Raw genomic sequence first — 57671 nt, 5'->3', positions numbered from 1 at the left:
GCCACGCTTGACCTTGAGGATGCAGGCGGCCATCTCCACCAGCACCTGGTCGCCGACCTGATGCCCGTAGGTATCGTTGACCGACTTGAAGCGATCCACGTCGATGAGAACGATCGAGAACACGCTGCCGTCGCGCTGGTTGCGCTCCAGCGCCCGGGCAAGGACGTCGTTGAGATGGCGCCGGTTGAACACGCCGGTCAGCTGGTCGGTCTTGGAGAGCGCCTCCAGCTGCCGGTTGGTTTCGACCAGCTCCGTCTGCGTGGCCTGGATCTGGGCAAAGGCCTCGTGGCTGCTGCGGATGGCGGCGCGCGCCGCGACTTCCGCCTCGGTACGCTGGGCGATGATGCGCTTGAGCTTGCGCAGGACCTCGTTGAAGCCGTCGATCACGCTGTCGAACTCCGTGCGGCCAAGCCGGGTCAGTTCGTCGAGGTCGTCACCGTGATTGGAGGCCAGCTCGAACAGCTTGCCGCGCAAATGGTCGAGCGGGCGGAACACCATGCGCAGCCCGAAGGTGAGCAGCAGCACCAGCACCACGTCGATGGCGGCAACCTCGGTCACGCCGCGCACCATCGCCGAGCGCAGCGTCCGGTCCAGATGGTCGCGCGTGAAATGGATCACGGCCTGGCCGATCGCCTGATTGCGGCGCTCGGCATCGATATCGTCAGGCGGAAACAGCACGACTTCGGATAACACGTCGTGCGGTCCGGCCACGCCACACATGGGCGCGGCAGCCGCCGCACGGGCCGCCTGCGGCGCCACGTTGGGCAGATGGTGCGCGGGCGCACGGGCCGGCGGCGGGCGGCGATGGACTTCGGCATAGACCTCGTCGCGTTCGGGCGCGAACACGCACGCCTCGACGACTTCCGGATGGATCAGCGTGGCCTCGAGCCGCGTGCGCAGCATGGCGACGTTGAGCTCCCACGTGGGTTCGGCCAGGCTCTGGCGCAGCCCCTCCATGACCTCCGTGCGCGTGCGCTCGAAGCGCTCCTCCAGATCCTGCCGCAGCAGCCATTGCCGATGCACGGCAAATGCGCCCAGCGTTGTCGTGGTGACAACAATGAACAGCACGATCATCCTGTTCCGGATCGAGTGCACCGGTGAAGGCAATGGCATGAGATGCGCAATCCTGGGCGACAGAGGCAGGAAGATATCAGGTCAGCATGCTATTCATCCACCGCCTTGTCGAACAACTGGCGGAAACGGGCTAGTTCGGGGTGCGATTCTTCATATTTCTTGCTGAAGCCGATATGGACGGTCTCGGTCTTGACCGTCATCACGCGCCTGGACTTGTAGCGCATGCGCTCCGGCAGGCCGCGGGCTTCCAGCGAGACCAGCGCCTCGTTGAGCACCACGCTGGGATTGATCACGCAGTCGATTTCCTGCACCAGCATCTTCTTCACGAGGTCCTGGAACTCGTGGCCTTCCACGACCTCGATCTTGCCTTCGTTCGCCAGCTGGAAGAAGCGCGGGCCCGGCGCGAGGTAGCGGCGCTGGTTGCCGAAGCGCAGCCCGACGAAGTCGTCGGGATAGTGGCGGAAGGTGCGGCCCTCGATCGCGTCGCGGTTACAGTGCACCGCGACATCTTCCGTATAGAAGGCCTTGGAATGGTTGAGGAACGGGCGCTCCGCCGGACGATAGTAGACGCCCAGCACGCCGGCGCTGTTGCCGTTCCTGGCTTCCTCGACCGCGCGCGCCCATGAGGCGAAGCGAACCTCGACCTTGAACTCGGGAATGCGGCGGAGAATGCGATTCAGGTTCTCGATGTATGCGCCGCGCGGCACGCCGCCCTCTTCATACGAGAGCGGGCGCTGGCCAGCCTCCGAGTACAGCACGAGCGTGGTCTCGGCGGCGGCCACCGGCATGCCTGGCGGCAGGGCCAGCAACACGCAGGCGGCAAGGAAGTTCCGGCAAGTAGCGTGAAGAGGCATGGCGTCGGGGATCGCTGAGCAGGACACAAGGCCGGCTTGCGTGCGGCATGCGCTGCCCGCCGGTGGCCCCTGTGTGATTCCACGCGATCATAACGGCAATCCCCGCTCTCGCTTAGCCCCTTCGGAGGGGGGGCTTGCGCGCACGCTACAGCTGCCCGCAAGCGGCTTCCAGACGGCTCGCGGGCATTCCGACGCACTTTGCGCCGGGCTACGCGGCCATGGCACGCCGCTCGTCGTCGTCGAGCACCGGCCCATCCAGCGTGACGCGGGAATGGTCCGTACGAAATTTCCGGATGATCGGCTTCAGTTCTTCCTTCACGTGCGCCTCGCTGTAGCCGTTGAAGAGATGGCCGATCAGCCCGCGGCGCAGGTCCGACGTGCCCATGATGTAGTCGGCGATCGGGAAGGTCAGGTTCATGTTGTACTTCATCATGATGCCCATGTTGTGATGGGCGGTATGGTGGCGCCGGATCGTATTGATGAACGGCACGTTGCGCACGAACCAGTTGTCGTGGACGTGGCAGCAATAGTGGAAGGTCTCGTAGACCAGATACTGGGCCACCATCGTGATGAAGACGAAGTAACCGGCATTGGCATTGAAGACCCAGGCCGCCAGATAGCCGAGCACACCGCCCCCCACACCAAGCGTGGCCAGCACGCGCCACGGAAAGAACACGATGCGGAATTCACGCGTGCTGTCGATGGTCGGTTCCTGGTCGGTGAAGTACTGGTGGTGCTGGCGCGTGTGCCGCTCGTAGATGGCGCGCAGCGCAAACACGTCGATGCGGCGATGCATGACATAGCGATGCATGAACCATTCGACGAAGTTGCCGGCGAGGAATACCGGCAGGATCAGCGCCCATTCCCACGTGACCCCGTGCAGGCGGCCAATGGCCCAATACAGCGCGGCTGCTCCCACCCCGTAGATCACGACGATATGCAGCAGCCCGTTGTAGAGCGGACTGATATTGGACTTGTACTGCTCCCTGAACTGGCGTTGACGTTCAGTCATCATGATGCGTCTCCGTAAAACATGCGCCGTACTAATATATTAGTTGGATATAAAAATACGGCAAGCCAAAAAATGCCCCTGGGCGGCCAGGGGCGCCATGCGGTGGGCGGCAGTGCCGCTACTGCGAAACTTCCTCCAGGGCGCGGCCCCGCGTTTCCACGCCGAGCATCAGCACCATGGCCGCCGCCACGGCGAACGACAGCGCGCCGAGGGTAAACACGCCGCCCTGCCCCGTGACCGGAAGCAGCACGCCCACGAGATAGGGACCGATCAGCGAACCGATGCGGCCGATCGACGATGCAAAGCCCGAACCGGTGGCGCGCGAGCGCGTGGGATAGAGCTCCGGCGTATAGGCATAGAGCACCGACCACATGCCGAACAGGAAGAACTGCATGCACAGGCCGGCGGCGATCAGCTGTTCGGCCGGCACCTTGTGCACCGCGGCCTGACCATAGGCGTACGCCGCCACGGCGCTGCCCAGCAGCATCAGCGCGCAAGTCGGCTTGCGCCCCCACTTTTCCAGTAGCCAGGCCGCGAACATGAAACCCGGAATGCCGGCGATCGAGATATAGACCGTATAGAGCACCGACTGGGTGACCGCATAGCCGGCCTGCTGCAGCAGCGCGCCGAGCCAGGTGGTCAGCCCGTAGTAGCCGAGCAGCGCGAAGAACCAGACCGACCACAGCATGATGGTGCGGCGCGCGTACGGACCCGACCACAGTTCCATGAAGCGGGTCTTGCGACTGGTCGATGCGGACGCGGCATAGCCGGTGCTCACCGCTGGCAAGGGCCGGCCCCAGGCGCGCTCGACGCGCTGCTCGATATGGGCCATGACCGCGTCGGCCTCGCGCCTGCGACCCACGTCCTCAAGCCAGCGTGGCGACTCGGGCACCATGCGGCGCACCACGAAGACGAATACCGCGGGGATCGACAGCGCGATAAAGATGCCGCGCCAGCCCACCACGGGCAACAGCAGATACGTGAACGCGCCGGCGGCGATAAAGCCGATCGGCCAGAAGCCTTCCAGGATGGCCACATACTTGCCGCGGCTCCTGGCTGGCACGATCTCCGAGACCATCGACAGGCCGATCGGAAATTCCATGCCCATGCCAAAACCGAGCAGCACGCGATACAGCATCAGCGCGGTGACGTTGTCCGCCAGCCCGCACATCAGGCTGCCCACGCCCCAGAAGATCATGCTGACCTGAAACACGGGCTTGCGGCCGAAGCGGTCGGCCAGCAGGCCGGCGATGGCGGCACCGAGGAACATGCCGAAAAAACTGGAGCTCGCCAGCAGACCGGCCTGGGCGGCACTGAGGCCAAACTCGGCCTTGATGGACCCGAGCACGAAGGTCATCAGCCCGAGGTCCATCGAATCGAAAAACCACGCGGTGGCGATGATGCCGAACAGCGAGCGCTGGTAGCCCGTCATCGGCAGTCGTTCCAGTCGCGCCGCGATACCGGCCTCCAGCCTGAGGGCGCCTGCTGACATATCCATGGTTGTCTCCTGTGTCGGATGGCGCGCTCGTTGGCGGCACGCCTTCTAATATATTAGTTGTACATCTATGGTGTTCAAGTAATGGTTTACCGCCGTGCGGACCAGCTCGGATCAACCGATCCTGCCTGCGCGCCGCAACGACTGCCGGGATCGCCCGCTACGCCACGCGCAGCGGCGCCGTCGCCGGCGCGGAGTTGGCATCGGCGGCCAGCGTGCCCGCCCAGGCGTTGTGCACGATCGACGCGTAGCGCGCCGCCACGTCCGGCACCGGAAAGGCCCGGGCCAGGCGGGTCACACCGAGCGCGTCGCGGACCAGGCGGTCGAGGTCTTCGCGGCGGATTGCGCATGCCCGCAGCGTGGCGGGAATACCGACCGCCTCGATCAGCGCACGGATCACCACTGGCAGACGCGCGACGGCGCAGGCGGCATCGGCGTCGTCGATGCCGAACAGGCGCGCCACGGCCAGCAGTTCGTGCTGCCGCACGTCGCGCAGGGCGTCCAGTACATAGGGCAGCATCACCGCGTTGGTCGTACCGTGCGACAGATGCGTGAGGCCCGCCACGGCGTACGCGATGCCGTGCACCGCGTTGAGCCCGGCACTGCCGTACGACAGCGCCGCATAGACGCTGGCGTGGCTCATGCCGATACGTGCTTCCGTATCGTCGTGGCCCTGCCGGTAGCTACGCAGCAGGTACTGGCTGCACAGCCGGATCGATTCGTGCGCAAACAGCATCGTCAGCGCGTTGCGGCCGCTGTAGCCGGGATCGGGATCGCCGCCGCGGTCGAAGGCGGCCGAGTCCAGCGTCAGGTAGGACTCGATCGCATGCGTGAGCGCATCGATCCCCGCATCGGCCGTGACGCGCGGCGGGCAGGTGTAGGTGAATTCGGGATCGACCAGGGCCACGGCCGGACGCAGGCGGTTGTCCATGACGGCGACCTTGGTCGCGTTGTCCGGATCGACGAGGATCGCGCCGGGCGTGGCTTCGGAACCGGTGCCCGCGGTGGTAGGCATGGCGACCAGCGGCAAGATCGGCGTGCCGCCGGGAATGCGTCCGACGAAGGACCGCACCGGCTTGCCGTGCGGCAATGTCAGGCAAAGCGCCTTGGCGAGGTCGATATTGCTGCCGCCGCCGAGCGCGATGACGTGGTCGACGGGCTGGTCGCGCAGGTCTGCGCCGATCTGCGCGCGTACCGCCACGGTGGCGGCATCGCACAGCGTGGTGGTCGGATCGGGCATGCCGCCGGCATGGACCAGCAGTTCGACGCCATGCGTCTGCGCGGCCGCTACCAGTTCGTCGACCCAAGGCGTTGCCGTGGCGAAGAACGCGTCCGTGACGAGCAGCCCGCGCCGGTATCCAAGACGCTGCAGCAGCGCCGGCAATTGCGCGCGGCAACCGGCGCCCATCACGAGCCGCGCCGGCGCGCAGAAATAGACCATGTCCTCCACTCTCATGCTGTCTCCTGGGGATGCCGCGCGCGTGATGCGTGCGGTGGGTATGTTCAGGTGATCGTGCCGATGCGGGCCCGCATCAGGAGGCCGGCCAGCGCGTGCGCAGATACGCCGCGATGTCGGCGGTACGCTCGGTCAGCACACTGTGTCCCGCGCCCTGCAGCACCAGCAGCTCGGCACCGGCAATGCCTTCGGCGAGCATGGTGCCGTGGGCCAGCGGACAGTCGTGGTCCGCGCTGCCATGGACGACCAGCGTCGGGCAGTTCACGGCGGCAAGTTCGGCGCGTTGATCGGTGCGGCGGATCGCCATCCAGGTCCACGCCACGGTGCGATGCCCGGCTGCCTCGGCCAGGCCGAGGCGGCGCTCGCGCGCCGCGATGTCGTCGAGCAGGGTGGGCGCCGGCTCGGCCGGCGGCAGGCCGGTCAGGGGCGGGTCGGCCAGCACGGCATCTCCCGGCGATGCAAACCACGCCACCTGGCGCAGGCACGGCGTGCCGGACACCAGCAGCAAAGCGGCAGGCATGGGCGGCGCCACGTTCGCGCGTGCCGCGCCCGTGCCCATGCCTGGGCCCGCGTGCCGCTGCGCGGCATGGCGCGCTTGCCGCAGATAGGCCAGCGCGACCGACACGCCCATGCTCCAGCCGGCCAGCACGAAGGGGGCCGCGGTGTGGGTGCCGGTGTGGGCGCCGGTGTGGGCGCCGGTGTGGGCGCCGGTTTGCGTCCCGGTATGGCTGTCCGCGCAAACCGCGGCGCGCGCCACGACATGGGTCTCGATCACGCGCGCCACCACCGCCGCGTACGCTTCCAGCGAGCAGTCGCGCGCATCGGGCGGTGCCGCCGCCGTCCCGCGCCCCGGCAGGTTCGGCAGGATAAAGGTGCAGCGATCCGCGAGTTGCCGCGCCAGCGGCAGCCATGCCGCCCGCGTGCCCTGGATGCCATGCAGCGCGACCACGGTGACGGGACCCTCGCCGACGCAGAGGACGTCGTCCTCCGCCAGACAAGGCTTCCGCTCCGGATGGCCGTACCGCAACCGGTTATCGCCGGCATATGCGTGCCCTGCCCCCTGCGCCAGACCGCCTCCAGCCGCCACGTCCGCCTCCGTACACATCTAATATATTACTCGCATAGTAGCAGAAAACATTCTCGCCACAAGGCCTGGAAGCCGGAGGTAAACCCGGGTGCACAGAAGCTGCCTACAGCTCATATACAATGGGCCATCCGTGCATGCAGACATTGCCCATGACCGCAAGAATCGCCACCCGCGCACGTGCCGCGGCTGTCCAGGACACCGAAGAATCCGCGGGTCAGCGCGGCAAGCTGACCGACCTTGCCTACGAACAGATCGAGGAAGCGATCGTCACCCTGCGGCTGGCGCCGGGCAGTTCCGTATCGGAGTTGCAACTGAGCGAAATGACGGGTATTGGCCGGACGCCGATTCGCGAGGCCATCCAGCGGCTGGCACGCGAGCACCTGATCATGGTGCTGCCGCAGCGCGGACTCCTGATTGCCCCCATCGACGTCGCCAAGCAACTGCGCCTGCTGGAGACGCGCCGCGAAGTGGAACGGCTGATCTGCCGCTGCGCGGCGCGCCGCGCCACCCCTGAGCAACGCGATCATTTCAAGCGGCTGGCCAAGGACTTCGAGCAATCGTCGCGCCATGGCGACGACGTTGCCTTTGTCCGCGCCGACCGCGAGTTCAACGAGCTATGCCTGGTGGCGGCGCGCAACGAGTTTGCGGAAGGATCGATGCGGCTGATGCATGGCCTGTCGCGGCGCTTCTGGTATCTGCATTACAAGGAGGCCGCCGACCTGCCCACCATGTCGAAGCTGCATGCCGCCGTGGCCTCGGCGATTGCGCGCGGCGAGGTCGATGGCGCCGGAGCGGCGCTCGACGCGCTGCTCGACAATATCGAGGAATTCACGCGCGCGACCGTGCTCGGCGATTACCGCTGATTGCCGCTGATTGCCGCGGTGGACTGGCACCCCGCCCGCGCGCCCATCAGCACCCTGCCGCCGGCACGGTAAATTGCACCACCGCGCCGCGCGGCACATTCTCGCTCGCCCACAGCCGGCCGCCGTGGCCATCGATGATCGAGCGGCAGATCGACAGCCCCATGCCCAGTCCGGTGTCCTTGGTCGTATAGAACGGCAGGAACACGCGCTCGATGTTCTCCGGCGCGAACCCCGGCCCGGAATCGCTTACCGACACCAGCACCGTGGCCGGGTCGGGGCTGGCGGTACGGATCTCGACGCGCCGCCCCCCTTTGCCGCTGTCGCGCATGGCCTCCAGCGCATTGAAGATCAGATTGATCAGCACCTGCTGCAATTCGACGCGATCGCCATGGATGCGCGGCAGTCCTTCCGCCAGCGCCAGGCGCACCGACGTCTCGCTCTTGGTTGCCTCGCCGCGCGTCAGTGCCACCACCTCGCGGATGGCCGCATTGATATCCACCGGCGCCCGGCGCGGCGGCGCCTTGCGCACCAGCTCGCGAATGCGCGCAATCACGTCCGCGGCCCGATCGGCGTCCCTGACGATCCGACCCAGCGCCAGGCCCACCTCGTCGAGGTTCGCGGGCGCCGTGCGCAGCCAGCGCAGCGCCGCCTGCGCATTGGTCACGGTCGCGGCGATCGGCTGGTTCACCTCATGCGCAATGGAAGCGGCCAGTTGCCCCATGGTGGCCACCCGGTTGGCATGCGCGAGTTCAGTCTGCACCTCGCGATAGCGCCGCTCGGTCTCGCGCACTTCCGCCTCGCGCTCCTCCAGATCGCGATACAGGCGCGCGTTCTCCAGCGAGATCGCCGCCTGCGACGCCACCAGCTTGAGCACCGCCACGCGGCTCGGGCTGAACGCGCGCGCCATCAGGTTGTTCTCGAGGTAGAGCGCGCCGATCAGCTTGGCGCGGTTGAGTAGCGGCAGGCACAGCAGGGAACGGGTCCGATGCTGGTGCAGATAGGCGTCGGTGGCAAAGGCCGGCTCGCTGGTGGCATCGTCCGCGAACACGCTCTCGTGCGTGCGCCACACCTGGTATAGCACCGACTCCGGCAACCGCTGCTGGCCGGGCGCCCCATCCTGCAGCACCACCTGCATGGCATCGCCGCCCGTGGTCGCCTCCGCCGCGATGCGCGGCTCGCCACCGACCGACAGGATCAGCAAGCCCCGCTCGGCACCGGCCTGTTCGATGGCCGTGCGCATGACCATATCGATCAGCTTCTCCAGCACGAGATCGGCCGACGCCGCCTGCGACACCTTCAGCACCGTGGCAAGGTCGAGGTGTTCCACCGGCGTCGTGATGGTGGTGGTCGGTCCCGGCGCATGCGACTCCGCGCGCAGGTACGGATAACGTTCCTCCAGTTGCCGCACCATGCCGTCGGCGCCCCAGCGCAGGTATGCATAGCGCGCGTCCTGCATATAGGCGCGGGCAATCCGCTCCAGCCCGCGCGCGGCATAGAAGCGCGACGCCAGCTCGTTGGCGATGGCCTCGTTATGGACAAAGCCGCTCTCCTGCGCCGCGTGGATGGCCCGCTCGTACCCATGCTCGGCGTCGACCAGACGCTCGTCGATGCGCGCGATTTCCGCGCCGACCAGGTAGGCCCGGTCGGCAAAGTTGGCCGGACACAGTTCCGCCCAGTGCTGCAGCCGCGCATGATGCGCGAGCAGCGCGTCGCGATGCCGTCCCTGATCGCAGCGCGCGGCACGCACCAGCGCGCTGAAGAACTGGAACTCGGCTTCCTCGAAGAACGAGGTGGCCGCCCACTGCAGTGCCTCCGCCCTGGCCGCGGCGGCGAGCGCGGCAGCCAGATTGCCCGCGAAATAACAGGCCTGCAGCTTGCGCGTCCAATACCAGTAGGCGCCCAGCGCGAGGCCGGGATTGCTGTCGAACTGCGCTTCGGTCCGGCGCTCGTCGAACTGCGCATCGTCGAAGCTGCCGAACGTCGGCGTATGACCGCGCAGCATGCGCACCATCGCGCGTTGCGTGGCGATGAACTCGACCACCAGGCCAAAGCCCACCTTCTGCGCATAAGCCAGCCCGCGTTCGGCCTCGCGCTGCACCTCGGGCAACGGCGTGCCGCCGAACAGCAGGTCGGACACCAGGTTGTTGCGCGTATAGGCGCCGTACGACAGGTCGCCGCTGCGGTTGGCCGCATCGAAGGCGCGCTCCAGCAGCGCGCGGCACTCGCGCACCGGCCGCATCCAGCGCATGACGAAGATCGAGAAACAAAGGTAGGTCTTGGCCTCGAAGCGCGTAAGCCCGCGCTGATCCACCAGTTGGCAGCCCACCATGCCAAAGCGATAGCCCGCATCGTAGGCGCCGAAGCGCGGGCCGGAGATACGGCCCAGGTTCGCGTACGCCACGCACGAGGCGTCGCAGTTGCCGCGTTCCAGGCTGATGCTGACGCCCTTGCAGATCGTCAGGTCGGCCAGGTTGGCATCCGACTGCAAGGCCGGCGCAAACAACTTGCTCAGGGCCTCGACCGTCGCCAGCGAGGTAGCATCGTCCATGGGCGGCAGATCGAGCACCGACTCGATGCCGCGCTCGCCGAGGCGCGTCCAGATCTGCTCGTATTCGAGCCGCACCGCTTCGTCGTCGGGATGGGGCGACCAGTCGATGCCGACATGGCGCAGAAACGCCAGGCACACGGCGACCGCGCGGTCGCTGTGGTCGAGCACGAGATACACATCCAGATGCAGGAAGGCCACCAGCGCCCGCTCGGCGGTGGTGGTCGCCTGGGCGGAGAGCGCCATCAGCCGTTCATCGGCCGCGGCCAGCTGGCCGGTCAGGAATTCGCATTCGGCGCGGTTGAGCGCCAGCGCAAAGGTCAGGTCATGCGGATGCGTCGCGCCATCGTCGAGCAAGCCGGCGCCGGTGACCAGGTAAGCCAGGGCCGACGCATACGCGGTCGAGGCCTTGGCACGCCGCCCCGCGCTCAGGTTCAGCGCGGCCAGCTGCTCGCGCTCGTTGCCATCCGCGATCAGCGCGGCGCCGCGGTTGAGCTGGCCGACGATTTCGAAGATGCTCTCCTCGCGCGTCTCCGGCGGCGTGTGCGCGGCCAGCAGGCGGCCGAGGCGCAAGTGGGCCGCCGCGCGCGCCGCCTCGGGAATCAGCGAATACGCGGCTTCGTGTACGCGGTCATGCGCAAACGCGTAAACCGCCTCGCGCCGCTCCACCAGTTCCAGGCGAATCGCCTCCCACAGCACCGCATGGACCTGCGCCGGCGGCAGGCCGAGGACCAGCGACAGCCGCGCGGTCTCGACCACGTTGCCGAGGCATGCCATCTGTTGCAAGGCATGCCGGGTCGCCATCGGCAGCCGTGCCAGCTTGCCGATCATCAGGTGCACGATATTGTCGGTGTAGCCCTTGGCATGGATACGATCGGCATCCCAGCGCCATGCGCGCGCATCGTGCCGGAAGCTGAGCAGATCCTCCTCGACGAGCGCATGCAGGAACTGGATCACGAAGAATGGGTTGCCCCCGGTCTTGTCGCATACCAGCGCCGCCAGCGGCTCGATGCACGCGGGCTCGCTGTGCAGCGCCTCCGCGATCAGCTGGCGCACATGTACGGCGCCTAGCGGCGCAAGCGTGATCGCCTCGATCCTGCCGCCCGCGGCGCGAATCGCCTCCAGCTTGGCCGTCAGCGGATGCGTGGCATCGACTTCGTTGTCGCGGTAGGCGCCAATCAGCATGAGGTGGCGCAGGTCGGCGCTGGTCAGCAGGTCTTCGAGCAGGTCCAGCGTGGCCGCATCGAGCCATTGCAGGTCGTCGAGAAACAGCGCGAGCGGATGCTCGGGCCGCGCGAATACGCCGATAAAGCGGCGGAACACCAGCAGAAAGCGGCGCTGCGCCTGCTGCGGTTCCAGCGCCGGTACCGGCGGCGGATCGCCGATGATCAGCCTGAGTTCGGGTATCAGGTCGGTCATCAGCCGCGCGTTCGGTTCGAGCGCCTGCTGCAGTGCCGCACGCCAGCTTGCCAGTTCGGCGTCGCACTTGCACAGCAGCGTGCGCACCAGGCTCTGGAAAGCCTGCACCAGCGTGGCATAGGGGATATTGCGCTGGTACTGGTCGAACTTGCCGCTGGCAAAGAGCCCGCGCGGCGGCACCAGCGCCTTGTGCAGTTCATTGACGACCGAAGACTTGCCAATGCCCGAGTAGCCGGATACCAGCACCAGTTCCGGCGTGCTGCTGGCGACGATGCGCGAGAACGCGTCCACCAGCTGGCCGACCTCGTGCTCGCGCCCGTACAGCTTTTCGGGGATCCGCAGACGGTCGGGCGTGCCATGTTCGTCGAGCGGAAATTCGTCGATGCGGCCGCGGCGCCTCCACTCGTCGTGGCAGCGGCGCAGGTCGTGCGCCACGCCCGCGGCGGTCTGGTAGCGGTCCTCGGGTGTCTTGGCGAGCAGCTTCATGACGATGCCGGACAGCATCGCCGGTACCGCTGCCACGCGCACGGCGGGCGGCACCGGTGCGCGTGCGATATGGCAGTGCACCCATTCCATCGGCTCGACGGCGGCAAACGGCAGCGTGCCGGTGAGCATCTGGTAGAGCGTGATGCCGAAGGCATAAAGGTCGCTGCGCGAGTCGATCGACCGGTTCATGCGCCCGGTCTGCTCCGGCGCCATGTAGGCGAGCGTGCCGGCGATGGTTTCGGGCGGCTCCGGAGCCTGGCGCTCGCGCGGCAGGCGCGAGGTCAGGCCGAAGCCGGTCAGGCGGGCGTGGCCGTCGGCACAGTCGACCACGATATGGGTGGGCTTGAGGTCCTTGTGCACCAGCCCGCGCCGATGGAGCTGGCACAGCGCGTCGGCGATCGAGACGGCAAGCCGCAGGCACGCGTCGATCGGCAGCGGCAGTCCGAGCAGGTGCGCGAGCGGTTGTCCGCCCGCGTCCTCGAGCACCAGCACGGTACGGCCGCCCTCGCGCGTCAGCGCCAGCGGGCGTGCCGCCCAGGCGCCGTCGAGTTCGTCCTTGAGGCCGAACTCGTGGGTCAGCCGTTCGAGACTGGCCGGCGGTGGCTGCTCGGCGGCCAGCCGTGCCAGCAGCACGCTGGCGTCCGGTCCTGCGCCAGGCGCACGCGCAAATACGCGCTCGCCATCGTCCCACGATATCTGGAAGTCGTTACCCATTGACACCGGTACCCCATGCAGGTCTGGTCTGGTACGCCGTCGGTACGCGATGCGGGCCCGCTGTGCGCGCGCGGCAATGCATACGGCAACCCCTCGACCCCGCACGCACCACGGCAACACGGCAACATCGCCAAGCCCAACCTGCAAACCCGGACGCTTTCCCAGCATATACCACCGGCATCCGCCCGGAACGCGCCGCATGGGTGGCAGGACGCGTTGCCGCATGGCACCCACCCCACGGGCTATCGTGCTGCAAGTTTCGGGGGTGGGCGAGGTCCGGTGCCGGCTCAGGCCGCCATGCGCGCCTCCTCATGGCCGTCGGCCACGGCGGCATGGGCCGCGGTCAGGTCGTCGAGCTTCAGCGCGCGGATCTGTTCGGTCATGAAGTCGATAAAGACGCGGATGCGCGTCGGCATATGCTGGCGGCACAGGTAGCAGATGTAGTGACCGCGGTCGCCCGGCACGTGCTGGGGCAAGGCCATTACCAGGTCATGGCGGGCCAGGCCATCCATGACCTGGTGCGCCGGCATCTGCGCCAGACCGCGGCCATCGCGCACGGCCTTCATGACCAGTTCCGCGTCGTTGAAGGTCAGGCGGGCGTGCGGCAGGTACTTGCGCACCCGGCCGTCCACCTGGAATTCCCACTCGCAGACGCGTCCACCGGAGCGGCGCTGGTTGATGCAGTCGTGCTGCGCGAGCGCCTCCAGCGTGGTGGGCAGGCCGCGCCGTTGGGCGTAGTCGCGCGAGGCGCATAACACCAGTTGCATCGGGATCAGACGCTTGGCGATGACGCTGGAGTCTTCCATCAAGCCATCGCGAAACGCCACGTCGATCTGGTCGGCGGCAAAGTCGGCCGGCTCATCGTCGAGGATCAGGTCGACCGCGATGTCGGGATACGCCGCGGAGAACGCCAACAGCAGCGGCGCCACCACGTTGCGGCCAAAGCCGGCGCCGGCGCATACGCGCAGCAGACCGCGCGGCGGACCCTCGCGCAGATCGAGCATATCGTTCATGGCGCCCATGATGTGGGTCACGCCAAGGTTGCAGTGCTCGAAGAACCGTTCGCCTTCGCGCGTCAGGCTGGTGGAGCGCGTGGTCCTGAGGAACAGGCGCGTGCTGAGCTGCTCCTCCAGCCGCTGCACGCTGCGCGACACCGCCGAGCGGCCGATACCGAGGCGCTCGCTGGCCTTGATGAAGCTGCCTTCGGTAGCCACCGCCATGAACGCGATAATGCCGGCGTAGCTGGTGGCGAAGCAGCTCGACAACGCATCGACGCGAAAATCGGCGTGGGCATCGACGTGAAAATCGGCGTGGATCATGATGGTCTCCTTCGTCGAATCGGCTAGAGCAGACAGATGCGATGCAGATCGACCGTGCGGCGATACACGACCCGGTTCAGCCATGGTACGAACGTATATTCGTCGTACGCGTTGCCGCCGATCAGAATCCAGTTATGCAGCCCGTTGAACATGGTGTTTTCCCCCAATGCCGGCCCACCGTGATGGTGTTTCGCGAATGCACTGTGCAATCGCACCGTCCATGCATCGAGAGTAGGCGCAGGCGGCCGCGGCGCCATGCTGCGCACGGGTAGCGCCGGCTGCTACATTGGCATCGGGTGCTAATACCTCGGTATGTCCGCGGTGGGGCCGACCCGTACGGGGACGTTGGCGGTATGACGCGTGTAATACGTAGGTATTATTCTCGGCGACCGGCCGGCCCACTACGCTGGGTCGTATATGTGGGCCATATGCGCACGGGGCGCGATGGCGGGTACGTGATAGCGGATACGCGATGCGCTGGTACGGGCATTCCTGAAGCGAGGTCGCTCTTTTGCATTCCACCCGGTTCGTGTCGATTGTCGATGATGACGAAGCCGTGCGCCTGGCCACGGCCAGCCTCGTCCGTTCGCTTGGCAAGCCGACCCGACTGTTTGCCTCGGCGGAGGAATTCCTGCAATCGGGACAGATTGCCGACACCGCGTGCCTGATCTCCGATGTCATGATGCCCGGCATGTCGGGCGTGGACATGCGCGACGAAATGCTGGCGCGCGGCCATGCCCCGCCCACCATCTTCATCACGGCATTTCCGTCGGCCGATATCCGCGCCAAGGCGCTGGGCAATGGTGCGCTGACCGTGCTGGCCAAGCCGGTGGACCCCGATGCCATTGCGCACTGGCTGCGCGTGGCACTGGGTGAGGACTGAAGCGCGGCGCCGCCGCCTTGCGCGCCGACTAGGGCGAGCCGAGCGATTCCGCCTGCTTGACGAGTTCCGCCACCGAGCGCGCGGCCATTTTCTTCATGACCTGCCCGCGGTGGATCTTCACCGTGACCTCGCTCAGGTTGAGCCGGGCGGCAATCTGCTTGTTCATCAGCCCTTCGACCACCAGCGCCATCACTTCGCGCTCGCGCGGCGTCAGCGATTCGTAGGCCGCGCGCAGCCGCGCGGTGGAATGCTCGGCGGCCAGCCGCTCGCCGTCGCGCGCCAGCGCGTTGGCCACCGCATCGAGCATGTCCTGGTCGCGGAACGGCTTGGCGAAGAAATCGACCGCCCCGGCCTTCATGGCCTTGACCGTCATGGCGATATCGCCGTGTCCGGTCATGAAGACGATCGGCATGCGCATGCCGCTGCGGGCAATCTGTTCCTGGAAGGCGAGCCCGCTCTCGCCGCGCAGCCGCACATCGAGGATCAGGCAGCTGGGGGCGTTGGCCTTGGGAAAGGCGAGAAAGTCCTCGGCCGATTCGAAGGTCTCCACGCGCAGGCCGCTCGAGCGCAGCAGGCCGCTCAGCGACAGCCGGATCGACTCGTCGTCGTCGACCACATAGACCACGCGCTCCCTGCGTTCGGCGGCCCCCGGGCCAGGCGTCGGCTGCGACCACGAACTCATCTTGGCTCCTTCCCCCATGGTCCCACTAGTGTAGGAAAAGGATACGCGCCGCAATACCCGGCAAGACCCTGCGGGCATTGCGCGCGCGTCACGCACTACCGCGCCAAGTCCGCTACACTGCGGCCATGACAGGCATCGAGCAAGGAAAATGATGGAGGCGATACAGGAGCTCCGCGCCACCAACCTGCGCGAACAGGTGGTGGAGCGCGTGCGGTCGGAAATCGTGTCGGGTCGTACCCCCGCAGGCACCGTCTATTCGGTCCCCGGCCTGGCAGCGGATCTCGGGATTTCCACCACCCCCGTCCGGGAGGCCCTGCTGGAACTGAGCCGCAATGGCCTGCTGGTGCCGATGCGCAATCGCGGCTTTCGGGTGGAAGCACAGTCACTCGAGGCGCTCGACAATCTGTTCACGATGCGCGAACTGCTGGAGCGCCATGCGCTGGAGGCGCTCGCGCGCCAGGGCCTGAAGGATCCGCGGCCGGTGCGGGAGCTTGCCGATGCGGTGGCGCGCGCAGTCGAGCGCGGCGACGTTTCCGGCTATATCGCCAGCGATCGCTCGTTCCATGAGGCATTGGTGGCGCAGGTCGGCAATCCGCTGCTGACGCGTCTCGTGATGCAGCTGCGTGACGACATGCGCCTGTACGGCATCGATTCGGACGAGGGCAGGCAACGCCAGCGCGCATCGGTGCAGGAGCACTACCAGATGATTGATCTGGCGATTCGCCAGGACGTGGAGACCATCGGCGAGCTGATCAGCCGGCATATCCTGTCGTGGAAGCCGCTGTTCCGCTCCGCGCTGGCGCAACAGCCCTGAGCACCAGGGCAACGCCGCCAGACGGGCGTTTGCCCGCGTGGCCCGCACCGCCCGCACCGCTCGCAGTGACGCGTTACGTCATATAGGGGTAGCGATAATCCGTCGCCGGCACCCAGGTTTCCTTGAGGGTGCGCGGCGAGGTCCAGCGTTGCAGGTTCAGGATCGAACCCGCCTTGTCGTTGGTGCCGCTGCGCCGGCCGCCGCCAAACGGTTGCTGGCCGACCACCGCGCCGGTCGGCTTGTCGTTCAGGTAGAAGTTGCCGGCGCTGAAGCGCAGGCACCGGGCCGCTTCCTCCAGCGCGGCGCGCTCGGTGGCAAACACCGCGCCGGTGAGCGCATACGGACTGGTGGCATCGACGGTCGACAGCACCTCGGTCCACGCATGGTCCGGATAGACCATCACCGACAGCACCGGGCCGAAGATCTCCTCGCGCATGGTCACCGCCTGCGGCTCCGACACCTGGATGACCGTGGGCGGCACGAAGTATCCGTGGCGGTCATCGTACTGGCCGCCCGCCAGGATCGCATGGCCGGCCGCGCGCGCGCCGTCGATATGGCCCGCGATCCGCTGGAATGCCTTGCGGTCGATTACCGCCCCCATGAAGTTGCCGAGGTCCTCCACGTCGCCCATGCGGAGCGTGCCGAGATCGTCGAGCAAGCGCGCCTTGATGCGGGGCCACAACGAGGCCGGCAGGTATGCGCGCGACGCGGCGCTGCATTTCTGGCCCTGGTACTCGAATGCGCCGCGCAAAAGCGCCACCGCCACCGCCTCCGCATCGGCGGACCGATGCGCGACGACAAAGTCCTTGCCACCGGTCTCGCCGACCAGGCGCGGATAGCCGCGATAGCGCGACAAGCGGTGCGCCACCTGCTGCCAGAGGTCGTCGAACACTTCGGTCGAGCCGGTGAAATGGAGGCCGGCGAAATCGGGCGAATCGAGCACCGCCGCCGAAATCGCCGCGGCCGGACCGGGCACGAAATTGATCACGCCCGGCGGGAGCCCCGCCGCCTCGAGCAGTTCCATGACCAGATAGTTGCTCAGCGACGCGGTGAACGCGGGCTTCCACACCACCGTATTGCCAAGCAGTGCGGGCGCGCACGGCAGGTTGCCGGCGATCGCGGTGAAGTTGAACGGCGTGACGGCATAAACGAAGCCTTCCAGCGGCCGGTAATCCATCATGTTGCGCATGCCGCGCGGCGAGAGCGGCTGCTGTTGCTGCAGGTCACGCGCAAAGGCCACGTTGAAGCGCAGGAAGTCGATCAGCTCGCATGCGGCATCGATCTCGGCCTGGTAGACGGTCTTGCTCTGACCGAGCATGGTGGCGGCGTTGAGCCGTTGCCGCCACGGCCCCGCCAGCAAGTCCGCCGCGCGCAGGAAGATCGCCGCGCGCGCATCGAACGGCAGGGCGGCCCACGCGTGCTGCGCCGCCACGGCGGCGGCCACTGCGCGTTGCACTTCGGCAGTGCCGGCCTGGCTCACGCTGGCCAGGACGCGGGCGTGATGGTGCGGCACATGCAGCGACTGGGTGCCGATGCCGTACAGGCGCTCGCCGCCGATGAGCAGCGGGATCTCGGTCACGACACCGTCGTGTCGCCGCAGCGCAGCGGCAATGGCGGCACGCTCGGGCGCTCCGGGGGCGTAGTCGAGGACCGGCTCGTTGAGAGGAAGATTGGCTTGCATGAAGTGTCCGGCAGGCAGTGGTAGGGGCAATGGAAATCGCAAAGTAGTGTCGGATTGGCGCGCTCAATGGCCCGGTATCACGGGCGGGTGGTAGCTGAACGTGGACATCAGCAGCGCGGCCACCGCAATCACGATGGGGGTATGGATCAGGAACTGCACAGCCGTATAGCCGACCAGGTCCTTCGACTTGAGCTTGAGAATGCCGAGCAACGGCAGCATCCAGAAGGGATTGATGAAGTTGGGCAGCGTCTCCGCGATGTTGTAGACCATCACCGTCCACCCCAGGTGCGCGTGCAGGTCGTTGGCGGCGGTCATGATGTACGGGGCCTCGATCACCCATTTGCCGCCGGCCGACGGAATAAAGAATCCGAGCACCGCCGAATAGGCACCCACCAGTATCGAGAAGATGCCGGAGTCATGGGCCAGGCTGACAAACCAGTGCGCGATCTCGTCCGACAGCGTGACCCCCTGGGTGTTGGCCACCTTGGTCAGCATGTAGCCGATACCGCCGTAGAACGGGAACTGCAGCAGCACACCGCCGACGCTCGGCATCGCGCGCACAAAGCTTTCCAGGAAGCTGCGCGGCCGCCAGTGCAGCAACAGGCCGAGCAGCAGGAACACGAAGTTGTACGTATTCAGCTGCGACATCGTGATGAACGGGTTGCCGCTGCGAAAGGCCTGCCACAGCCAGCCGCCGGCCAGCACCACCACCACGATGGTGAGGATCGGGCTGAATTCGAGATAGTCGCCGGGACGTTTGCGCCGTGCCGTCGCCACGTGGTCCGGCTCGAGCTCCACGCCGAGATCTTCCGCGGTACGCGTGGCGCCGCGGCCGGGTGCGGTCATATGGCAAATGACGGCGGAGACCACAGTGACCAGCACGATCACCAGCAGGTTCTGCCACGTGAGGATGGTCTCGTTGAAGCCGATCACACCGGTGATCGGCAGCAGCGACGCCGGAATGCTGGCCGGCGTGGCCTGCAGCTGCGCCGCCGAGGAGCTCATGCCTAGCGTAAAGCCGCAGCCCATGCCCAGATACGCCGCCGCGCCGGCGGCCCGATAATCGAGCATCAGCGCACGGCGGCGCGCCATCTCGCGCACCAGCAGGCCCGAGAAGATCAGGCTCAGGCCCCAGTTCACGAGCGACAGCGCGATGCTGAGCACACCGACGAACACGATGGCGCCCCGCGACGTGCGCGGAATCTGCGCGAGCCGCCGCAGCAGCGCGGCCACCGGCGGCGACATCGCCAGCACGTAGCCGGTAATGGCGACCATCGTCATCTGCATCGTGAACGGGATGATGCTCCAGAAGCCTTCCCCGAAGGCCTTGCTGGTCGCCATCGGATTGCCGCTGTGCAGCGCCGCGCCAAGGCCGACCACGGCGCAGGCGACGACCACGAAGACATAGGCGTCTGGGAACCACTTCTCGGCCCAGGCGACAATGGCCTGGGAAAAGCGCTCGGTGGCGGAGGAGGCTGGCACCAGCTCGTCGGCGGGCCTGGTCTGTGGATTCGACATGGGTTTCCTCGTTGGGATGGCAGGATCAGTGCGTGGGTGGGAGATGGGGTCGCGGCTATCGAAACGTGCGTCAGGGCTCCGGCATGCGTACACACCGCGCTAGCGGCGCAATACCACCGGCGTGAGCGGTACGGCCATGCAGGTCAGGCAGCGGTCGGGCGGTCCGTCCCAGGTCGACAGATGCGCGACCTGGCCCTCGACCAGCGTCATGACGCAGCTTTCGCACTGCCCGACCCGGCACCCGCTCGGCAGCCCGACGCCAGCGCGGTCCGCGGCGTCGAGCACGGTGCCAAGCCCAGGCGACCATGCGAAGCTGGCGTCGGCATCGAGCACGCGGACGGTCTGCGGGGCAAGCGTGCGGGGAATCCGCACTTCGGCGGAGAAGGTCTCCTCGAAGATGTCGAAGTCCGGCAGGCCGTGCGCATGCAGGGCCTTGCGTACCTGCCGCAGAAAGCCGGGTGCGCCACACAGGTAGGCCAGCGGCCGGCGCGCGACCGTGGGCGCGTCCAGCAGCGGAAAATTCTCCGGCGCACGGCCGTGCACGAACGACAGGTGCACGTTGCCGAGGCGCGCGGCCAACGCCTGCAACGCCTCGGCAAACGGATGCGGCGCGCCCGGGCGGGCGGTGTGGACCAGCATCACCGGGGGTGTGGCCGCGCCGGCGTCGCGCTGCTGCGCCAGCGCTTCCAGCAGTCCGAGGAACGGGGTAATGCCGATGCCTCCGGCCACCAATACCAACGGCCGCGGCGTGGCGGTCGGCATGGTGAACACGCCGGCCGGTACGGACAGCTGCACGGTGGCGCCTGGCGCCAGCGCATGCAGGCGTGACGACATGCGCCCTGGCGGCTGGCTCGGGGTGCGCGCCAGCCGCACGGCGATGGACAGGCAGCGCGGCGTACGATTGGGACCGATCAGCGAGTAGGCGCGCCGGCTATCCATATCGGGCACCGACACCACCACATGCTGGCCCGGCAGGAAGTCCGGCAGCGGGCCACCGTCCTCGGGCACGAAATCGAAGCGCTCGACATCGGCCGCGATACCATGCCTGGCGAGCAGACGGAAAGTGCGCGTGCCGGACCAGCGGCCGCGATTGGCCGCGAGGTCTGCCTCGATGCGGCACATCACGGCGCGCAGCGGCACCGAGCCGCTCACGGGGTCGCGTTCGTCGTCGCTCAGAATGGCGTTGATGTTTGCGGTGCCGGTGCCATGGGGATCGGTATCGTCATGGCCGAGTGGCTCGCAACCCTGCCACCAGCCGAAATCGGCCACCGCCACCTCGGCATGCAAGGCGGCATCGACCTGCGCCTTGAGACGGACCGCGCCGCGCGGCGTCACCACGCGCACCCAATCGCCGTCATGCACGCCGATCGACGTCGCCAGCGCGGTGCCGATCTGCACCTGTGGCACAGGCGCCTTGCGCCGCAGCGATGCCACATGGCGGTGCGAGGAATGCACAAACCAGCCGCTCTTGGCCGTGGTCAGCACCATGGGGAAAGCAGGGCCGGGCCGCGCGGGCTCGACAAACGACGGCAACGGCGGCTGCCCGATCTGGTGCAAGGCTTCGGCGTGGAGCTCGACGCGCCGCGAGGCGGTGGCAAAACCGACCACGGTGCCATCGTCGCGGCGCTGCGCGTACTTGCGATATGCGCCTGGCTGCGGAAAACGCATGCCTTCCGGATGCTTGCGCAGATCGTCGAGCGTGATGCCGAGCGGCGCAATCTGATGATTCCAGCCCGCCTCGATGTCGCCACCGAAGAAGGCATCCGCCATGCCCATGCGGGTCGCCAGCGCCATCACGATGTCGTAGTCGGCGCGCGCCTCGCCCGGCGGCGCCACCATCCGCGGGCGCCACTGCACGTGCTCGACCGCCGCCTGCGATATCTCGAAGCCGCACTTCAGGGCGGCGCGTTCCCACGGCAGGCTGGCCGGCAATACGATATCGGCATGCTCGGCGGTGGGATTCATGAACACGTCGACATGCACGTGAAAATCGAGCGCGGCCAGCATCCGCTGGTTGCGCGCCGCGTCGGCCTGCGTCACCACCAGGTTGGTGCCAAAGCTGACCAGGCTGCGCACCCGATAGGGCTCGCCCTCGAGCACGGCGCGGGCAAGGTCGCGCGCGGTGATCCAGCCAAGGCGCGGCGGCCCCAGCGGCAGCTCGTCGAGGCCAAGAGCCTTGGCACGCTGCCCGGGTGGCAGCAATTCCTGGTAATCGTTGACGCTCCGATACGGCGGCGGACTGGTCCAGAGGTTCCCGCCTTGCGCATCGCACGCGCCGGTCAGCGCGTAGAGCGTGGCGATCGCCCGTTCGGTCTGCGTGGCGTTGACATGCTGCCCCACCCCCGTCCACGCGTGATAGGCCAGGCGCGGCGCATGCATGAACAGCGCGTTGAACTGCTCGACCTGCTCCTGCGCGATCCAGGTCAGGCTCGCCACGTGCGCGGGGCGATACGCTTCGACTTGCTGCCGGAGCTGTTGCATGACGCTGGCATGGCGCCGAACGCGACCAGACCGGTCGCGGCATTCGCCTTCGACATGGAGCGCGACGTCCGCGCCCGTGGGCAGCGCCGGATCGAACGGTTGCAATTCCCCGGCCCGTGTGCGGACCACGAAGTGGTTCGCCGGCGCATCGGCCCATAACTCGGCCGCGCGCATCAGCCGGCCGGACGCGACGTCCACCAGCAGCGGCGCATTGGTCCATTGCCGCACGAACGCCGCGTCGTAGCTCTGTGTCACGAGCAGATGCCGAATCGCGCCCAGGGCCAGCGCGGCATCGGCACCAGGCCGCACGCGCAGCCACAGATCCGCCTGCTGGCCGGAGCCGTCCTGCTTGGGATCGATCACCACCACCCTGGCGCCGCGCTGGCGCGCCGCCGCCACGCGCGAAGCCTGGGCCAGCCAGGTGCGCGCGGGGTTATGGCCCCACAGCACCACCACCTCGGCATGATCGAGATCGGGCACGCCGATGCCGCGTCCAAAGGTCAGCGCATGCGCATAGTCCTTGTGCCAACCACAGATTTCCACGGCGTACAGCAGGTTGGGACTGCCGAAGCAGCGGATAAAACGCTCGACCCATTCGAAGCTGTCGACCATCGGCGTGCCGCTGGGCGTAGTCACCGCGAACGCCACCGACTCGGCACCCCCCGCCGCGCGCTGCGCCAGCAGCCGCGAGGCGATCTCGTCGAGTGCCTCGTCCCAACCGATGGCTTCCCACTCTGGCCTGGCCGCGCCGCGCGGCGACTTGCGCCGCAGCGGCCGGGTCAGCCGCAGCGGGCTTGCCACCAGTTCCGGGGCGGCCCTGCCCTTGGCACAAAGCGCCCCGCCGGTGGGATGGCCCGGCAAAGGCGAAACCTTGACGAGGCGCCCCCCTTCGATGTCGTTGAGGGAGCCGCAACGGGATCGGCAAAGCGTGCAGTAGCCCGCAACCTGCATGATATCTTCCTAGTAGCGCGTGACACATCATTGGTGTCGTCAAACGAATAATACGCAGTAAAGCGCTACATTCCATACGGGTATACGCGCAATGTCCGGCAGCAAAGTCGTCTTTACGTCGCTATTTCCCAGAATATATGCGCAGGATGGTGTTGGCACTCTAGCGTGTCACGCACTACCAGATAGCCAAGGAACGCAGATGCCTGCCTCGGCCGCCGCATCCGACATGGCAGCGCGCGCCGTGCCGGCAACGGGATGTCAAGAATGGGGGGGCTGCCCCGAGCGGGGCGAAGGATGGCGCGCCGCCCTGGGGCGGCGCGCATACCGGGGCGAAGCAGCGGCAGGACGCCGTCAGCGCGCCTCCGCGGAACGCGTCAGATCACGCCCTGCCCGCGCAGCGCGGCCAGGTCGCCTGCCGTCAGGCCGAGGCGACTGTAGATTTCCTCGTTGTGCTGCCCCACGGCCGGCCCGGTGCAGGGCGCCGGCGGCGCATGCCCCGAGAAGCGCGGCACCGCGCACGGCGCGGGCACGGTGCCGAGCTCGGGGTCGGGCAAGCGGACGATGGCCTCGCGCGCCCGGAAATGCGGGTCATGCACGATGTCCTCGATAGTGAAGATCTTGCTGAACGGGATGTCGTGCGCGTCGAGCGCCGCCGCCACCGTCGCATAATCGTGCGCGCCGAACCAGCCGGCGATCACGGCATCGAGCGCCGCCAGGTTGGCGACGCGCGCGGGATTGGTGGCAAAGCGCGCGTCGTCGGCCAGTGCCGCCGCGCCGATGGCCACGCACAGGCGCCGGAAAATCGGATTCGACGACGCCACCATCGAGACCCACTGTCCATCGCGCGTGGCGTACATGTTGGACGGCGCGGTATAGGTGGCCTGATTGCCGGCGCGCTGGCGCACCTGGCCCAACTGCTCGTATTCCACCGCGAGCGGCTCCAGCAGGCGAAACAGCGCCTCGGTCGCGGACAGGTCGATATCGCGGCCGGGCAGGTCCGGATGCAGGCGGCGCTCCGCTGCGGCGGTGGCAATGGCGAAGGCGCCGAACAGGCCCGCCACCGCATCGCCGGCCGGATAGTTCATATGCATCGGCTGGCCGCCGGCTTCGCCGACCAGATTGGTAAAGCCGCTCATTGCCTCGAAGATGCGCGCAAAGCCGGCGCGCCCGGCGTAGGGGCCGGTCTGGCCGAAGCCGGTCAGGCGCAGCACCGTGAGCCGTGGATTGGCCGCGCGCAGCGTGTCCGCGTCGAGGCCCCAGCGCGCAAGGGTGCCAGCGCGGAAATTCTCCACCAGGACATCAAACCCGGGCAGCAGTTTCAGGAACAACGCCCGCCCCTCGGGCTTGCGCACGTCGAGCGAAATCCCGCGCTTGCCACGGTTGGCCACCTTCCAGTACAGCGGCATGCCGTCCTTGACCGGCGCCAGGCCGCGCAACGGATCGCTGCCATCGGGCAGTTCGAGCTTGACCACCTCCGCGCCCATGTCCGCGCAGAGCGTGGAGGCGAGCGGCGCCGCCACCACGGTCGCCATGTCGAGAATGCGCAGGCCCGCGAGCGGTCCCTGGGCGGCTGGGGATGCCGCCATGCCGGGCGCCGTCATGCTTCCGCCTTGATATTGCGCGCCTTGATCAGCGCGGCCCAGCGCGTGGATTCCGCGCGCATCATCGCGTCGAAGCGCGCGGCGTCCAGGCCCAGGATCTCGGCATCGAGCGCGGCCAGCTTGTGGCGCACGTCCGGCGTCGCCATCGCGGTCTGCAGCGAGCCCGCCAGGTAGTCGACCAGCGGCTGCGGCGTGCCCGCATGCACGGCCAGCCCGTACCACGACTGCACCAGCAGATCCGGATAGCCGGCCTCGGCCATGGTCGGGATATCGGGCAGCGAGCGCGTGCGCTTCTCCGCGTTGACCGCGAGCGGCCGCAGACGCCTGGCCTGGATCATCGGCAGCGCCAGGTTCTGCGAAATCAGCGCGAACTGCAATTGTCCCGCCGCGAGGTCCGGCACCGACGGCGGCTGTCCCTTGTAACCGACATTGGTGGCGCGAATGCCGGTGCGGTCGAAGAACAATTCCTGCGCCAGATGCAGCGAGCTGCCATTGCCTGGCACCGGCACGTTGATACCATCCGGGCGGCCCTTGGCCCAGGCGACGAATTCCTTGAGCGTCCGCGCCGGTACGCCGTCCGGCACCACCGCCACCGATGGCACCGCGGCCACCGCGCCGAGCGCCTGGAAGTTCTGCACGCGAATGCCGGAGTCCGGATAGAGCGACTGCGCCACCACCAGCACCGGCGATACACCGAGCAGCGTATAGCCGTCGGCCGGGGCGCGACTGGCGAAGTCGATGGCGATGCGGCCATCCGCGCCCGGGCGGTTCTCGATGATCACGCGCTGCGGAAGGTCGAGCGACATGCGGTCCAGCGCCGGGCGCAAGGTCACGTCGACCACCCCGCCGGCCGGATACGGCACCACCGCGCGCAACGGCTTGTGGGGAAAGCCGCCCGGCCCGGCAGGGGTGGCGGCGCGCGCCAGCGCCGGCAGCCAGCCGGGCGCGGACAGCATCAGTGCGGTATGCAAGGCGGTCTTGCCAAAGGCGCGACGGTTCATGGTGTCTCCTGTATCGCTGTATTGTTTTACGCCGGCAGGTAGGGGCGCACATGTTCCAGTGCCTGCCGCGTCTCGCGCACCAGGCGCGCCATGATGCGGGCCACCGGCTCCACCTCGCGGATCCACGCCACGCTTTGTCCGGCCGCCTCGTACATCAGCGGCGCAATCTGGTGTTCCTCCACGGCTGCCAGCAGACGGCCGGTCAGGGCCTGCTGATAGGGCATGTCGAGCGGGGCCGGCGCGTCGGGCGCGGCCCACGCATCGGAGAACGCGCTGCGCACCACGCGGCAGGGCTTGCCACTATGGGCGCGCGTAATCACCGTGTCCTCGCTGGCGGCGGCGAGCAGGCGCGCGGTCAGCGCTTGCGGCAGGCGATGCTCGCTGCTGCCGAGCCATACCGTGCCCAGCCACGCACCCTGCGCGCCCATGGCCAGCGCCGCCGCGATCTGGCTGCCCTCGCCGATGCCACCGGCGGCCAGCACCGGCCGGCCCCGCGCCGCCGCGATGATCTGCGGCACCAGCGTAAAGGTGCCGACGTTGCCGGTATGGCCGCCGGCATCGTAGCCCTGCGCGACCAGCACGTCGGCGCCGGCGGCGATGGCCTTTTCCGCATGACGCACCGCTCCGACCAGCGCGATGACCGGCTTGCCCGCGCGCCGGATGCGCGCGAGTGCATCGGGCGGCGTGCCGACACCCGCGGCAAAGACATCGATATCGCTTTCCGCCACCGCGCTCACCTGCTCTTCGAACAGCGCCTGCGAGCGCACGTACTGCGAAAAGAAATTGCCGTGCGTGGCGGGCGGTACGCCAAAGCGCTCGAACAACGTGTCGACGAAACGCCGGTGCGGCGCGGGAATCGCCGCCGCCACGTCCGCAGGCGTGGACACCCCGGGCAGCGCGGTCGGCAACAGCAGGTCGACGGCAACCGGGACGTCGGGACACAGCGCCCGCAGCGCGCGCAATTGCTGCGCCAGCTCGTCGGGGCCGTCGCGCGCCGCCGCATAGACGCCGAGCCCGCCCGCATTGGAGATGGCGGCCGCCACCTCGATGCGATGGGCAAGCCCGAACACCGGGTAACGGATACCCAGGCGCCGGCACAACGCGTTGGTCAGGCAGTCCGTCATCACGCGCCCCCGAACAGGTCCGGCTCGAAGTCCAGGCACGGGTGACGCGGCATCGCCGCGGCGGTTTTCGTCACGTAGCGACCGATCAGGTTCTTGTGAACCTCGCTGGTCCCTTCCCCGATCTGGTTCATCTTGGCATCGCGCAGGAAGCGCTCGATCGGATAGGCGTTCAGATAGCCGTTGCCGCCCAGCACCTGCGCGCAGTCGACCACCACACGCATGCAGAGATCGGTGCTATGCATCTTGGCGATGGAGGCATGGATCGAGGTATCGGGGTCCTTGCGGTCATAGCGCTGCGCGGCGCTGTAGACCAGGCAGCGCGCCGCCTCGATGCGCGCCGCCATGTCCGCCAGCATCCACTGGATGCCCTGGTGCTCGCCCACCGCCATGCCGGATACCTGGCGGTGGCCCGCGTACTGCGCGGCAATCTGCAACGCGCCCGCCATGCGGCCCAGCGCAATCGCGGCGTGGCCCACCCGCGCGCGCACCAGCGTGTCCTGCGCGATCGCCATGCCATGGCCTTCTTCGCCAAGGCGGTGCGAAGCCGGCACGAACACATCTTCCAGGTACACCTCGGCAATGGGCACGCCATGCCAGCCGAGCTTGGGAATGATCGGCGAGACGCTCAGGCCGGGCGCATCGCGCGGCACCAGGAACGCGGTCAGCCCCTTGCTGCCGCTCGGCAACCCGGCCAGCGCGGCCACCACGACAAACATGTCCGCTACCGTGGCGCGCGTGATGAACTTCTTGACGCCCTGCAGGCGATAGCCATCGCCATCGCGCGCAGCAACGGTACGCAGCCGCGCGAGGTCGGAGCCGGCGCCGGGCTCGGTCAGGGCAAACGCCGACTGCTGCTCGCCGCGCACCAGCAGCGGCACCACCTGCCGCGCGAGCGCCGGCTGCGCCCCCGCGACGATCGGCCGCGACGACAGGTCGGTGCCGGTGATCAGGGACGCCGCCGTGCTGCATACCCGGGCGACCTCCTCGATCATCCTGACGCGCAGCAACATGGATGCGTCGCTGCCGCCCAGCGCGCGCGGAAACGCGGTAGCGATCACCCCATGCGCGGCCAGCAGGCGGAAGGTGTCCCAGGCAAAGGCATCGTCGCGACTCGCCGCGTTGGCGATGGGGCCGATATGTTCCTGCGCGAGGGACTGCACGCGCGCAAGCATCTGCGCCTCGTCGGCATCGAGCGGAGCCAGGGGATGATGGTGGGCGGTCAGCGGCATGGGCAGGCACTCCTGGGGGAAGAGGTCGTCGTCATTTGCTGCTAACGATAGAGAGGCGCTATGCTGCAATCAATGCCGCAGGCAGAAACCAGATTTCCACAAAACAGATATCGGGAGACGCCGATGCGTACCGGCGTGCAGGCAGACACTGGGCAGGACCTCACCCTGAAGGCGCTGACGACGTTCGTCACGGTCGCGCGCGAAGGCAGCGTATCGGGCGCGGCCGCGCAACTGGGCGTGGCCCAGTCGGCGGTAAGCCGCCAGGTGGCCGAACTCGAGCGGATGCTCGGCGGCCCGCTCTTCTATCGCAACGGACGCGGCGTGCGGACCACGGCTCTGGCCGAGCAGGTGCTCGAAGACGCGGAGCCGCTGCTGAACGGCGCGCGCCGGCTGGTGGAAAGCGCGCGCGGCCGGGCCGGCAATATCAGCGGTGAGCTGACCATCGGCCTGGTCCCCGCCGTTGCGCCGATCCTGTCCACGCATCTCTATGCCGCAGTGGGCGCCCGGCTGCCGGCCGTGCGCTTGCGCATCGTCGAAGGCTACAGCGGCGATATCGAGACGCGTCTGACGCAGGGCAGCATCGATCTGGCCGTGCTCAACCGCTATCGCGCCGAGGGACGCAACAGTTATCGGCGCCTGTTCGATACGCCCCTGATGCTGGTGGGCAGCCGCGCGTCGATGCGGGCACAGTGGCGCGCGGCCGGCGGTGTGCCCGCATCGATGCCGATGCGGCAGCTCGCGGGGCTGCCGCTGGTCCTGCCGGTGCCGCCCAACGCAATCCGCAATCTGCTCGATGCACTCGGCCAGGCACAGCGTATCGCGCTCAATGTCAGCATGGAGGCCAATTCGTCGGTGGTGATCAAGCGCATCCTGACTGACCACACCGCCTATTCCGTCCTGCCTTATCACGCCGTGGCCGGCGAGCTGGAGCGCGGCGAGTTCGAGGCGGTGGCGCTCAGCGACCGCGCGCTGCGCCAGACCGTGGTGCTTGCGACCAGCAGCCAGCGGCCGTTTACCGAGGCGGCACGGCAAGTCGCGCAGATGATTCCAAAGCTGGCCGAAACGCTGCTGCAGGCAGGCCACTGGCGACGCGGCTGAGAGCCCGTTCCAGTTTCCGGAACATCCACGGAATTCCGCGCTCCTCGCCCAGAATCGTTTGCAGGGCCACCGATGCAGTGGCCCGCAGACGTTCGCGAGGAGACAACGATGAGATTGGCAAGAGACAGTATCGCCACCCGTGCGTGGCGCAATCTGCAGTCGGCGGCGTGGTGGCGCCTGTGGCTGCTGTGCCTGCTGATGGGTGTGGCCGCGCCGGCCGTGCATGCCGAGTATCCCGAGCGGCCGATCCGCCTGGTGGTCGGCTTTCCGCCCGGCGGGGGCGGCGACCTCTACGGCCGCCAGATCGCAGATCAGATGTCGCGCACGCTCGGCCAGCCGGTCGTGGTGGAGAACAAGGGGGGTGCCAGCGGCATGATGGCCGCGGAACAGGTGGCGCACAGCAAACCCGATGGCTACACGCTGCTGATGGGCATGAGCAGCAACATGTCGCTGGCCGCCGCCCTGCGCGGCAAGGAGTTGCCCTACCGCGTGCCCGAGGACTTTGTCGCCATCGGCATGGTAGTGCAGGCCCCGCACGGGCTGTTCGCCGCGGCGGATCGCTACGGCACCGCCAAGGCCGCGCTGGCCGACGCCAGGGTGCGCCAGCTCAGTTATGGCTCGTCCGGCCCAGGTAGCGTCGGCTACGTGACCATGGAAATGATCAAGGCCAAGGCGGGCGTGGAGATCGCACCGATTCCCTATCGCGGCTCCGGCCCCGCCATTACCGATCTCCTGGGTGGCCACACCGACCTGTTCTTTGCCACCGCGCCGCCGATCATGGGTCAGGTGAAAAGTGGCAAGCTCAAGCTGCTGGCCCTCACCGGTGAGCAGCGCACGCCGGCCTTTCCAGATGTGCCAACCTTCCGCGAGCTCGGCATCGATGTGACCGTGACCCAGTGGTATGGCCTGGTCGCGCCGGCCGGCACGCCCGATGCCATCGTGCAGAAGCTGTCGCGCGCCATTTCCGCGGGACTGCGCGACGCGAGCCTGCGCCGCGTGGTCCGCCAGGATGGCGCGCGCGAAGTGGATCTGCCGACGGACAAGTTCCGCCAGTACATTCTCGACGATATCGCGCGCTATCGCGCCGGCATTACCAAGGACCTGCTCGCGACGATGGAGGTGAAATGAACGCCGACGCGACGCTGCCGCACGAATTGACGCGCGCCCTCACGCGTGAGCTGGTGGCGCACAGCCTGGCGATCGGCGCCGGCCATGTCAGTGCCGACGCCATGCGCATCGCGCGCCATAGCCTGCTCGACTGGTTTGCGGTGGCGCACGCGGCGTGGCAGGCGCCACCGGTGCAGATCCTGCTGGCCGAGGCGCGCGCCGAAGGCGGCCTGCCGTGCGCCACGCTGATCGACGGCACGCGCGCCAGCGCGATGCAGGCGGCCCTGATCAACGGCACGGCCTCGCATGTGCTCGATTTCGACGACGCCCATCTGCAATCGCGCGTGCATCCGTCCGTGCCGCTCTGGCCCGCCATCCTGGCCCAGGCCGAAGCCGGCCGGCATGATGGCGCGCAGGCGCTGGCAGCATTCGTCGCCGGCGTGGAACTGCAGAGCCGCGTGGCGTCGCTGATGGGAGAAGCGCATTACCGGCAGGGATGGCACAACACCGCGACGCTCGGCACGCTCGGCGCCACCGTCGCGGTGGCGGCGCTGCTAGGCCTCGATGCGGAGCGTACCGCGCACGCCCTCGGCATTGCCGCCACGCAGGCCGGTGGCATGCGTGCGCTGTTCGGCACCATGTGCAAGCCGCTTCATGCCGGCCACGCCGCGGCCACCGGCTTGCGCGCCGCGCGCCTGGCCGCGCGCGGCTTTGCCGCCGTGCCCGACATCCTGGAGCGGGAGCGGGGTTTTGCCGCGCTTTATGCCGATGCATGGGATGCGGAGGCGATCTGGCAGGACGCTGCCGTCGCGCGCGTGCACGGCATCGTCTACAAGTACCACGCGTCGTGCTACGGCACCCAGGCGCCGATCGAGGCCTGCCTGGCACTGTGCCGGCAGGGCGCGATGGCCGACGAACTCGAGCACGTCGATATCGCGATCGAGCCGCAGTACCTCGATGTCTGCTGCATCGCCGATCCGACCACACCGTCCGAAGCCAGATTCAGCATCGCGCATATGGCGGCGCTGGCATTGTCCGGGCGCAGCACGGTCGCGCCGGCGAGCTTCGACGACGCGCTCGATGATCCCGCGCTGGCCGCGTTGCGTCGCCGCGTTCGCGTGCATGCCGAGCCGGCCATCGCGCGTGCCAATGCGCGGGCGACGGCCACGCTGCGCGCTGGCCGTACGCTGACCAGCCATTGCGATGCCAGCCGCGCCGAGACCGACCTCGACCGCCAGGAGGCGCGCATCGCCGCCAAGGCACGCGCGCTGCTGACGCCGGGGTTGTCCGCTGCGCGCGTGGACGCGTTGATCGCCACCGTGCTGGCCGCCGATACGCTCGACGATATCGCGCGCTGCTTCGCGCCCCTGCGACAGTAAGGCGGCAAGGCGCTGCCAGCGCAAAAAGGGTGTCGGTAATCCCGCCACCCATCAGTGCTGCCAGTACTGATTTACGGCGGCGGCAGCGGTGTCGCCGCCGCGCCCCGCACTCACCCCGCGCGCTTGCCCACCACCCGATCCACAAAGGCCCCAGCCATGCCGGTATAGCCGTGCGGGTCGAGCATGCGATCGATGGTCGCCGCATCGATGCCGGCCGCCACCTTCTCGTTGGCGAGCAACGCTTCGCGGAAGTCGCCGCCGCGCTCGAACACGTCCATGCACACCTCGTAGACGATCTCGTGCGCTTCCTGCCGGCCCAGCCGGTCGCTCAACCCCATCATCACCGCTTCCGACATCAGCAGGCCACGCTGGATAAACAGGTTCTTCTCCATATTGGCGGGCCGCACCGTCAGGTTGGCGCAGACGTAGGCGATCTTGGCCGCTGCCGCGTCGCACATGCAGCACAGGCGCGAAATGAATTCGCGCTCGGTCTGCAGCACGATCTTGTCGCGTTCGTGCTCGGCCATGATCGATTCCAGCGCCATCGGCGCGGTATTGCGCACCAGGCGAGCCAGTGCCACCACGGTCTCGCACGTGGGCGGATTGCGCTTGTGCGGCATGGTGCTGCTGCCGACCTTGCCCATCGCGAACGGTTCCTCGAGTTCCGCGGTCTCGGTCTTCTGCAGGCTGTACACCTCGTGCGCGATCTTGCCGATGGTGCCGGTGCAGATGGCCAGCACACAGGCAAGTTCGGCAATGCTGTCGCGCGACACGTGCCAGTGGATGCGCGGGCAGCCGAGCCCAAGCTCCTCGAACAGGGCCTCCTGCACCGCGATGCCCTTGTCGCCGAGCGCGGCCAGCGTGCCGACCGCCCCCGAGAACTGTCCGATCAGCACGCGCCGCTTCATCTCCTCGAAGCGCTCGCGATTGCGGCGCACTTCCTCGACCCATACCGCGGCCTTGAAGCCGAACGTGATCGGCAGCGCCTGCTGGCCATGGCTGCGCGCGACCATGGTCAGGTCACGATGCGTCTCCGCCAGCTTGACCAGGTGTCCCTCGAGTTCGGCATAGCGGTTGCCGATCACCGCCAGCGCGTCGCGCACCTGCAGGATGGTGCCGGTATCGATAATGTCCTGCGTGGTGGCACCCCAGTGGATGTACTCGGCGGCGTCGCCGCTGCAGACCTTCTTCATCGCGCGCAGCAGCGGTACGATCGGATGGCTGGTGCGATCCATCTCGCGCTTGAGGTCGGCCAGGTCGATCAGTTCGGCGCGCGCCTTGGCGCAGATTTCGTCCGCGGCCTGCTGCGGAATGATGCCGAGGCGGGCCTGCACGCGCGCGAGCGCGGCTTCCACGTCGAGCCACCGTTGCACGGTCTGCTCGTCGCTGAAGATCTCGCGCATCTGCGCGGTGCTGAACTGGTCCCGGAACAGGGCACTGTCGATGACATACGCTCCCATGCTTGTCTCCTCCGTCATTGGCATGTGGATGCCGGGGTCAGGCCGCTTCCTTGAGCTGGCTCACGGCTTCCATCGCATGCAGCGAGTACACGTACGCGGCGCCCGCGTTCAGTGCGATGGCGGTGCCGAGGGCATCGCTGATCTCGGCCTCGGTGGCGCCGGCCTTGATCGCCGCCGCCGCGTGCGACGAAATGCAGCCATCGCAGCGCGTGGTCACCGCCACGGCCAGCGCGATCAGCTCGCGCGTCCTGGCATCGAGCGCGCCGTTGGAGCCCTGCGCGGCGGCCAGGTTGCGATACGCCTCAAGCATCTTCGGGTTGGTGTTGCCGAGGCGGGTGTACGACCGCTTGAGCGTGTTGAGCAGGTCGGACCAGTTGGTGAACATGGACATGCAAAATCTCCGGGTAAGGAAGGTGGATGAAACGTCGCTGAAACGACGCCGAAGTGTCGGTGAAACGTCGGTCGCTAAACGTCGGTGCGTTGGTACGGTCGGCGCCATCCGGCGCACGGGCATCGCCGACAGTCCGATGGGGGCGAGGCTGCGTGCCTAATCCGCGGACACGTTGCCGGCCTTCACGACCTGGCGCCAGCGCGCGATATCGGCCGCCAGGAAGCGACGGAAGAACTCGGGCGATTCCGCCATCGTCTCCGCGCCTTCCGACTGCATGCGCGTGCGAAACGCCGGATCGGCCACGGCCTTGTTGATGGCCGCGTTGAGCCGGTTGACGATGGCCTCGGGCGTGCCGGCCGGCGCCAGCACGCCGTACCACGCCGCCATGGTCATGTTGGGCATGCCGATCTCGGTCATGGTCGGCACCTCCGGCATCACCGGCGAGCGCCGGGCACTGGTAATCGCCAGCACCTTGAGCTTGTCGTTGGCCTTGACCGCCATCACCGACGGGATATTGATGAATGTGTACTGGACCTCGCTGCTCAGCACCGCGACAATCGACGGCGCCGAGCCTTTGTACGGCACGTGGCTGGCCTTGATGCCGGTCTCCTGGCGGAACTGCTCGCCCGCCAGATGCTGCGAGCTGCCGACGCCGGACGACGAGAAATTGATGCCGTCCTCGCCCGTCTTCTTCGCCAGCGCGACAAACTCCTCGACGGTCTTGACGCCGAGCGAAGCCGGCACCACCAGCAGGTTGGGACTCTGGCCGAAGACCGCCACCGGGGCGAAGCTCTTGACCGGATCGTAGTCGAGCTTGCGATAAAGGCTCACGTTGACGGCGGTCGCGCTCGAACTCAGGAACAGCGTATAGCCGTCGGCGGGCGCCCGCGCGACATAGGTCGCGGCAATGTTCTGGCCGGCGCCGGGCTTGTTGTCGACCACGACCGGCTGGCCGAGTTCGGTGCCGATATATTTGCCGATCAGGCGCGCCATGATGTCGGTGCCGCCACCGGGCGCGTAGCCCACCACGAGCCGGATCGGCCGCGACGGATACGGTTCCTCGCCCTGCGCGTACGCGGCCGGTGCCGACCACGCGCCCAGGACAACCGTGGCGGCGGCGATGGCAGCGGCTCTGCGTCCGCTTGCCATGAAATTCAGGCAGTCATGCATTCTTGTCTCCTCCTATGGTTTCTCTCTTCCTGGCGGCCCCGACGGCATCGCTAGGCGCGCCGCTGTCGTACCTGGCTCTCCACGTAGTCGGCCACACGCTGGCGCAGGCCCGCGCGCGCGGCCGAGCGCACCAGGGCGGCGAGATCGCGCGCATCGTCGAGCTCGGCGTTGCCGTCGATGGCGCCGTCGAGCAGGGCATCGCGCGATGCCGCCACGCCAGCGATCGAGGATGGTGTCGCTACCGCCGTCGCTGTTGGCGTCGCTGTTGGCGTCGCTGCTGGCGTCGCTGCTGGCGTCGCTGCTGGCGTCGCTGATGTGGTCGCCGGCGTGGCCGATGGCGTGGTCACCAACGCAAGCACATCCTCCGCTGCCGTCTCCACCAGCGCGCTCGCCAGGCCCGCCGTGGCGGCCTCGGCAGCGCCGATCACACATGCGCTTTCGATCCAGCCGCGTGCCCGCGCCGCGCCAACGCGCGCCGCCAGCCGCCGGCTGCCCAGCACCAGCCCGAAGCCGCGCGCGCCGGGAAAGGCGAAACTCGCGCCGCGCACGGCCAGCCGTTGCGCGCATGCGGCAAACAGATCGGCGCCGGCACCCATGACACGCCCGTGCGCCACCGCAATGGTCGGAAACGGCGCCCGGGCCACGCGCTGCAGCAGCAGTTCGATCCGCGTAAAGCGCGCCAGCAGGCTGTCGTCGGTCTCATCGGCAAGCCCGGACAGGTCGAAGCCCGTGCAGAAATGCCGGCCCGCACCCTGGATGACGACGCAGTCGATCGCGCGCTCGGCATGGCGTCGCGCGCAGTCGTCGAGCGCGACATCGAGCGCGTCCACCAGTTCGCGCGAGAGCGCATTGCCCTGCTCGGGACGGTTCAGCGTCAGCACGCAGCGCGCGCCGTCCCAGCGCTGCATCAGCACCGGCGCGCTCATGTCGGCTGTCTTTCCACGTTGGCATATCCGGAGACAAACGTCTTGGCCACGCCCGTGGCCGGGTCGAACACATGGCGCGACTGCTTGCCGATATCCGTACCATAGACGTGGATGCTGACCGAGACGCGATCGTCGTACGCATTGCGCACCACGTGGATATCGCCGATGGTCGGCGAGACAAAGGCCACGTCGCCCGGCTCCAGCCGTTCGCTCGGACCGGCCTCGGCCATGCCGCCGGCGCCTTGCACGTACGCCTGCCCGACTTCCGCGCCGCGCAGCATGCCGATCGCCCCCCATGTGCAATGGTCATGGATCGGCGTCTTCTGGCCCGGGCCCCACACAAAGCTCACCACGCTGTAGCGGTCCTGCGGGTCCGCGTATAGCAGGTACTGGCGGTAATACTGCGGGTGCGGCTCGGCAAACTGCGGGTCGAGCCAGTCGTCGCGCGCCACCAGATCACCGAGCGCCTTGCCCACGCTTTCCAGCGTCTCGGCCTCGGGACGGTCGCGCTCGGCGACGATGGCATCCATCCGTGCGATAAAACGCGCCAGTGCATCGGCGCCGCTCCTGGTGTCTTGCATGCTTTCAGCTCCGTGGGTTCGTGTGGGTTCGTGTGGGTTCCTGGCGATCCGCAAGCGCGGGTTTCATGGTTCCTGCACCGCGCGGCGCAGCGTCTCGGTGTGGGCGCCCAGCGCCGGCGGGGCGCTGCGCACCGGCAGGCTCTGACCGTCGATGCGCACCGGCGACGCGAAGGTACGCGTGCGGGTCCCGTCCGGCAGCGCGATCTCGCGCACCCAGCGCATGTGGTCCACCTGCGGGTCTTCCAGCGCGTGCGCGTAGTCGTTGATGCGCGAGTGCGGCACGCCGGCCGCGCGGAAGACCTCGATCCAGTGGTCGACGCTCTGCCGCGCAAACACTTCCTCGAGCAGCTCCTTGAGCTCGACCTGATGGCGCGCGCGCAACGTGGGCGAGAGGAAGCGCGGATCGTCCGCCAGCGGTTCCAGCGCGACCGCGCGCAGCACTGCGCGCCACAGCCCGTCGTTACCGGCGGCGATCGCAAAGTAACCGTCGGCCGCGCGGTAAGCCTGGTACGGCGCGTTGCGCGGATGCGCCGAGCCCAGCTTGACCGGGCTGCGCCCGGTGCCGAAGTACTCGCTGGTCTGCAGCGCCCCGATGGCCAGCGTGCAGCCGAACATCGGAATATCGAGATGCGCGCCCTGCCCCGTGGTGCGTGCGCGCAGCAACGCGCTGGCAATCGAGAAGGCACCGTACAGCCCCGAGGCAAAGTCGGACACCGGCACGCCGCACTTGACCGGCGCCTCGGAGTCTCCGGTGACGCTCATCACGCCGGCGGCGGCCTGGATGGTGAGGTCGAAGCCGCCTTCCGCCGCACGCGGGCCGGTCTGGCCGTAGGCCGAGATCGAGCAGTAGACGAGTGCGGGATGCACGGCATGCAGTTGCGGGTAGCCAAGGCCCAGCCGATCCATCACGCCGGGCCGGTTGTTCTCGATGACCACGTCGGCCTGCGCGCACAGACGCAGCGCCACATCGAGGTCCTCGGGACGCTTGAGGTCGAGCACGACCGACTGCTTGTTGCGGTTCAGCGAGGCGAAGTTCTCGCTGAAGCCTGCGGTGATGGGCGGCCATGTGCGCAGCGTATCGCCGCCGGGCGGCTCGATCTTGATCACGTCCGCGCCCATGTCGGCCAGCAGCATGGCGCAGAACGGCCCCGCCGCCACCGTGCAGAACTCCAGCACGCGCACGCCGGACAAGGGGAGATCTTCGGTTCTGAGGTCGGTCATATCGATGTGTTGGTTGTCGTCGCCGGGCAGGCATGACGTTGGCACCGAGTCTAGGGCCGTTCCTTATTTGGACGCATCTGTTCTACACTTTGGAACGATTGCCCTCAGGCCCCTCGCCTTGCATGCTTCCGTGCCATGAACAACACGCTCATCAAAGGTCTCCATCTGCTCGACATCATGGCGCGCCATGGCAGGCCCATCGGTGTCAGCGAACTCGCGGGCATGGCCAATATGCCCAAGAGCGGCGCGCACCGCCTGTTGCAGGCGCTGGTCGATGAGCACTATGTGGTGCGGGTGCCGCCGTCCAGCTACACGGTGTCGATCAAGCTATGGGAACTGGGGTCGGCGGCGCTGTGGAGCTTCGACCTGCGCCGGCACGCCGACACGCTGATGGAGGCGCTGATGCAGTCGACGGGCGAATCGGTCCACCTGTCGGTGCTCGATGGCCGCGAGGTGGTGTACGTCCATAAAGTGGAATGCCCCAACCCGATCCGCGCCTACAGCCAGATCGGCGGGCGCGCGCAGGCCCACTGCGTGGCCACCGGCAAGGCCATGCTGGCGTTTCGCAACCCGCAGTGGCTGGCCGAGATTTCGCACGACTTGCCCGGCGCCACCGCGCGCACCATCGTCGATGCCGACGCCTTCATGCACGAGATGCAGAAGGTGCGTCGCGCCGGCTACGCGATCAATCGTGGCGAGTGGCGCACCGGCGTGAACGGCCTGGCCGCGCCGATCTTCGACGGCACCGGCGCCGTGATCGCCGCGCTCGGCATCTCGGGGCCAGACACACGCCTGCGCCCGACCCGGCTGCGCGACCTGGCGGCACCGGTATGCGGCGCCGCCGAGCAGCTATCCACGGGCCTGGGCGAGATCGGCCCGCATGCCTCGCTGCTGCGCGTGACCAATCACTGGGGCGCGGTGCGCTAGGCGGACCCGCACGTCACGCGCCGAGCCGGCCGGTGTAATCGCCGAGCCGCTTCTCCACGTCGGGGTCGCTCTGCAGGCCGAGCGCCATCAGCTGCCGGATGCGCGCCTGCGCGCCGGGGCGCTGCACCGAGCCGATAAAGCCCGCCCATTCGGCGCCGATCTCGTCGAGCCCGGGCAGGCTGCTGGCGTTGACCAGGCGCTTGATCTCGGCAATGGAAGTCTTGTCGAAGCGCGCGATCCGGCGCGCCATGGTATCGACAAAGCCGTCGAGCGCCTGGTCGGGCAGCGCACGGTTGACGTAACCATAGCGCTCGGCCAGCTCGCCATCGATATCGTTGCCGGAGAGCAGCACCTCCAGTGCGCGCCCGCGCCCCATCAGGCGTGGCAGCCGCGCCATCGGCCCGCCGCCGGGAACCAGCGCGGCGCCGATTTCCCATTGCGACAGCAACGCGTTCTCGCGGCTGGCAAAGCGCATGTCGCAGGCGAGCGCGAGTTCGCTGCCGACGCCGGTGGCGCGGCCGCGGATGGACGCGATCGATACCACCGGCGCCTGCGTGATGCGCACCAGCATATCGGGCAACGGGGGCAGGCCGGTCGGCCCGGCCGGCATATCGGTGGTGTCGGTCAGCGGCGGGACAAAGTCGTAGTGAGTCAGGAAGAAGCCGGGCACGTCGCTGTCGAACACCACGATCCTGACATCTGGATCGCGCTCGAGCGCGCTGACGACCTCGCCAAGTTGCGGCATGGTCCGGGGACCATAGATGTTGTACGGCGGATTGTGGAAGGTGACGCGCCAGTATTCGGCAGACACTTTGGCGAGCCTGACCTGGTCGGGTGCCTCGGTGGCGGACCGGGGCGGCGTAGCTTGCGATGGGCTCATGGGGGCGACTCCAGGAAGACGGCGACCGCGACCTGTCGAATCGTAGGAGCCCACACCACGTTCCGCAAGGCGGCGCATGCAAGTGACGCCAAGGGGCAATGCGGCGCGTGCCGTACAAGGGCCCGGGCGCGGCGGTCCAGGACGTCCTGTCGGGCCAGCGCCGGTGAAGCGGGACACCGATTACCGGGCAAGATCATCAAGGCACGCAATATCACAGCCGATTGATTTGCGCCTCAGTACGCCTTGACCTGCTTCTGGATCGCCGCCGCCGTTTTCAGCAGTGGCGGCACCAGCCGCGTCAGCACATCCGCGAGTTGCCAGCGCGGCGATGGCACGGCGATGTTCACGGCGCCGATCGGCTGGCCCTGGCGGTCGAGGACCGCCGCGGCCACCGAGATATCGCCGACAAACGCCTCCTGGTCGTTGAGCGCATACCCCAGCGCGCGCGCGGCCTCCAGTTTCTCCAGCAGACCCGGCAGGTCGGTTACGGTCTTCGCCGTCATGGCGGTCCGCTTCGAGGCCTTCAGGATGGCCATGGCCCGGGCCTCGTCCATGGCGGCAAGCATCGCGCGCCCGGCCGCGCTGCAGAAAGCCGGCAGGCGCGAGCCGACGTGCAGGTCGACGCTGACCGCGTGGATGCTCGGATAGCGCAGCATGTAGACGATCTCGTGTTCCTGCAGCTCCATCAGGTTCACGGTTTCGCCGACGCGGCGGTTCAACGCTTCGAGGTGCGGCTGTGCGCAGTCGCGCAGCCAGTCCGTGGCCAGCACCGTATGCCCGAACTCCAGCATGCGGCCCGACAGCGTGAATGCACGGGTGCCCGGATCCTGCCGCAGGTATCCCAGCACGCGCAGCGTATGGGTCATGCGCTGCGTGGCACTGCGATCGAGCCCGGCGATCCCGGCCAGTTCCGTCAGCCCCAGCGGGCGTCCGGCCACGTTGAGCGCCTCCAGTACCTGGAAACATTTGGCGACGGCGCCGACAAAGAGCGGGCTGTCGGCGCCGGCGTCCGCGCGCGCATGGGACGCGGCATGGGACACAGCATGGGCCGCAGACGGAGACAGAGGGCGGGAACGGAGACGCGAGGGGGAACGAGGGCTCATCGCAGGAAAAGGAGGAAAGGCGGGAAAATTTTCACCGGCTATTGCATGGCAATAATTGTGTATTGCCAATCAATATAGGCGCACCTAGCATCTCCGTTCAAGCAGGAACACCAATGACCTAACGGGGAGGATCAGCATGGAGCGCCGTCAATTTCTCGTTTCGCTCGCCGCGCTCGCGGCGCAGTCCGGCATCTCGGCCGCGTGGGCGGCGGACTGGCCGCAGCGGCCGTTACGCATGGTGGTGTCCTATCCGCCGGGCGGCAGTACCGATATCGCGGGCCGCCTGCTCGCGGCACCGCTCGGCACTGCCCTGGGTCAGCAGATCGTGGTCGATAACCGTGCCGGGGCCGGCGGCACGCTCGGGGCCAACAATGTGGTGCGCGCCGAGCCCGACGGCTACACGCTCCTGCTTGGTGCATCGCCGGAGATCTCGCTGGTGCCGGTCACCATGAAGAACGCGCCGTACGATCCGGGCACCGACCTCATGCCCATCTCGCTGGTGGGTCAGGTGCCCTTCCTGCTCGTGGTCAATCCCAGGCTGCCGGTGCAGAACCTGCAGGAATTCCTCGCCTATGCGCGCGCCAATCCCGGCAAGCTGAACTACTCCTCCTTCGGCAACAACACGTCGAACCACCTCAATGGCGAACTGTTCAAATCGCTCGGGAAGTTCGAGGCGGTGCATGTCCCCTACAAGGGCAGCGGCCCCTCGATCGCGGACCTGATCGGCGGCCAGGTGCAATACACGCTCGACGGACCGCCTGCCGTGCTGGAACATGTGCGTGCCGGCAAGCTGCGTGCGCTGGCGGTGGCGTCGGCGCAGCGGCTGCCGGCGGCACCGTCGGTGCCGACCTTTGCCGAGGCCGGCCTGCCCAACTTCGTGGCAGGTACCTGGTTCGGCCTGCTGGCGCCGGCCAGGACGCCGTCGACGGTGATTGCCCGCCTGAATCGCGAGGTGGTGGCGGCGCTGGCCTCGCCCGAACTGTCCAAAGCCTTCATGGACCGCAATATCATTCCCTCCGGCAATTCGCCGGAAGCCTTCGAGCGCTTTATCCGCGCCGAAATCGACAAGTGGAAACGCCTCGCTCCCACGCTCGGCATCTCCGCGGAATGACGACCCGCGCCATGCGATTGAACCGGAGATCATATTGAGAACCCTGCTGACCCATGCCACGCTGATCGACTGCGTCTCCAGCGCGCCGCGCCCCGACGCGACCGTGCTGATCGAGGACGGACGCATCGGCGCAATCTTCGAGGCCGGCACCGCGCCCAAGGTCGACGACGCCGAGATACTGGATCTCCGCCATGCCTGCCTCATGCCGGGGCTGTGGGACGTGCATATCCATCCCGACTACTTCCAGTCCCTGACCGACATGTCGCTGCCCGAACAGACCACGCTGTTCGGGCACAAGCTGCAGCAGGCGCTGCTGGAGTCCGGCATCGTCGGCTTCCGCTGCGCCGGCGCGCATCACTATATGGACGTGGCGTGGAAACGGGCTTTCGAGTCGGGCCAGCACCTGGGGCCGCGCCTGTTTGCCTCGGGCCACTTCCTCACCACCACCGGCGGACACTTCCTGACTTCCGGCCACGCGCTCGAATGCGATGGTCCGTACGGCTTTGTCCAGGCCATTCGCGAGCAGATCAAGAACGGCGTCGACCATATCAAGCTGAACCTGTCGGGCGGCATCCTGGGTCCCGCGTGGGACCTGCACCGCCACTCGTTCTTCCTTGAAGAGGAACTGTCGGCCGCCTTCGCCATCTGCAAGCTGCGCGAGTTCAAGGTCATGGCGCACGCCACCAATCCAGCCGCGATAAAGGCCGCGATCCGGCTCGGCGCGCATTCGATCGAGCACGGCTACATCATGGATCGCGAATGCATCGAGATGCTGGTCGAGCACGGTACCTGGTACGTGCCGACGCTGGCCATCAGTCATCTGACGCCCGAGCAGGCCAATAACGAATGGGAGCAGCGCTGGGTCAGGCAGCGCAACCTGGCGCACGCGTTATGCTGCCGCGCCGATGCCGCGGCCGACGTGCATCGCAAGTGGTTCCAGCAGGCGCTTGCCGCGGGCGTGAAGATGGCGCTCGGTTCCGATATCCGCCCGCTCAAGGATGCCGCGCTGCTCGAACTCGGCCTGTGGACGCGCAACGGCGCCACCCCGCTCCAGGCCCTGCAGGCGGCCACGCGCAATGCTGCCGAGCTGTGCGGCGTCGGTCATGAGCTGGGCACGGTCGAGGTCGGCAAGATCGCCGATCTGATCGTGGTGGGCGCCAACCCGCTCGACGACGTCAACCATGTGCGTCAGCTGCAGCTGGTGCTGAAGGACGGCCGCGTGGTCGCCGACAAACGTACCCCCGCCGCATGACCATGTCATTGTCCAGTTCAAGCGCCGCGGACGGGCGCCGCGTGGCCGTGATCGGCGCCGGCATCGTCGGCAGTGCGATCGCGCTGCGTCTGCGCCAGCGTGGCGCGGAAGTGACCCTGATCGATCGCGACGCACCCGGCAGCGGCTGCAGCGCCGGCAATCTCGGCGCAATCAGCCAGACCTCGATTGCCCCGCTGGCGCTGCCCGGCGTGATCGCATCCACGCCGGGCATGCTGCTCGACAAGGAAAGTCCGCTCTACCTGCCGCTGTATTACCTGCCACGGGCCCTGCCGTGGCTGCTGAAGTTTGTCGCCTCGGCCACGCCCGACAAGGTGGCGCACGCCGCCGCGACGCTGCACGCGTTGCATGCCGGCACCCTCGACATGCACGAGCGCATGACGCGCGAACTCGGCGTGCCGGAGCTGTTTCTCCGGCGCGGGCAGCTGCATGTGTATCCCGACGAGCAGGCGCTGGCCAAGGACGCCACCGGCTGGCGGCTGCGCCGCGAGTACGGCTACCATTGCGAGCGACTCGACCGCGCCGGCATCGAGGCGCTGGAGCCGCGTCTGGCGGCACGCTATCGCGTCGGCATGTATCTCGCCGACCAGGCCACCATTCTCAACCCACGGCGCTACGTGGAGGCCATGGCCGGCGCATTCGTGGCGCAGGGTGGCACCCTCGCCCGTGCAACCGTCGCCGCGCTGCAACCGGCCGGGCACCAGTGGCAGGTACGCGGCACCCCTGCACTGGCGCAGGACATGCGCCCCTATGACCATGTGGTGGTTGCCGCCGGCGCATGGTCGCGTGCGCTGCTCGATCCGCTCGGCGTTGCGCTGGCACTGGAAAGCCAGCGTGGCTATCACGTGCAGTTCGCCGGCGGCGCCGAGGCGGTCTCGCGTACCGTGGTGCTGGCCGACCGCAAGGTCTTTATCGCGCCCATGGAGGAAGGGTTGCGCGTGGGCGGCACGGTCGAGATTGGCGGCCTGGTGCGGCCGCCCAATCCGCGCCGCGCCGCCATGCTGGAGCGCATCGCGCGCGACAGCATCGCCGGCATCGATCACCTGCAGGGGCGGCCGTGGATGGGCCACCGGCCGTGCATGCCCGATTCGCTGCCGCGCATCGGCCCGGTGGAAGGCCGCGCGGGACTGTGGCTCGCGGTCGGTCACGGCCATCTGGGCCTGACCGATTCCCTGCCCACGGCGGAGCGGATCGCCGACGGCATCCTGGGACCCGCGCCCGCCCCCCGGTGATGGCCCGCGGGGTGCGCGCAAGCGACCCCGGGGCAGCTCGCCCGGCGCGCGCGCCTGCGGCGCGGAGAGCGCCGACGACGTAGTCAGACCGCCACCGACAGGAAGCGCGCGGCGCATTGCCTACCCTGCTACTGCATCGCCAGCGCGCTCCGGGGGAATCGCCATGCAACGCACGCCGCAGCGGATGTCGCTTCGCAGCCTCACGGCTCTGCTCAAGGACACCGTCTCTGCCTGGCTCGACGACTACGCGCCCAGCATGGGTGCGGCGCTCGCTTACTACACCGTGTTCTCGGTGGCCCCCCTGCTGTTGATCGTCATCTCCGTCGCCGGCCTCGCCTTCGGCGCGGAAGCCGCGCGTGGCGCGGTGGTCGAGCAGATCGGCGGCATGGTCGGCGTGGAAGGCGCCAAGGCCATCGAGAGCATGCTGCTCTCGCTCAGCGAGCCGGCCGCGGGCACCACCACCGCGCTGCTCAGCACCGTCACGCTGCTGGTCGGAGCCACCACCGTGTTCGCCGAACTGCAGGACGCGCTCGATCGCATCTGGCAGGTCCCCGACCGCAAGAAGCCGTCCGGCATCTGGGAACTCCTGCGCGCGCGCGTGCTGTCGTTCGGCATGATCATGGGCATCGGCTTCCTGCTGGTGGTCTCGCTGGTTGCCAGCGCGGCACTGGCCGCCGTCGGGCGCTACTGGGGCTCGATGTTCGGCGGCGGCGAGAGCGTCGCGCATCTGCTCGACATGGTGCTGAGCTTTGCCTTCATCACGCTGGTCTTCGCCATGATCTACAAGATCATGCCGCATGCGAACGTGCGCTGGCCCGACGTATGGCTCGGCGCGGTGGTGACCTCGCTGCTCTTCACCATCGGCAAACTGCTGATCGGCCTGTATATCGGCACGACCGGCATCGCCACCGGCTACGGCGCGGCGGGCTCGCTGGTGATCATCCTGGTATGGGTCTACTACTCCGCGCAGATCTTCCTGCTCGGCGCCGAGTTCACATGGCTCTACGCCAATCGGTTCGGCTCGCGGCGCGGGCAGTCCGATGGCAACCAGGCGGCCGGCATCGGCGCTGCCAAGGCAGGCCCGAAGTCGACGCCGTCGAGAAAATACGGCGCGTAATCATCCGGCGCATCACCATACCCGCAGCGCCGCGCGGGCGACGGCCTGAGCCAGGCGGCGCGTTGGCATGCACGCGTGTCTGCCCGGCCGGCATGCGGACACCGCATGCCGGCAAATCAGGCCCAGCGCAGCACCAGCGGATCGAGCCGCCTGGCGATCTGGAGCAGTTCCGCGCGGGTGGCCGCGGGCATCACTGGCATGGGATGACGCGGGGCGTCGGAGGCAATGATGCCGCCGGCCTTCATCAGGGCCTTCGCGGTCAGGATGCCGCCCTGGCGGTTCTCATGGTTGATCAGCGGCAACCACTGCTGGTACCGCTCGAACGCGAGGTCGCCATTGCCCGCGCGGTGCGCTTCGAGGATCGGGCGGATGCCGTCCGGGAATCCCCCACCGGTCATGGCGCCGGTTGCGCCGGCTTCGAGGTCGGCCAGCAGCGTGATGGCTTCTTCCCCGTCCCACGGGCCTTCCACGGCGGCGCCACCCAGCGCGATCAACTCGCGCAGCTTGTTCGCCGCGCCCGGCGTTTCGATCTTGAAGTACGACACCTGCTCGATCTCGATGGCCATGCGCGCCAGCAACGACGCCGACAGCACCGTGCCGCTGGCCGGCGCGTCCTGGATCATGATGGGAATCGCGATGGCGTCGGAGAGCTGGGCGAAGAACTCGTAGATCCTCGGCTCGGGCACCCGGAAGGTGGCGCCATGGTAGGGCGGCATCACCATCACCATGGCGGCGCCGAGCGCCTGCGCCTGGCGGCTGCGCGCGATGCACACCTGCGTGCTGTAGTGCGTGGTGGTCACGATGACCGGCACGCGTCCCGCCACATGCTCCAGTACGGTACGCGTGAGGGTGTCGCGCTCGGCGTCGGACAGCGCAAACTGCTCGGAGAAGTTGGCGAGAATGCAGAGCCCATCGGACCCCGCATCGATCATGAAGTCCACCGCGCGTTTCTGGCTGGCCAGGTCCAGTTCGCCCGAGTCCGTGAAGGTGGTCGGCACGACCGGGAAAATGCCGCGATAGCGCGGCGCGAGCTTGGTATTCATTCCCTCTCCGAAGATTGCATCAGGTGCGTTGCGGATCCAGCGCCGCGCGCACCACAAACGTCATGACGACGGCGAACACCAGCATCGCGGCGAGGAAGTACAGCCCCGCGGCGATGCTGCCGGTCGCATCCTTGATCACGCCGATGCCGAACGGGCCCAGATATCCGCCCAGGTTGGCCAGCGAGTTGATGGTCGCGATCCCCACCGCCGCGCTCGCGCCGGTCAGGAACTGGCCGGGCAAGGCCCACACCACGGCCTGGATCGAATAGATCGAAAACGCCGTCAGGCAGATAAACAGGAATTGCAGCGCCGGGGTCTGCACCCACGCGCTCGCCGCCATGGTGAGCGCCGCCGCCGCCGATACCACCACGATATGCCAGTAGCGCTCGCCCTTGCGGTCCGAGTGTCGCGGCACCAGGTACAAACCCACCACCGCAAACAGATACGGCACGGCGGACAGCAGCCCGGTGGTGGCATCGCTCACGCCAAACTGCTTGATGATGGTCGGCAGCCACAGCGACAGGCCATAGATGCTGAGCGGAAACGGCAGGAACAGCAGCGAGAGCAACAGCACGCGCTTGTCCTTGAGCGCGGCGAGCGGATTGCCATGCGCCTTGAGCGCGAACGTCTTGCGGTCTGCCGACAGCTCGCGCTCGATCCAGGCGCGATCCCCGGGCGCCAGCCACTTTGCATCCGCCGGCGTTTCCGGAATCAGGCGCAGCGTCGGCAGGCACAACAGCACGGCAGGCAGGCCACTGATGACAAACAGCGTCTGCCAGTTCGACATGCCGAACATCCCGGACATCGACAGGATCCAGCCCGCGATGGGACCGGTCACGATCAGCGCGATCGGCTGTGCCAGCACCAGCAGGCCGATGATGCGTGCGCGATGCCGCATCGGGAACCACTTGGTCAGGAAGTACAGGATGCCCGGATACAGGCCCGCTTCCGCCGCGCCGAGCAGAAAGCGCATCACGTAGAACGTGGTGGCGTCGTGGATCAGCGCCATCGCCATCGTGATCACGCCCCACGTGAACAGGATGCGCGCGAACCAGCGGCGCGCGCCAAACCGTTCGAGCGCGAGATTGCTGGGCACTTCGCACAGAAAGTAGCCGACGAAGAACAACCCCGCGCCAAGTCCGTACGCCGCGTCGCTGAGGCCGATCGCCGCGTTCATATGGAGCTTGGCAAAGCCGACCACCGAGCGATCGATATACGCAACCACGTATATCAACGCCAGGAACGGAATCAGCTTGCGCGTCAGCATGCCGATGATGCGTGCCTCGTCGTTGGCGTCAGCTTCGGCATGGTCCGGCAGCGGTAGCGGTACCGGCCGCTCCAGCCCGGCATTGGATTGGCTATTCACGTGGGTCTCCTCGTCTTGTCGTTGTTGGGTGCAAACACTGGTGTGCGAGCGGGTCAGTGCGAGTGCCGCGGCACCTCGGCGCCGCGGCATCCGACCAGGAAGTCGAGATCGCAGCCCTCGTCGGCCTGCAGCACATGCTCCACGTAGAGCCGCTGATACCCGCCCTGCCCTGCGCGGCCGTCTGCCTGCGGCGGCCTGAAGTGCTCCATGCGATCGGCCAGTTCCTCCTGCGTGACGTCGAGGTGCAGGGTGCCGGCCTCGCAATCGAGTTCGATCCAGTCACCGTCGCGCACCGCGGCCAGCGGGCCGCCGGCGGCGGCTTCCGGCGCCACGTGCAGGACCACGGTGCCATAGGCGGTGCCGCTCATGCGCGCATCGGAGATCCGCACCATGTCCTTGACGCCCTGGCGCAGCAACTTGGGCGGCAGGCCCATGTTGCCCACCTCGGCCATGCCCGGGTACCCCTTTGGCCCGCAGTTCTTCATCACCAGGATCGAGTCGGCATCGACATCGAGCGACTCGTCGACAATGCGCGCCTTGTAGTGCTCCAGGTTCTCGAACACCACGGCACGGCCGCGGTGCTTGAGCAGCGACGGGGTGGCGGCCGAGGGCTTGAGCACCGCGCCGCGCGGCGCCAGATTGCCGCGCAGCACGCGGATGCCGCCATCGCGGATCAGCGGCTGGTCGAGCGGGCGGATCACCTCGTCGTTGAAGTTGGGCGCCTCGCGCACGTTGTCCCACAGCGAGCGGCCATTGACGGTCAGGGCGTCCGGATGCGGCAGCAGGTTGGCCTCGCCGAGCCGGCGCAGCACGGCCGGGAGCCCGCCGGCGTAATAGAACTCTTCCATCAGAAAGCGGCCCGACGGCATCAGGTCGACGATCGTCGGCGTGTCCCGCCCGATGCGGGTCCAGTCTTCCAGCTCCAGGGGCACGCCGATCCGGCCGGCAATCGCCTTGAGGTGGATCACCGCGTTGGTCGAGCCGCCGATGGCCGCGTTGGTGCGGATGGCATTCTCGAACGCCTCCCGCGTCAGGATCTTCGACAGCGTCAGCCCTTCGTTGGCCATCTCGACAATGCGGATGCCGGACATGTGGGCCAGCACGTAGCGGCGCGCATCCACGGCGGGAATCGCCGCGTTGTGCGGCAACGTGGTGCCGAGGGCTTCCGCCATGCACGCCATGGTCGAAGCCGTCCCCATGGTGTTGCACGTGCCGGCGGAGCGCGACATGCCGGCTTCCGCCGAGAGGAAATGATGGAGGTCGATCTCACCGGCCTTGAGCGACTCGTGCAGCTGCCACACCGCGGTGCCGGAGCCGATATCCTTGCCGTCGAGCTTGCCGTTGAGCATGGGACCGCCGCTGACGACGATCGCCGGCACATCGCAACTGGCAGCGCCCATCAGCAGCGCCGGCGTGGTCTTGTCGCAGCCTGCCAGCAGTACGACGGCATCGATGGGATTACCCCGGATGGCTTCCTCGACGTCCATGGCGGCCAGGTTGCGGGTCAGCATCGCGGTCGGCCGCAGGTTCGACTCGCCGTTCGAGAACACCGGAAACTCCACGGGGAACCCGCCGGCTTCATAGATGCCGCGCTTGACGTGCTCGGCGATCTTGCGGAAGTGCGCGTTGCAGGGCGTCAGCTCCGACCAGGTATTGCAGATGCCGATGATCGGGCGGCCGTCGAACGCGTGGTTCGGAATGCCCTGGTTCTTCATCCAGCTGCGATACATGAAGCCGTTCTTGTCGGCGGTGCCGAACCATTGGGTCGAACGGAGCTTGGGTTTCGTTTCCGGCATGGGTAAATCCTGGCGAAGCGGCGCGCTGGGGCGGCCTGACTGATTGGGCGTGGACAAGGCGCATGTGCGGCGCACGTACGACGCACGTAGGACGCACGTAGGGGAGGTGGCTTTGTCTCCGGCTTGCACGGCGCCCTGGGGGCACGCGCTTTTCTTTTCTCAGGCGGCAGTGTACAAAGCCGACGAATATCCTTCTAATGAAGATTCGCGCCGTTGCGATATCGAATCGGATATCGGTAGAAACCCCAAGTCCCCCTGCCATGAGCCTGTCGCCCTCAACCCGGTTTTCACCCACGCCCTCCGCGCCCTCCGCGTCCCCCTGGTACGTCCGCGCCCGCCTGAAGACCCGGCAACTGCTGCTCCTGGTGGCGCTGGATGAGGAGGGCAATATCCATCGCGCCGCCGAGGCGCTGAACATGACGCAGCCCGCCGCCTCGAAGCTGCTGCGCGAACTCGAGGCCATGCTGGGCGTTTCGCTGTTCGAGCGCCTGCCGCGCGGCATGCGGCCCACGCGCTACGGCGAGGCGATGATCCGCCACGCGCGGGCGGTGGTCGGCAGCCTCGACCAGGCGCAGGAAGAAGTGATGGGGCTGAAGGCCGGGCAACTCGGCCATGTCGCGGTGGGCGTGATTACGTCCCCGGCGGTGCGGCTGCTGCCGCCCGCGGTAGCCGCGCTCAAGCGCAACTACCCCGGACTGCGCGTTACCGTCGAGATCGAGAACAGCAACGTGCTGCTCGACAGACTGGCGCAGGAAAAGCTGGACCTCGTGATCGGCCGCTTATCGGCGGAACACGACAAGCTGCCGCTGCGCTACGAGCCGATTGCCGACGAACCGGTCTGCGTCGTGGCGCGCCCCGATCATCCGTTGGCCCAGGCCAGCGGTCTCTCGCTGGAGGCCGTGCAGCACGCATGCTGGATCGTGCCGCCCGATGGCAGTGTGCTGCGCCATCGCTTCGAGGTCATGTTCCGGCGCGCCAGCCTGGTGCCACCGGCGGATATCGTCGAAACCTCGGCCCTGCTGCTGGTCACGCGCATGCTGGAACTCAGCGACATGCTGGCGGTACTGGCGGCGGACGTCGCCAACTACTACGCGCGCCACGGCATGGTGCGCGTCCTGCCGCTGGAGGTGCCGTGCCATATGGACGACTTTGGCCTGATCACGAGAACGGATCGGCTGTTGTCGCCCGCGGCGGAACGGATGATGGCGGCGCTACGCGGCCTGGACCCGGCTAGCGCGCCCAGTCCGACGCAAGGTCCGACGTAAGGTCCGACGCGAGGCCCGACGTAAGGTCCGACGCGAGGCCCGACGTAAGGCGCGCAGCCGGCGGCATGGGCTCCGCGCTGGCCGCATCCCTCGCCTGGGCACGCCATCGTCCCGGCGTGGTGCCGGTGGCCTTGCGAAACACGTGGGTGAAGTGCGCCTGCGAGTGGAAGCCGGTCTGGACGGCGACCGCCGCCAGCGCAAGCTGCCCTTCCGACAGCAGCCGCTTGGCGATCTCCAGACGCGCCTCCGTCAGATAGGTATGCGGCGTCATGCCGGTCGCCCGCAGGAACTGCGCGGCAAAGTGCATGCGGCTAAGCCCGGCATGATCCGCCATCGCCTGCAGCGAGATCGCTTCCGTCGCATTGGCGCCGATAAAGTCCATCACCCGGCGCAGGCGCCATGCCTGCAGGCCCCCGGGCCGGTCAGGGGTGCGCGCCGCCTGCCACTGCGCACGCACGAGGTACGTGATCACAGCCCGGCACGCGTGGTCGACAAACGGTGCCGTCGACGGGCCCTGCAGGCTGGCCGCTTCGTACAGGGCGTTGACGCAGCGGCCCAGGATGGGATCGGCACGAAAGCGCGGATCCGCGAGCGTGAATCCATCGGGCAGGTACTGTCCGCATTGCCGCAACGTTTCCCGCATGGTGGCGAGGGGTACGTACAAAATCACCGACTCCATGGGCCGCTCGACGCGGGCTCGTACCTGCTGTCCGGGCGGCGTGACCTGTGCGGCCCCGAATTGGCCGCCGCGCGTATAGGCTGGCGCCCCGGCCGGATGACTGCCCACGGGCGCAGGGCACTCGACCGCCGCATTCCGATCCACCGCCGCATTCCGGTCCACCAACGTATGGCGATCCACCACCGTATGGCGATCCACCACCGTATGGCAGTCGACCACCGTGTCGGATAACAGGACCTCGATGGTGTAGTGACGGTCCAGTCGCGGCGAGGTGAGCGTGCGCAGTTCACGCCGCCGGTCGCTCCACCTTTCCCACGCGCACGGAGCATCGGCTCCTTCGCGCAACAGACGCGCATGCCCTCGCCACGCGGGCGCGGCGTCGGCCGTCCGCCATGCCTGCGTGTCGGTCATGGCGGTGGCATCGGCACAGAAAGAATCGTGACTCATGGCAGCTCGGAAAGGTTGGCATGCGCCGCCTCGCTGGCTGCCGGATCGGCCAATCGGGTGGGCCGCCGGCATGCCGGCGGCCCCTGGCCTGGAGGGCAGTCCAGAGGCAGGGCTTATGGGGTATCGCTTCGAACCATTGTCGTAAGCGCCTTGCTGCAAGGCAATATGGCGCACAGAGGTGGTCGATAAGCTGCGCTTATGTGGTCGGCGCTCTCGGCTGACGGCGTTCGGGTGTTGGGGTGTGCGGGTGTGCGGTGCGATCCGTTGCCTCAGGCGGCCATGCGCGCAGCCAGCGCGGCAGTCTCCTGCGCCAGTTGCACGCGCAGCTGGCGGATCACGTCCTTGGCGTGTTCCGACAGCGGAGAGCCTGCGCGGAAGGCGATCACACTGTTCAGCACCACCTCGACCGAGAGCGGCCTGACCGTCAGCCCTCTGTCCATATAGTCGGCGGCGACCAGCGGATGCGATACGCCAACCCCTACGCCGGCCAGTGCGAGTTCACAAACCGTATGCGAATTCGGGGTCTCGACTTGCGGCTTGAGAAAGACGCCGGCCTCGCCAAACTGCGTCTCAAGCGAGAGGCGCGTGGGGTCCGCCGAGTTCAGCGCGATAAACGGCTGCCGCTCCAGGTCCTGCGGCACCACCGTGTGCCGACGCGCGAGCGGGTGGCCATCCCGCATCACCACTACCGCACGCAAGTGGGCAAATGGCGAATGCTCAAGCCCGGCCATCGACAGGCCAGTTGCCATCAGACCGAAATCCACCTTCCCGGCAGACACGGTTTCGTGGACCTCATGGGAGTTCATGACCTGCAGCGAGAGCTGCACGCCGCGCTTGTCGGCTTCGAAGGCGGCAAGCGCGCGCGCAATAAAGCCAAGCCCGAACGCGGGATTGATGGCGACCGTCAGACGTCCGTGCCCATACGAGCGCAGGCTGCGGATGCGATGCTCGATGTATTCGTAGCCGGCGAAGAACCGGTCGACGTCGCTCATCAGCGCGCTGGCGGCGGAGGTGGGCTCAAGCCGCCCGCGCGTGCGCGAGAACAGGCTGACGGCGGCAGCGACTTCGAGCTTGCGGATCGCCTGGCTCACTGCCGGCTGGGAGACACCGAGCAGGACGGCCGCCTTGCTCATGCTGCCGGATGTCATCACCGCACGAAAGATCTCGATCTCGCGAATGCCCATACCTCCTATCCCCCGCCGTGATTGCGCGGGCATTAGCTTACCTCAGTGAACACCGGCAGCGGCGTCACAGATCGAGGAGCAGGCGAGGACCACCGCCCGCGGCGGGATCCGCGGGCACCGCGCAGCAAATGAGCGCTTCATCGGCCTCCGTGCTGAACGCGGGCGCCGCCGCATAAGCCACCGCACCTTCCACGATCCTGGTGCGGCAGGTGCCGCAGGTCCCGCCACGACAACTGAACTCGGGACTGAGACCGCGTGCTTCGGCAAGCTCCAGCAAGGTGCCGTCGCCGGGGTTCCAGCGCGCTTCCTTGCCGGACCGGACGAAGGCGACCGGCGTGGACGCCGGCGCGGGGCGGCGCACCGGCGTATTCATGGCAGCCGTGGCGGCTTGCTGCCGCCGCGCGAGGCCGGCCGGCCCGAAGGCCTCGGCATGAATCCGTGCATCGGCAATATCGAGATCGCGCAGGCCGTCGTACATGGCCTGCATGAAGCCCGGCGGCCCGCACAGGTAGAAGTCGTAGTCGTCGAACGGCAGCGTCTGCCGCAGCAGCGCGATGTCGATCCGTCCGGCCACGTCGTAGTCCTTGCCTTCCTCGGCCCCGTCGACCTCCGACAGCACCCGCACCAGGCGCACCTTGCCCTCGGAGGCGTCGACGAGGCGCCGCAGTTCCGCGGAAAACGCGCGCTCGCCGAGCGACCTGGCGGACTGGAACATCCATGTCTGGCGCACCCGGCGCTTGCGCAGGCCTTCATAGACCACGTGCCGCAACATGGCCAGCAACGGCGTGACACCGACACCGGCGGCAAGCAACACCGCGGGCCGACGCTCGGCGGCATCGACCACGAACTGTCCGGCCGGCGCGCGCGCCTCGATCAGGCTGCCGACCTGCAGTGCGTCGTGAAGATAGCTGGAGACCACGCCCTCGCGCTTGACGCTGATCCGGTATCGGCCGTCCGACGGCGCTACCGAAATGGTGTAGGTGCGGATGACCGGCTTGCCGCACGCGGGCGGCGTGACGCGAATCGGCAGATGCTGCCCGGCCAGGTGCGGAATGGTTCCTGCGTCATCGTCCGGCTGCAGGTGAAACGAACGGATCGACGACGATTCGTCGACGATGTCGGCCACGCGGAAGGGGCGCCACGCATTGGCCAGCGCGGCAGCCTTCAGGCGCTCCGCGGCCTGGTCCCAGCTTCCCGTCATCAGCGAGTTCGGCGACCAGCCGTCGGGCAGGAAGCGCCAGCGCACCGGCAAGGCATCGGGTCGGTACACGATGTGCCGTGGCGTAAAGTGCCAGAGCCGCTCGGCGCCCTGGAAAGCGCCGATGACCGGATCGTCGAGCGTAACCGTCGCGGTGCCGCTCAACTGGAGCATGTCGCCGGTCTCGAAATCGACGAAGGCCACGCTCGCCCGCGGATTGACCAGGAAGTTGCCGAGCGTGGCGAAGAACAGGTTGCCGGCAAAGTCAGGCACGGTGAGCACGCCGTCCTCGCTCACGCGCACAAAGCCGGTCTTGCCACCGCGGCTGGAGACATCGACCTGCCGTGCGTCCTTGCCCTCCCCACCGCCATTGACATCGGCATACGACGCCACGAACAGCATGTCCGCCGCGCCGATCAGGGCGCGCTCGCGCGGACCCAGCACAGACAGCTTCTGCACCGGCGCCGGCGACGGCTCGGCCGGCTCGCGCGCGAACGCCGGTTCGCGCAACTGGATGTACTGTGGGCAGTTGCCGAAGCTCTGCGCCACGGTCACGTCGAATCCGGTGCCGGTCCGGTTGGCCACCGCACCATTCATGCGGTTGCGTCGGCGCGTATGGAACTCCACGCCGAGCAAACCGACACCGGCCCCTTCGACCAGCCCCGCGCTGGCGGGATCACGCGGATCCGTCACCACCTCGATATGCAGCGAGGTACTGGTGGGAGACTGCACAAAGCCCGGCCGCCCCGCGATCACCGTGGCCCACGGATCGCCGGCTTGATCGACGGCACCCAGCACCAGGAAGGGCAGGCCCGCGAAGAACGCGCGGTGCTGGTCCGGCATGTAGTCGCGTATCACACGCCGCCCGACATCGCGCATCCGCGCGTCGACGCCGAGCTGCCGTTGCATCGTCAGCTCGCCCGCATGCCATGGCGAAGCCGGTTCGTTCGCGTTTTCCATTGCCATCGTCTCCCTCCCTCGGGCCTGATGTCTGCTGAGTCGGGACAGTCTTAATGCGCGGCGGCAAGACCCACCGGCGTCTTGTCGAACGCCAGGAATCCAGGCAGCGACTCGATGCGCTGCAGCCAGGCGTTCACGTTTCGATAGGCCGAGAGATCGACGTTGCCCTCGGGTGCGCGTGCGATGTAGCCGTACAGCGCGACGTCGGCGATGGTGGGATGGCCCAGCGCCAGGAACTTGCGGCCTTCCAGCTCGGCGTCGATCAGCTTGAGGATGGCGTGCGCGCGCGCAATCACCTCCTCCGCGTTGTAGCGTGCACCAAAGACGGTAATCAGCCGTGCGGCGGCGGGGCCATAGGCGACTTCACCGGCGGCGACGGACAGCCAGCGCTGCACGGCCGCGGCCGCCAATGGCGCTTCCGGCAGCCAGTCGGTCTCCCCCAGCTTCCTGGCCAGATAGACCAGAATGGCATTCGAGTCGGCAATGACATCGCTGCCATCGACCAGCACCGGCACCTGGCCGAAGCGGTTCAGCTTGAGGTATTCGGGCGACTTGTGCGCACCCGCGGCCAGATCGACCTCGATTGCTTCGTATTTGACGCCCAGCAGCGACAGGAACAGGCGCACGCGGTGCGAATGGCCAGACAGATGGTGGTAGTAGAGCTTCATGGCGGCGGTTTCCGAACTAGGTTGGACTTGGCGACGATCGTGCCGGCAAGCGGCGCGATCCGGTACGCGCGGCAGGGTGTGCGCGGCGCAGGGCAAGACTAGTTCCGAGGGTCACCGCGCGTATTGCAAGTTCGCACGGCCGCCATCGCGATGTCAGGACAGCAAGGCGGGCCTCCACGCCAGGCGGCGGAGCCGCTCAACTAGATCAGATTGGCTTCGCCCGTCTTGATCAGGTGCTCGATATAGCGTTCCACAGCTAGGGCACCCTGGGTTTTATTGAGCACCTTGGCGTACTTGTAGATGCCGAGGCGCCTGGTCTGCTTCTTCGACTTCTTCTTGTGAATGCGCGGCTGCGCCGTGAATTCAAAGGCCTGGCTGGCCGGGTCGAAGCCGCGCTTGGCACCCAGCCGCTTGTTGATCTGCGTGTTGCGACGATGCAGGTTCCGGTACCCGCCGATCTGCCGCACGCGATTCTGTGGCTGCGTCAGGTTGAGCCATGGATGGCTCGCCGAGGTGAAATAGTCCTGCCCCGCGGTCTGCGTCAGCATGAAGTGGGCATCGCGGTAGAAGGCCAGCGCCGGGTATTGCGCGTCGAGCTCCACGCGCTTGTCGGTGGTGCCCTCCATATCGTCCTCGAGCCCATTTTTGTGCGAATTGTCGGTGCCGAAGGTGGGGCTATGCACCTGGTGCATCTCGGGGTTGGGAATGGTGATGGCAAACGCTTCGTTGTACGCGCCGGCATCGCCGCGCACGTTCTGCGACTCGCCCGACGGCGCGTGATCGCGGTTGACCGCCGCCCCGGGCAGCCAGGCGGCCGTGCCCGTGAGGCTCTGGTAGCTGCGCGAATATCCGGAGTCCGACTTGAGCGTCACGTTCCTGGCATACGAGCCGACGTCGAATGGCGACAGGTTCTCGCCGGTGCGGTCGGCGCGCCGCCGGTCCACCAGCTCGCCCTTGGTCAGGCGGTCGAGCAGGGCCTGGTTCGCGCTCACGCTACCCGGAGTGGCGGGCACGGTGCTGACCGCGGCGCCGCGCCGGTCCTTGGCGGCGGGGTCCCATTCATGGAACAGCTTCCTGACATCGTCGTAGCTGTAGCGCGCCAACGTCACGGGGTCCATCACCTTGTTGCTGCCATAGCGCTTGCCGGCGTTCTTGAAGGTAGAGAACATCTCCGGCTTCATCTCGACGTACTTGCCTGCGTACTGCTGCCGATTCGCCGCCGTGTTGGCGAGATAGTTGACCTTGCCGCTCTCCAGGATTTCGAACAGCACATTCCTGGGATCGTGCGTGGTGGTGGGTGCCACCGCCGTGATGGGCCCCGTGGCGGGCAAGGGCGCGTTCACCGACGTCAGCACGCGCTCGCCCGGCTTTTGCGAGTGCATGCGGTTGTTCACATAGTGGTAGACCTCGCCGGTAGCGCTATGCGTATAGGTGCCATCGCCGTTGTCGCGCAGGTTGTACCGGCGCTCCCGTCCGCCGACATCGACGTACTCCCATTTGGCCTGCAGCGGCATGGTGCTGCCGAGCATCGGCAATGGCAGCGGCTGCAGCGGCTGGAGCGGCTGGAGCGAGGCTGTCGCCGGTGCTGCGCCAAGCTGGCTCAGGCGCGACGATTGCGACGCCATGCGGCGGCTGTCGTCCACACGCCGCTGCAGGGCGCCACCAGGCTGGCGCACGTCGCGCACCGGCAGGGCCGGGTCGGCACGGGCCGGTTGTCGGGCTTTCACGTTCTCACTGGTCCGGTTACGGGTCGCGGACGTTCAGCGTCAGCCTTGGCCTTGGCGGTGGCCATCTCTGCAGAAC

Annotated in this window: 45 protein-coding genes (1 of these 45 only partly in view); 12 read left to right on the top strand and 33 right to left on the bottom strand. The window is 67.7% G+C overall.

Annotation, left to right across the window (positions count from 1 at the left end; translation table 11 throughout):
* The 6 genes from DFLDMN_RS20015 to DFLDMN_RS19990 form a co-directional block, all read right to left on the bottom strand.
* Window positions 1-1113 carry the 5' portion of a diguanylate cyclase gene (locus tag DFLDMN_RS20015; RefSeq protein WP_423199620.1) on the bottom strand. Its footprint begins 315 nt before the window's first position, so only the first 1113 of its 1428 coding nucleotides appear in the window; the start codon lies at window positions 1111-1113; its stop codon lies beyond the left edge, outside the window.
* 50 nt (window positions 1114-1163) lie between these two features.
* Window positions 1164-1928, bottom strand: a complete 765-nt coding sequence (locus DFLDMN_RS20010; RefSeq protein WP_423199619.1) for a substrate-binding periplasmic protein — start codon at window positions 1926-1928, stop codon at window positions 1164-1166.
* A 208-nt stretch (window positions 1929-2136) separates the two neighbouring features.
* A complete protein-coding gene (locus DFLDMN_RS20005) occupies window positions 2137-2943 on the bottom strand; it encodes a sterol desaturase family protein (protein WP_423199618.1) in 807 nt (268 codons plus the stop codon).
* 115 nt (window positions 2944-3058) lie between these two features.
* Window positions 3059-4438, bottom strand: a complete 1380-nt coding sequence (locus DFLDMN_RS20000) for an MFS transporter (protein WP_423199617.1) — start codon at window positions 4436-4438, stop codon at window positions 3059-3061.
* Window positions 4439-4595: 157 nt separating this feature from the next.
* On the bottom strand, window positions 4596-5891 hold the full coding sequence (locus DFLDMN_RS19995) for an iron-containing alcohol dehydrogenase (RefSeq protein ID WP_423199616.1): 1296 nt from the start codon (window positions 5889-5891) through the stop codon (window positions 4596-4598).
* A 76-nt stretch (window positions 5892-5967) separates the two neighbouring features.
* Window positions 5968-6978 carry an alpha/beta fold hydrolase gene (locus tag DFLDMN_RS19990; RefSeq protein WP_423199615.1) on the bottom strand — a complete coding sequence of 337 codons (1011 nt, stop codon included), beginning with the start codon at window positions 6976-6978 and terminating at the stop codon, window positions 5968-5970.
* Window positions 6979-7127: 149 nt separating this feature from the next.
* On the opposite strand from DFLDMN_RS19990, the gene DFLDMN_RS19985 reads away from it, so the two are divergent.
* Window positions 7128-7841, top strand: coding sequence for a GntR family transcriptional regulator (locus DFLDMN_RS19985; protein ID WP_423199614.1), 714 nt, complete (start codon window positions 7128-7130; stop codon window positions 7839-7841).
* A gap of 46 nt (window positions 7842-7887) precedes the next feature.
* Here DFLDMN_RS19985 and DFLDMN_RS19980 read toward each other — a convergent pair whose 3' ends face one another.
* From DFLDMN_RS19980 to DFLDMN_RS19970, 3 genes are all read right to left on the bottom strand, one after another.
* The gene (locus tag DFLDMN_RS19980; RefSeq protein WP_423199613.1) at window positions 7888-13005 is read right to left on the bottom strand and encodes a trifunctional serine/threonine-protein kinase/ATP-binding protein/sensor histidine kinase; all 5118 of its coding nucleotides are present in this window, start codon (window positions 13003-13005) and stop codon (window positions 7888-7890) included.
* A gap of 287 nt (window positions 13006-13292) precedes the next feature.
* Entirely contained in the window at window positions 13293-14324 is a 1032-nt protein-coding gene (locus DFLDMN_RS19975) for a LysR family transcriptional regulator (protein WP_423199612.1), read from the bottom strand.
* Between the two features lie 23 nt (window positions 14325-14347).
* On the bottom strand, window positions 14348-14476 hold the full coding sequence (locus DFLDMN_RS19970) for a hypothetical protein (RefSeq protein ID WP_423199611.1): 129 nt from the start codon (window positions 14474-14476) through the stop codon (window positions 14348-14350).
* Window positions 14477-14853: 377 nt separating this feature from the next.
* On the opposite strand from DFLDMN_RS19970, the gene DFLDMN_RS19965 reads away from it, so the two are divergent.
* On the top strand, window positions 14854-15207 hold the full coding sequence (locus tag DFLDMN_RS19965) for a response regulator transcription factor (RefSeq protein WP_423199610.1): 354 nt from the start codon (window positions 14854-14856) through the stop codon (window positions 15205-15207).
* Between the two features lie 28 nt (window positions 15208-15235).
* On the opposite strand, the gene DFLDMN_RS19960 is transcribed toward DFLDMN_RS19965, so the two are convergent.
* Window positions 15236-15889, bottom strand: a complete 654-nt coding sequence (locus DFLDMN_RS19960) for a response regulator transcription factor (protein WP_423199609.1) — start codon at window positions 15887-15889, stop codon at window positions 15236-15238.
* Window positions 15890-16040: 151 nt separating this feature from the next.
* Here DFLDMN_RS19960 and DFLDMN_RS19955 point away from each other — a divergent pair, with 151 nt between their 5' ends.
* The gene (locus DFLDMN_RS19955) at window positions 16041-16703 is read left to right on the top strand and encodes a GntR family transcriptional regulator (RefSeq protein ID WP_423200518.1); all 663 of its coding nucleotides are present in this window, start codon (window positions 16041-16043) and stop codon (window positions 16701-16703) included.
* A 73-nt stretch (window positions 16704-16776) separates the two neighbouring features.
* Here the strand turns inward: DFLDMN_RS19955 and pruA are convergent, their stop codons facing one another.
* The 7 genes from pruA to DFLDMN_RS19920 all read right to left on the bottom strand — a co-directional run bounded on the left by pruA (window position 16777) and on the right by DFLDMN_RS19920 (window position 28289).
* Complete coding sequence (gene pruA / locus DFLDMN_RS19950) at window positions 16777-18384, bottom strand: L-glutamate gamma-semialdehyde dehydrogenase (protein ID WP_423199608.1); 1608 nt, start codon at window positions 18382-18384, stop codon at window positions 16777-16779.
* 63 nt (window positions 18385-18447) lie between these two features.
* Window positions 18448-19902: a short-chain fatty acid transporter gene (locus DFLDMN_RS19945; protein ID WP_423199607.1), complete on the bottom strand. Its 1455-nt coding sequence runs from the start codon at window positions 19900-19902 to the stop codon at window positions 18448-18450.
* Window positions 19903-20001: 99 nt separating this feature from the next.
* Window positions 20002-23334 carry a molybdopterin-dependent oxidoreductase gene (locus tag DFLDMN_RS19940; protein WP_423199606.1) on the bottom strand — a complete coding sequence of 1111 codons (3333 nt, stop codon included), beginning with the start codon at window positions 23332-23334 and terminating at the stop codon, window positions 20002-20004.
* Window positions 23335-23708: 374 nt separating this feature from the next.
* Complete coding sequence (locus DFLDMN_RS19935) at window positions 23709-24920, bottom strand: CaiB/BaiF CoA transferase family protein (RefSeq protein ID WP_423199605.1); 1212 nt, start codon at window positions 24918-24920, stop codon at window positions 23709-23711.
* A gap of 11 nt (window positions 24921-24931) precedes the next feature.
* Window positions 24932-25936 (bottom strand): Bug family tripartite tricarboxylate transporter substrate binding protein, encoded by a 1005-nt coding sequence (locus DFLDMN_RS19930; RefSeq protein WP_423199604.1) that lies wholly within the window; start codon window positions 25934-25936, stop codon window positions 24932-24934.
* 26 nt (window positions 25937-25962) lie between these two features.
* Entirely contained in the window at window positions 25963-27060 is a 1098-nt protein-coding gene (locus DFLDMN_RS19925; protein ID WP_423199603.1) for an NAD(P)H-dependent flavin oxidoreductase, read from the bottom strand.
* A complete protein-coding gene (locus tag DFLDMN_RS19920; RefSeq protein ID WP_423199602.1) occupies window positions 27060-28289 on the bottom strand; it encodes an acyl-CoA dehydrogenase family protein in 1230 nt (409 codons plus the stop codon). Before DFLDMN_RS19920 ends, DFLDMN_RS19925 begins: the two co-directional genes overlap by 1 nt.
* Before the next feature lie 123 nt (window positions 28290-28412).
* On the opposite strand from DFLDMN_RS19920, the gene DFLDMN_RS19915 reads away from it, so the two are divergent.
* From DFLDMN_RS19915 to DFLDMN_RS19905, 3 genes are all read left to right on the top strand, one after another.
* Window positions 28413-29387, top strand: a complete 975-nt coding sequence (locus DFLDMN_RS19915) for a LysR family transcriptional regulator (protein WP_423199601.1) — start codon at window positions 28413-28415, stop codon at window positions 29385-29387.
* 108 nt (window positions 29388-29495) lie between these two features.
* Window positions 29496-30515, top strand: a complete 1020-nt coding sequence (locus DFLDMN_RS19910; protein WP_423199600.1) for a Bug family tripartite tricarboxylate transporter substrate binding protein — start codon at window positions 29496-29498, stop codon at window positions 30513-30515.
* Window positions 30512-31873, top strand: a complete 1362-nt coding sequence (locus tag DFLDMN_RS19905) for an MmgE/PrpD family protein (protein WP_423199599.1) — start codon at window positions 30512-30514, stop codon at window positions 31871-31873. The genes DFLDMN_RS19910 and DFLDMN_RS19905 overlap by 4 nt, the downstream gene beginning before the upstream one ends.
* A 110-nt stretch (window positions 31874-31983) precedes the next feature.
* Here the strand turns inward: DFLDMN_RS19905 and purB are convergent, their stop codons facing one another.
* The 6 genes from purB to DFLDMN_RS19875 form a co-directional block, all read right to left on the bottom strand.
* Complete coding sequence (gene purB / locus DFLDMN_RS19900; protein ID WP_423199598.1) at window positions 31984-33333, bottom strand: adenylosuccinate lyase; 1350 nt, start codon at window positions 33331-33333, stop codon at window positions 31984-31986.
* 37 nt (window positions 33334-33370) lie between these two features.
* Entirely contained in the window at window positions 33371-33718 is a 348-nt protein-coding gene (locus tag DFLDMN_RS19895; RefSeq protein WP_423200517.1) for a carboxymuconolactone decarboxylase family protein, read from the bottom strand.
* Window positions 33719-33880: 162 nt separating this feature from the next.
* Window positions 33881-34894, bottom strand: coding sequence for a tripartite tricarboxylate transporter substrate binding protein (locus DFLDMN_RS19890; protein WP_423199597.1), 1014 nt, complete (start codon window positions 34892-34894; stop codon window positions 33881-33883).
* A gap of 50 nt (window positions 34895-34944) precedes the next feature.
* Window positions 34945-35820 carry an enoyl-CoA hydratase/isomerase family protein gene (locus DFLDMN_RS19885; RefSeq protein WP_423199596.1) on the bottom strand — a complete coding sequence of 292 codons (876 nt, stop codon included), beginning with the start codon at window positions 35818-35820 and terminating at the stop codon, window positions 34945-34947.
* A complete protein-coding gene (locus tag DFLDMN_RS19880; RefSeq protein WP_423199595.1) occupies window positions 35817-36401 on the bottom strand; it encodes a cysteine dioxygenase in 585 nt (194 codons plus the stop codon). Before DFLDMN_RS19880 ends, DFLDMN_RS19885 begins: the two co-directional genes overlap by 4 nt.
* 63 nt (window positions 36402-36464) lie before the next feature.
* The gene (locus DFLDMN_RS19875; protein WP_423199594.1) at window positions 36465-37622 is read right to left on the bottom strand and encodes a CaiB/BaiF CoA transferase family protein; all 1158 of its coding nucleotides are present in this window, start codon (window positions 37620-37622) and stop codon (window positions 36465-36467) included.
* A gap of 135 nt (window positions 37623-37757) precedes the next feature.
* Here DFLDMN_RS19875 and DFLDMN_RS19870 point away from each other — a divergent pair, with 135 nt between their 5' ends.
* A complete protein-coding gene (locus DFLDMN_RS19870; protein ID WP_423199593.1) occupies window positions 37758-38549 on the top strand; it encodes an IclR family transcriptional regulator in 792 nt (263 codons plus the stop codon).
* Between the two features lie 13 nt (window positions 38550-38562).
* Here the strand turns inward: DFLDMN_RS19870 and DFLDMN_RS19865 are convergent, their stop codons facing one another.
* Together DFLDMN_RS19865 and DFLDMN_RS19860 are read right to left on the bottom strand one after the other, a co-directional pair.
* Complete coding sequence (locus DFLDMN_RS19865) at window positions 38563-39429, bottom strand: enoyl-CoA hydratase/isomerase family protein (protein WP_423199592.1); 867 nt, start codon at window positions 39427-39429, stop codon at window positions 38563-38565.
* 233 nt (window positions 39430-39662) lie between these two features.
* Window positions 39663-40469 (bottom strand): IclR family transcriptional regulator, encoded by an 807-nt coding sequence (locus DFLDMN_RS19860; protein WP_423199591.1) that lies wholly within the window; start codon window positions 40467-40469, stop codon window positions 39663-39665.
* Between the two features lie 199 nt (window positions 40470-40668).
* Between DFLDMN_RS19860 and DFLDMN_RS19855 the strand changes: the two genes are divergently transcribed.
* The 4 genes from DFLDMN_RS19855 (at window position 40669) to DFLDMN_RS19840 (ending at window position 45262) form a co-directional block, all read left to right on the top strand.
* Window positions 40669-41643 carry a Bug family tripartite tricarboxylate transporter substrate binding protein gene (locus DFLDMN_RS19855; protein WP_423199590.1) on the top strand — a complete coding sequence of 325 codons (975 nt, stop codon included), beginning with the start codon at window positions 40669-40671 and terminating at the stop codon, window positions 41641-41643.
* 34 nt (window positions 41644-41677) lie between these two features.
* Window positions 41678-42895 carry an amidohydrolase family protein gene (locus DFLDMN_RS19850; protein ID WP_423199589.1) on the top strand — a complete coding sequence of 406 codons (1218 nt, stop codon included), beginning with the start codon at window positions 41678-41680 and terminating at the stop codon, window positions 42893-42895.
* Window positions 42896-42897: 2 nt separating this feature from the next.
* Complete coding sequence (locus DFLDMN_RS19845; RefSeq protein ID WP_423199588.1) at window positions 42898-44145, top strand: NAD(P)/FAD-dependent oxidoreductase; 1248 nt, start codon at window positions 42898-42900, stop codon at window positions 44143-44145.
* A 163-nt stretch (window positions 44146-44308) separates the two neighbouring features.
* Entirely contained in the window at window positions 44309-45262 is a 954-nt protein-coding gene (locus tag DFLDMN_RS19840; protein WP_423199586.1) for a YihY/virulence factor BrkB family protein, read from the top strand.
* Window positions 45263-45378: 116 nt separating this feature from the next.
* Here the strand turns inward: DFLDMN_RS19840 and DFLDMN_RS19835 are convergent, their stop codons facing one another.
* The 3 genes from DFLDMN_RS19835 to DFLDMN_RS19825 all read right to left on the bottom strand — a co-directional run bounded on the left by DFLDMN_RS19835 (window position 45379) and on the right by DFLDMN_RS19825 (window position 49467).
* On the bottom strand, window positions 45379-46305 hold the full coding sequence (locus tag DFLDMN_RS19835) for a dihydrodipicolinate synthase family protein (protein WP_423199585.1): 927 nt from the start codon (window positions 46303-46305) through the stop codon (window positions 45379-45381).
* Window positions 46306-46324: 19 nt separating this feature from the next.
* On the bottom strand, window positions 46325-47623 hold the full coding sequence (locus DFLDMN_RS19830) for an MFS transporter (RefSeq protein ID WP_423200516.1): 1299 nt from the start codon (window positions 47621-47623) through the stop codon (window positions 46325-46327).
* 101 nt (window positions 47624-47724) lie between these two features.
* Window positions 47725-49467, bottom strand: a complete 1743-nt coding sequence (locus DFLDMN_RS19825) for an IlvD/Edd family dehydratase (RefSeq protein ID WP_423199584.1) — start codon at window positions 49465-49467, stop codon at window positions 47725-47727.
* A gap of 260 nt (window positions 49468-49727) precedes the next feature.
* Here DFLDMN_RS19825 and DFLDMN_RS19820 point away from each other — a divergent pair, with 260 nt between their 5' ends.
* Entirely contained in the window at window positions 49728-50732 is a 1005-nt protein-coding gene (locus tag DFLDMN_RS19820) for a LysR family transcriptional regulator (protein ID WP_423199583.1), read from the top strand.
* On the opposite strand, the gene DFLDMN_RS19815 is transcribed toward DFLDMN_RS19820, so the two are convergent.
* The 5 genes from DFLDMN_RS19815 to DFLDMN_RS19795 form a co-directional block, all read right to left on the bottom strand.
* Window positions 50698-51858, bottom strand: coding sequence for a helix-turn-helix domain-containing protein (locus tag DFLDMN_RS19815; RefSeq protein WP_423199582.1), 1161 nt, complete (start codon window positions 51856-51858; stop codon window positions 50698-50700). The two genes, DFLDMN_RS19820 and DFLDMN_RS19815, sit on opposite strands and share 35 nt — an antisense overlap.
* 269 nt (window positions 51859-52127) lie before the next feature.
* Complete coding sequence (locus tag DFLDMN_RS19810) at window positions 52128-53042, bottom strand: LysR substrate-binding domain-containing protein (protein WP_423199581.1); 915 nt, start codon at window positions 53040-53042, stop codon at window positions 52128-52130.
* 64 nt (window positions 53043-53106) lie between these two features.
* Window positions 53107-55206 carry a pyridoxamine 5'-phosphate oxidase family protein gene (locus DFLDMN_RS19805; RefSeq protein ID WP_423199580.1) on the bottom strand — a complete coding sequence of 700 codons (2100 nt, stop codon included), beginning with the start codon at window positions 55204-55206 and terminating at the stop codon, window positions 53107-53109.
* A 44-nt stretch (window positions 55207-55250) separates the two neighbouring features.
* Entirely contained in the window at window positions 55251-55868 is a 618-nt protein-coding gene (locus tag DFLDMN_RS19800; RefSeq protein ID WP_423199579.1) for a glutathione S-transferase family protein, read from the bottom strand.
* A gap of 200 nt (window positions 55869-56068) precedes the next feature.
* Window positions 56069-57595, bottom strand: coding sequence for a hypothetical protein (locus DFLDMN_RS19795; RefSeq protein ID WP_423199578.1), 1527 nt, complete (start codon window positions 57593-57595; stop codon window positions 56069-56071).
* Window positions 57596-57671: the final 76 nt, after the last annotated feature.

The organism is Cupriavidus sp. H19C3 (genome assembly GCF_049393815.1).
Lineage (GTDB): Bacteria > Pseudomonadota > Gammaproteobacteria > Burkholderiales > Burkholderiaceae > Cupriavidus.
The sequence above is the reverse complement of the archived record's forward strand: the minus strand, read 5'-3'. Positions and strand labels throughout refer to the sequence as shown.

Bases quoted from the DNA above. Each gene is read 5' to 3' on its own strand.
- DFLDMN_RS20010 (WP_423199619.1), bottom strand. From the start codon at position 1,928: ATGCCTCTTCACGCTACTTGCCGGAACTTCCTTGCCGCCTGCGTGTTG.
- DFLDMN_RS20005 (WP_423199618.1), bottom strand. From the start codon at position 2,943: ATGATGACTGAACGTCAACGCCAGTTCAGGGAGCAGTACAAGTCCAAT.
- DFLDMN_RS20000 (WP_423199617.1), bottom strand. From the start codon at position 4,438: ATGGATATGTCAGCAGGCGCCCTCAGGCTGGAGGCCGGTATCGCGGCG.
- DFLDMN_RS19995 (WP_423199616.1), bottom strand. From the start codon at position 5,891: ATGAGAGTGGAGGACATGGTCTATTTCTGCGCGCCGGCGCGGCTCGTG.
- DFLDMN_RS19985 (WP_423199614.1), top strand. From the start codon at position 7,128: ATGACCGCAAGAATCGCCACCCGCGCACGTGCCGCGGCTGTCCAGGAC.
- DFLDMN_RS19980 (WP_423199613.1), bottom strand. From the start codon at position 13,005: ATGGGTAACGACTTCCAGATATCGTGGGACGATGGCGAGCGCGTATTT.
- DFLDMN_RS19975 (WP_423199612.1), bottom strand. From the start codon at position 14,324: ATGATCCACGCCGATTTTCACGTCGATGCCCACGCCGATTTTCGCGTC.
- DFLDMN_RS19970 (WP_423199611.1), bottom strand. From the start codon at position 14,476: ATGTTCAACGGGCTGCATAACTGGATTCTGATCGGCGGCAACGCGTAC.
- DFLDMN_RS19960 (WP_423199609.1), bottom strand. From the start codon at position 15,889: ATGAGTTCGTGGTCGCAGCCGACGCCTGGCCCGGGGGCCGCCGAACGC.
- DFLDMN_RS19955 (WP_423200518.1), top strand. From the start codon at position 16,041: ATGGAGGCGATACAGGAGCTCCGCGCCACCAACCTGCGCGAACAGGTG.
- pruA (WP_423199608.1), bottom strand. From the start codon at position 18,384: ATGCAAGCCAATCTTCCTCTCAACGAGCCGGTCCTCGACTACGCCCCC.
- DFLDMN_RS19945 (WP_423199607.1), bottom strand. From the start codon at position 19,902: ATGTCGAATCCACAGACCAGGCCCGCCGACGAGCTGGTGCCAGCCTCC.
- DFLDMN_RS19940 (WP_423199606.1), bottom strand. From the start codon at position 23,334: ATGCAGGTTGCGGGCTACTGCACGCTTTGCCGATCCCGTTGCGGCTCC.
- DFLDMN_RS19935 (WP_423199605.1), bottom strand. From the start codon at position 24,920: ATGGCGGCATCCCCAGCCGCCCAGGGACCGCTCGCGGGCCTGCGCATT.
- DFLDMN_RS19930 (WP_423199604.1), bottom strand. From the start codon at position 25,936: ATGAACCGTCGCGCCTTTGGCAAGACCGCCTTGCATACCGCACTGATG.
- DFLDMN_RS19925 (WP_423199603.1), bottom strand. From the start codon at position 27,060: ATGACGGACTGCCTGACCAACGCGTTGTGCCGGCGCCTGGGTATCCGT.
- DFLDMN_RS19920 (WP_423199602.1), bottom strand. From the start codon at position 28,289: ATGCCGCTGACCGCCCACCATCATCCCCTGGCTCCGCTCGATGCCGAC.
- DFLDMN_RS19915 (WP_423199601.1), top strand. From the start codon at position 28,413: ATGCGTACCGGCGTGCAGGCAGACACTGGGCAGGACCTCACCCTGAAG.
- DFLDMN_RS19910 (WP_423199600.1), top strand. From the start codon at position 29,496: ATGAGATTGGCAAGAGACAGTATCGCCACCCGTGCGTGGCGCAATCTG.
- DFLDMN_RS19905 (WP_423199599.1), top strand. From the start codon at position 30,512: ATGAACGCCGACGCGACGCTGCCGCACGAATTGACGCGCGCCCTCACG.
- purB (WP_423199598.1), bottom strand. From the start codon at position 33,333: ATGGGAGCGTATGTCATCGACAGTGCCCTGTTCCGGGACCAGTTCAGC.
- DFLDMN_RS19895 (WP_423200517.1), bottom strand. From the start codon at position 33,718: ATGTTCACCAACTGGTCCGACCTGCTCAACACGCTCAAGCGGTCGTAC.
- DFLDMN_RS19890 (WP_423199597.1), bottom strand. From the start codon at position 34,894: ATGCATGACTGCCTGAATTTCATGGCAAGCGGACGCAGAGCCGCTGCC.
- DFLDMN_RS19885 (WP_423199596.1), bottom strand. From the start codon at position 35,820: ATGAGCGCGCCGGTGCTGATGCAGCGCTGGGACGGCGCGCGCTGCGTG.
- DFLDMN_RS19880 (WP_423199595.1), bottom strand. From the start codon at position 36,401: ATGCAAGACACCAGGAGCGGCGCCGATGCACTGGCGCGTTTTATCGCA.
- DFLDMN_RS19875 (WP_423199594.1), bottom strand. From the start codon at position 37,622: ATGACCGACCTCAGAACCGAAGATCTCCCCTTGTCCGGCGTGCGCGTG.
- DFLDMN_RS19870 (WP_423199593.1), top strand. From the start codon at position 37,758: ATGAACAACACGCTCATCAAAGGTCTCCATCTGCTCGACATCATGGCG.
- DFLDMN_RS19865 (WP_423199592.1), bottom strand. From the start codon at position 39,429: ATGAGCCCATCGCAAGCTACGCCGCCCCGGTCCGCCACCGAGGCACCC.
- DFLDMN_RS19855 (WP_423199590.1), top strand. From the start codon at position 40,669: ATGGAGCGCCGTCAATTTCTCGTTTCGCTCGCCGCGCTCGCGGCGCAG.
- DFLDMN_RS19845 (WP_423199588.1), top strand. From the start codon at position 42,898: ATGTCATTGTCCAGTTCAAGCGCCGCGGACGGGCGCCGCGTGGCCGTG.
- DFLDMN_RS19840 (WP_423199586.1), top strand. From the start codon at position 44,309: ATGCAACGCACGCCGCAGCGGATGTCGCTTCGCAGCCTCACGGCTCTG.
- DFLDMN_RS19835 (WP_423199585.1), bottom strand. From the start codon at position 46,305: ATGAATACCAAGCTCGCGCCGCGCTATCGCGGCATTTTCCCGGTCGTG.
- DFLDMN_RS19825 (WP_423199584.1), bottom strand. From the start codon at position 49,467: ATGCCGGAAACGAAACCCAAGCTCCGTTCGACCCAATGGTTCGGCACC.
- DFLDMN_RS19820 (WP_423199583.1), top strand. From the start codon at position 49,728: ATGAGCCTGTCGCCCTCAACCCGGTTTTCACCCACGCCCTCCGCGCCC.
- DFLDMN_RS19815 (WP_423199582.1), bottom strand. From the start codon at position 51,858: ATGAGTCACGATTCTTTCTGTGCCGATGCCACCGCCATGACCGACACG.
- DFLDMN_RS19810 (WP_423199581.1), bottom strand. From the start codon at position 53,042: ATGGGCATTCGCGAGATCGAGATCTTTCGTGCGGTGATGACATCCGGC.
- DFLDMN_RS19805 (WP_423199580.1), bottom strand. From the start codon at position 55,206: ATGGCAATGGAAAACGCGAACGAACCGGCTTCGCCATGGCATGCGGGC.
- DFLDMN_RS19800 (WP_423199579.1), bottom strand. From the start codon at position 55,868: ATGAAGCTCTACTACCACCATCTGTCTGGCCATTCGCACCGCGTGCGC.